Raw genomic sequence first — 56,403 nt, 5'->3', positions numbered from 1 at the left:
TCCCCCCATCTGCCCAACCCGCTATGCTTGTTACATGGCCCCATTGCAAAAGGATTGCTGTCCATGTCCCCGTTCCTGTCCCTGTTCGTGCCGGTGTTCCTGTTCCTGATGCTGCTGACCATCGGTTTCAGCCTGCGCGAGCGCAATATCGGTGTGCTGATGATGTGGATCGGCACCTTGGGCATCTTTGGCCTCACCTGCTGGAAGATCCTGGAGAAACTGCCGTCATAAACCTCTACACTCGGTCAATCGTTTGACCTGAGGTAGATTTGCCAGTGCCTGCCCTCCTGCGTTACCTGTTCCTGCTGTTAGTACTGTTCATCACTCCGCTGCAGGCGGCGGGCCTGCCCGGCCTGCTTGGCGGCAGCGCGCCCGCACAGCCGCAGGCCAGCGAGCCGCTGGGCAAGTCGCTGGACGAGGTGATCAAGAACCTGGAAAACGACCAGCAGCGGGCCAAGCTGCTGGCCGACCTGAAAAAGCTGCGCGACGCCACCAAGCAATCGCAACCCACCGTCGAACAGGGCGTGCTGGGCCTGATCGGCGGCGCCCTGCATGATTTCGAAAAACAGTTCAGCGGCAATGACAGCCCGTTCCACCGCTGGGCCACGGAAATAGACCAAGCCCAGACCGAACTGGCGGAACTGATGGTGCCGGTGCACCAGTGGCCGGCGATCCTGTTCGGCTTTGCCGCCGTCATCGCCGTGTGGAGCGTGCTGGCCTACGCCTTCAACTGGGTCGGCCATCGCGTGCGCTTGCGCTTCGGCCTGAGCGAGGAACTGCCGCAGCACCCGCGTACCTGGGACCTGGTGCGCTTTGCCTTGCGCAAGCTCGGCCCATGGCTGGTGGCACTGGTGTTCACCGTGTACCTGAGCTTCGTGCTGCCGCCGTCGCTGGGCAAGTCGCTGGCCATGGTGCTGGCCTACGCGCTGGTGGTCGGCACCTGCTTCTCGGCCATCTGCGTGATCGCCTTCTCGTTGCTCGACGGCCCGCACCGCCATCGCGCCCTGTACATCCTGCGCCACCAGGCGTTCCGCCCGCTGTGGCTGATCGGCAGCTTCGCCGCCTTTGGCGAAGCGATGAGCGACCCACGGCTGACCGTCGCCCTCGGCACCCACCTGGCCCATGCCCTGGCGACCCTGGCCAATGTGGTCGCGGCCGTGTGCACCGGGCTGTTCATCCTGCGCTTCCGCCGCCCGATCGCCCACCTGATTCGCAACCAGCCGCTGTCACGGCGCCTGACCCGGCGCACCCTCAGCGACACCATCGAAATCCTCGGCAGCTTCTGGTTCATTCCAGCGCTGATCCTGGTGGCCATCTCGCTGTTCGCCACCTTCGTCTCCGCCGGCGATACCAGTACCGCGCTGCGCCAGTCGCTGATGTGCACGGTGCTGGTGGTGGTGTGCATGGTGCTCAACGGCCTGGTGCGCCGCCACGCCGCCAACCCCAAGCGCGCCAACAAGCGCCAGGCGGTATACGCCGAGCGCCTGCGCAACTTCGGCTACCTGCTGGTGCACCTGTTCATCTGGCTGGTGTTCATCGAACTGGGCCTGCGCGTGTGGGGCCTGTCGATGATCAGCTTCGCCGAGGGCGACGGCCACGAGGTGAGCCTGCGCCTGCTGGGCCTGGCCGGCACACTGATCGTCGCCTGGCTGGTGTGGATCCTTGCCGATACCGCCGTGCACCACGCCCTGGTACGCTCGCGCCGCGGCCTGGCCAACGCCCGTGCGCAAACCATGATGCCGTTGATCCGCAACGTGATGTTCGTGGTCATCTTCATCATCGCCGTGATCGTAGCCCTGGCCAACATGGGCATGAACGTCACCCCGCTGCTGGCCGGTGCCGGTGTGATCGGCCTGGCCATCGGCTTTGGTGCGCAGTCGCTGGTGGCCGACCTGATCACCGGGCTGTTCATCATCATCGAAGACTCGCTGGCCATCGACGACTACGTGGATGTGGGCGGGCACCTGGGCACGGTGGAGGGGTTGACCATCCGCACCGTGCGCCTGCGGGATATCGACGGCATCGTCCATACCATCCCGTTCAGCGAGATCAAGAGCATCAAGAACTACTCGCGGGAGTTCGGCTACGCGATCTTCCGCGTGGCCATCCCGCACAGCATGAACATCGACCAGGCGATTACCTTGATTCGCGAGGTGGGGCAGAAGCTGCGCAATGACCCACTGATGCGCCGCAACATCTGGTCGCCGCTGGAGCTGCAGGGGGTGGAGAGCTTCGAGTCGGGGTCGGCGATCTTGCGGGCGCGGTTCAAGACCGCGCCGATCAAGCAGTGGGAGGTATCGCGGGCGTTCAACCTGGCGCTGAAGCGGCAGCTGGACGAAGCGGGGCTGGACCTGGCGACGCCGCGGCTGTCGGTGCAGGTGGTTACCGCGGGGGGCGGTGGGATGGCAGAAACCACTTCCTCCAGTTAGGGCCTCTTCGCGGGTAAACCCGCTCCTACAGGATGCTCACAGGCCTGTAGGAGCGGGTTTATCGAGGCGTCGAACCGCCGCGAAGAAGCCAACACCTTATCCGGCCTGTGCACGGATGCGGATAGCATCATGCCGCCAATACTCCAGGTCACAGTCGATCAGATGGCCATGCTGGTCACTGTTGACCCGGGTAATGTGCAACCCCGGGCTCCCCGCCGACACCTTCAAGGCACCGGCCGCCTCCACCGGCAACGCCGTGGGCAAGATCTCGAAGCACACCTGCCCATACTCGATGCCATACACCCGCCCGTAAATCTCGGTCAGCGACTGCGCCAGGTCCTGTTCGAGAACCTCCGGGAAGTAGCGTGGGTTGAGGTAATGCTCGGCATACAACACCGCCCGCCCATCGATGCGCCGTAACCGGCAGATACGCACCACACTGGACAACGCCGGCAGTTGCAAGCGCGCACAAATGGCCGCCGAGGCCGGCTGCAGCCGTGCCGACAGCAACTCGGTGCTGGCCACCCGCCCCTGGTCGCGCACCATGGCATGGAAGTGGCTGCGCTCGATCAGGTCGTAGGTCAGCCGCTCGGGCGCGACGAACCAGCCGCGGCGCTCTTCGCGGTAGATCAAGCCTTGGGCTTCCAGCTGCGCCAGCGCCTCACGCAGGGTAATGCGCGTGGTATCGAATACCTCGCTGAGCCGGCGCTCGGCCGGCAGCTTGCCGCCCGGTGCCAGCAGGCCGTGCTCGATCTGCTCCTGCAGGGCATGGCAGATGGCTGTTACCGCACGCGGGGAGGTCGACTGCATCAAAAGGTTACCTATCTGGACTAGTCCAGCCCCACAAAGGGGCCTGTGAAGATTAGTGCAGCCTAGGCAGGGCTGATGAACATCCCGTGACAAAGGCCCGGAGCAGGCACTGCCAGAAACGCGCCAACGCAGCAAAACCGGGCTAGTTGCGTGGTCTACGCTGTAGTCTCAGAGCCGCTTCAGGCGTTGCCCTACATCAAATTGTCACGCAAGCGACCTACCTTGGCTCAAGCTTTGCTGACCTAGACCAACGGTCACCAGACAACGGCTTCACTCATAACAACGATCGCTAAAGGCACCCATATCAAGGAGCTTCGGATGAAAAAGTTGTTCATGGCGTCACTGCTCGGTTCGGCCATCGCCCTGTGCACCACGGCCATGGCCGCCGACACCGACCTCAAGGCCCTGGAAGACGCCGCCCGCAAGGAAGGCACCATCAACAGCGTGGGCATGCCTGATGCCTGGGCCAACTGGAAAGGCACCTGGGAAGACCTGGCCATCAAGTACGGCCTCAAGCACAGCGATACCGACATGAGCTCGGCCCAGGAAATCGCCAAGTTCGACGCCGAGAAGGACAACGCCAGTGCCGACATCGGCGACGTCGGTGCCGCCTTCGGCCCGATCGCCGTGACCAAGGGTGTCAGCCAGCCATACAAGCCAAGCACCTGGGACCAGGTACCGGTATGGGCCAAGGACCAGGATGGCTACTGGGCGCTGGCCTATACCGGCACCATTGCCTTCATCATCAACAAGGACCTGGTCAAGGAAGGCGAACGCCCAAGCTCCTGGCATGACCTGGAAAAAGGCAAGTACAAGGTCGCCATCGGTGACGTCGGCACCGCTGCCCAGGCCGCCAACGGCGTGCTGGCTGCAGCCATCGCCTACAAGGGAGACGAGAGCAACATCGAGCCGGGCCTGCAGTTGTTCACCAAACTGGCCCAGCAGAAGCGCCTGTCGCTGGCCAACCCGACCATCCAGACCCTGGAGAAGGGCGAGGTGGAAGTCGGCGTGGTGTGGGACTTCAACGGCCTGAGCTACCGTGAGCAAATCGACCCCAAGCGTTTTGAAGTACTGATCCCTTCGGATGGCTCGGTGATTTCCGGCTATACCACGATCATCAACAAGTACGCCAAGCACCCGAATGCGGCCAAGCTGACCCGTGAATACATCTTCAGCGACGCCGGGCAGATCAACCTGGCCAAGGGGCATGCACGGCCGATCCGTGCCGAGCACCTGAAGCTGCCGGAAGATGTGCAGGCCAAGCTGCTGCCGAACGAGCAGTACAAGGCGGCGCAGCCGATCAAGAATGCCGAGGTTTGGGAAGCCACTTCCAAGGCACTGCCACAGAAGTGGCAGGAGCAAGTGATCATCGAGATGGAATGAAGAAGCTTCAAGTTTCAAGCTGCAAGCTGCAAGTGAAAGCAGGTGATCGACATGCCGGCTTCTTCTTGTAGCTTGTAGCTTGAAGCTTGCAGCTCATTGGGAGCCACCATGCAACACAACGTCATCCTGGTCCTGCTCGACGGCCTCAACTACCAGGTCGCGCACCATGCCATGGGCCACCTGCACGCCTACGTCGAGGCCGACCGTGCCGCGCTGTACCGCGTGGAATGCGAACTGCCGTCGCTGTCACGGCCACTGTACGAATGCATCCTCACCGGCGTGCCGCCGATCGACAGCGGCATCGTGCACAACAACGTCAACCGCCTGTCCAACCAGCGCAGCGTGTTCCACTACGCCCGCGAAGCCAACCTGGGCACTGCGGCGGCGGCCTATCACTGGATGAGCGAGCTGTACAACCGCTCGCCCTTCGACGCGCAGCGCGACCGCCATACCCACGCGCCAAAGCTGCCGATCCAGCACGGGTTGTTCTACTGGGACGACCGCTACCCCGATTCGCACCTGCTGGCCGATGGCGAATACCTGCGCCGCCGCCATGCACCGAACTTCCTGCTGGTGCACCCGATGAGCGTCGACGATATCGGCCACCGCCACGGCCTGGACAGCAGCCAGTACCGCAATGCCGCACGCAGCGTCGACATCCTGCTGGCCGACTACCTGCCGGGCTGGCTCGAAGAGGGCTACCAGGTGCTGGTCACCGCCGACCATGGCATGAACAACGATCGCTCGCACAACGGCCTGCTGGCCGAGGAGCGCGAAGTGCCGCTGTTCGTCTTCGGCGACGCCTTCAGCCTGGACCCGGCCGCCAAGCCATTGCAGACCGAGCTGTGCGGGACCATCTGCGAACTGCTCGGCGCGGCGCATGACAAGACCGTCTGCCGGGAGCTGCTGAAGTGACTACAGCCAAGAGCAGCGGCGCCCGTGGCCGCTACCTGGCCCTGCTGTGCCTGCTGCCATTCGCCGTGTTCTTCGTCATCTTCCAGATCGCCCCGCTGGCTTGGGTAGCGGTCAGCAGCCTGCAATCGGAAGCAGGCTGGGGCGTGGCCAACTTCAGCAAGGTGTTCGCCTCGAAGTTCTACCTGCAGGCTCTGCAACGCAGCCTGGAGATCAGCTTCTGGTCGAGCCTGTTCGGCATCGTCATCGCTACCCTCGGCGCCTATTCGCTGCGCCAGGTGGACTCGAAGCTGCGCGACTTCGTCAGCGCCTTCGCCAACATGACCAGCAACTTCGCCGGGGTACCACTGGCCTTCGCCTTCATCATCCTGCTCGGTTTCAACGGCGCGCTGACCCTGCTGTTGAAGCAGGTCGGCCTGCTGGAGGATTTCAGCATCTATTCCAAGAGCGGGCTGATCCTGGTGTACACCTACTTCCAGATCCCGCTTGGCGTGTTGCTGCTCTACCCCGCGTTCGACGCCCTGCGCGAAGACTGGCGCGAGTCGGCCGCGCTGCTGGGGGCCAGCCACTGGCAATACTGGCGGCACATCGGCCTGCCCGTACTGACCCCGGCACTGCTCGGCACCTTCGTCATCCTGCTGGCCAACGCCCTGGGTGCCTACGCCACCGTGTACGCCCTGACCACCGGCAACTTCAACGTCCTGCCCATCCGCATCGCCGGGCTGGTGGCCGGTGACATCAGCCTCGATCCCAACCTGGCCAGCGCCCTGGCCATGGTCCTGGTGGGGCTGATGACGCTGGTCACGGTGGTGCATCAATGGCTGCTGAAAAGGAGCTACCATGCGCGCTGACGCCCGCTCCGGCGGCTGGTACCACCGTGCCGTGGTCTACCTGCTGTTCCTGATCCTCTTGCTGCCACTGGCCGGCACCCTGCTCTACTCGCTGGCCACCAGCTGGTCGGCCAGCCTGCTGCCCAGCGGCCTGACCCTGAAATGGTACGCAGCGCTGTGGAGCGAGCCGCGCTTCCTGGCCGCCTTCGGCCAGTCACTGCTGGTGTGCGTCGGCGCGCTGCTGCTGTCGGTGGTGCTGATCCTGCCGCTGCTGTTCGTGGTGCACTACCACTTCCCCAAACTCGACGCGCTGATGAACATCCTCATCCTGCTGCCGTTCGCGGTACCGCCGGTGGTGTCGTCGGTGGGGCTGCTGCAGCTGTATGGCAGCGGGCCGATGGCCATGGTCGGCACGCCGTGGATCCTGATTGGCTGCTACTTCACCATCGCCTTGCCGTTCATGTACCGGGCCATCACCAACAACCTGCAGGCGATCAACCTGCGCGACCTGATGGATGCCGCCCAACTGCTGGGCGCCAGCACCTGGCAGGCAGCGTTGCTGGTGGTGCTGCCAAACCTGCGCAAAGGCCTGATGGTGGCGCTGCTGCTGTCGTTCTCGTTCCTGTTCGGCGAATTCGTGTTCGCCAACCTGCTGGTGGGCACCCGCTACGAGACCCTGCAGGTGTACCTGAACAACATGCGCAACAGCAGCGGCCACTTCAACAGCGCGCTGGTGATCTCGTACTTCGCCTTCGTGCTGGTACTGACCTGGGTCGCCAACCGCCTGAACAAGGACAAGACCTGACATGAGCTTCGTCAGCGTACAGAAACTGCAAAAAAGCTACGCCGGCAGCCCGGTGTTCGAGAACATCGACTGCCACATCGAACGCGGCGAGTTCGTCACCCTGCTCGGCCCGTCCGGTTGCGGCAAGTCCACCTTGCTGCGCTGCATCGCCGGGCTGACTCCGGTGGACCACGGGCAGATCCTGCTCGACGGCCACGACATCGTGCCGCTGAGCCCACAAAAGCGTGGCATCGGCATGGTGTTCCAGAGCTATGCGCTGTTCCCCAACATGACCGTGGAGCAGAACGTCGCCTTTGGCCTGCGCATGCAGAAGGTCAAGGCCGATGAAAGCCAGGCGCGGGTGCGCGAGGCCCTGGAGCTGGTGGAGCTGGGCAACTTTGCCGGGCGTTACCCGCACCAGTTGTCTGGCGGCCAGTGCCAGCGCGTGGCCCTGGCCCGCTCGCTGGTCACCCGCCCGCGCCTGCTGCTGCTCGACGAACCGCTGTCGGCGCTGGATGCGCGCATCCGCAAGCACTTGCGCGAGCAAATTCGCGCTATCCAGCGCGAGCTGGGGCTGACCACCATCTTCGTCACCCACGACCAGGAAGAGGCGCTGACCCTGTCGGACCGCATCTTCCTGATGAACCAGGGGCGCATCGTCCAGAGCGGCGATGCCGAAACCCTCTATACCGCGCCGGTGGACCTGTTCGCCGCCGGTTTCATCGGCAACTACAACCTGCTCGACGCCGACAGCGCCAGCCGCCTGCTGCAGCGCCCGGTGGCCAGCCGCCTGGCGATCCGCCCAGAGTCGATCACCCTGGGTGTCAACGGTGAACTGGACGCCGAAGTACGCAGTCACAGCCTGCTCGGCAACGTGATCCGCTACCGGGTGCGGGTGCGCGAGGTGGAGCTGGTGGTCGACGTGCTCAACCGCTCGCCGGCCGACCTGCACGCGGACGGCCAGCGGGTAAGCTTGTCGATCGACCCCACGGCGCTACGGGAAGTGGCCTAAGGAGATTCACGCATGGCACTGGCAATTTTCGATCTGGACGAAACCCTGATCCACGGCGACTGCGCGTCGCTGTGGAGCGAGCAGATGGCCCGGCTGGGCTGGGTCGACGGCAAGGCATTCGTGCGCCGCGACCATGAGCTGATGGAGGCCTACGGCAAAGGCCACTTGCAGATGGAGGAGTACATGGCCTTCAGCCTGGAACCGATTGCCGGGCGCACCCTGGAAGAGGTCGAGCACCTGGTCGAGCCGTGGGTGGAAGACGTCATCGAACCGATAATTTTCGGCGACGCCTGCCGCTGCATCGCCGAGCACCGCAAGCGTGGCGACCGTATCCTGATCATTTCGGCGAGCGGCACCCACCTGGTCGGGCCGATTGCGGCGCGGCTGGGGGTGGATGAGTACCTGGCTATCGAACTGGAGGCGGTCAATGGGGTGTATACCGGCAAGACCCATGGGGTGCTGACCTACCGCGAGGGCAAGATCACCCGCTTGCTGGAATGGCTGGACCAGGAGCAGGAGAACCTGGAGGGGGCGAGCTTCTATTCCGATTCGCGCAATGACCTGCCGTTGTTGCTGAAGGTGGATCACCCGCATGTGGTGAACCCCGATGCAGTGTTGCGCGAGCATGCCGAGATCAATGGGTGGCCGATCTTGAGCTGGAGCTGAAAGTCTTTATGGGCTGTGCCGGCCTATTCGCGGGTAAACCCGCTCCTACATTGGATCGCCACAATTTCGAACATTGTGCGATCCAATGTAGGAGCGGGTTTACCCGCGAAAGGGCCTGACCTGCTTACACCAGGCCAGGGTCGATCACCATCACCAGCTTACCCGACACCTGGTTGCTCTCAAGCTCGGCATACGCTGCCTGGGCAAACTCCACCGGGTAGGTATCGACCAATTGCGGCGACAAGCGCCCTTCGGCGAACAGCGGCCACACCTGCTGCTGCAGTTCACGCAGCAACTCGGCCTTGAAGCTGTCATCACGGTTGCGCAGCGTGGACCCGGTAATCTCCAGGCGCTTGCCCAGCACCTGTGCCAAGTCCAGCTCGAACTTGCGCCCGCCCATCAGGCCAATGATCACCCAGCGCCCGTCGCGGGCCAGCAGCTTGAGGTTGAGTTCGCCGTAGCTGGCACCGACCGGGTCGAGAATCACATCGAACGGGCCGATAGCTTCCAGCTCATCCAGGTTCTGGTTACGCACCACGCCACCCGCCGCGCCCAGCGCCTGGCAATAGGCCAGGCGGTCCTGCGAACCGACACTGACCCACACCGGGCTGCCGAATGCCTTGCACAGCTGGATGGCGGCCGAGCCCACGCCGCTGGCGCCAGCGTGCACCAGCACCTTCTCGCCAGCCTTCACGGCACCGAGCTGGAAGATGTTCAGCCAGGCGGTGGCATACACCTCCGGCAACGCCGCCGCTTCGTGCAGGCTCAGGCCTTCGGGCACCGGCAGCACGTGACGGGCATCCACCACCACTTCCTCGGCCATGGCGCCACTGGCCAGCAGCGCGCAAACGCGGTCGCCCACCCGCCAGTCGGCACCGGCGCCCACCTCTTCGACCACCCCGGAACACTCCAGGCCCATGTACGGGCTGGCACCTGGCGGTGGCGGGTACAAACCTTTCATCTGCAACAGATCGGCGCGGTTCAGCCCCGCCGCAGCCACGCGAATGCGCACTTGGCCCGCGTCACAAGCCGGGCGCTCGGCCTCGACCCAAGCCACATGTCCGTCAACGCCTTGCAATGCCTTCACAGTGCCTCCATAGTTGAATCATATGACCGAGCCTGGGATAGCTATGTCCCAGGCTTTTTGCAGTATGCGCCCGGCTCCGATGGAACCGGCGAACGGAAAAGACGGCCTACTATGCGTGATCAATTGCCCCCACGTCGAATCAGCATGAAGCATTTCCTCCCAAGCACCGCCCTGGCCCTGATGATCGGCCTGGGCAGCCTCACGCTCGGCGGCAATGCGGCGGCCGCCAACAAGTGGGACAGCCTGCAGCCGGACCGCGACGAGATCGTCGCCAGCCTCAACGTGGTGGAATTGCTCAAGCGCCACCACTACAGCAAGCCGCCGCTGGACGATGCCCGTTCGCTCATCATCTATGACAGCTACATCAAGCTGCTGGACCCATCGCGCAGCTACTTCACCGCCGCCGATATCGCCGAATTCGACAAATGGAAAACGCAATTCGACGATTTCCTCAAGAGCGGTAACCTGGACCCGGGCTTCACCATCTACAAACGTTACCTGGACCGCGTCAAGCAACGCCTGGACTTCGCCTTGGCCGAGCTGAACAAAGGCGTGGACAAGATGGACTTCACCGCCAAGGAAACCTTGCTGGTCGAGCGCAAGGACGCCCCGTGGATGAAGGACCAGGCCCAGCTCGACGAGCTGTGGCGCAAGCGCGTGAAAGACGAGGTACTGCGCCAGAAGATCGCCGGCAAGGAACCCAAGCAGATCCAGGAAACCCTGACCAAGCGCTACAAGAACCAGCTGTCGCGCCTGGACCAGACCCGTGCCGAGGACATCTTCCAGGCCTATATCAACACCTTCGCCCAGTCCTACGACCCGCACACCAACTACCTGTCGCCGGACAACGCGGAAAACTTCGACATCAACATGAGCCTGTCGCTCGAAGGCATCGGCGCGGTGCTGCAAAGCGACAACGACCAGGTCAAGATCGTGCGCCTGGTGCCGGCCGGCCCGGCGGCCAAGACCAAGCAGGTGGCCCCGGCCGACAAGATCATCGGCGTGGCCCAGGGCAACAAGGAAATGGTCGACGTGGTCGGCTGGCGCCTGGACGAAGTGGTCAAGCTGATCCGTGGCCCGAAAGGCTCGGTGGTGCGCCTGGAAATCATCCCGGCAAGCAATGCGCCAAGCGACCAGACCAGCAAGGTCGTGTCGATCACCCGCGAAGCGGTCAAGCTCGAAGAGCAGGCGGCGAAGAAGTCGGTGCTCAAGCTCAAGCAGGACGGGCGTGACTACAAGCTGGGCATCATCGAGATCCCGGCCTTCTACCTGGACTTCAAGGCCTACCGCGCCGGTGACCCGGAGTACAAGAGCACCACGCGCGACGTGAAGAAGCTGCTCACCGAACTGCAGAAGGAAAAAGTCGACGGCGTGGTCATCGACCTGCGCAACAACGGCGGTGGTTCGCTGCAGGAAGCCACCGAGCTGACCAGCCTGTTCATCGAGAAGGGCCCGACCGTGCTGGTGCGCAACAGCGATGGCCGCGTCGACGTACTGGAAGACGAAAACCCCGGTGCCTTCTACAAAGGCCCGCTGGCGCTGCTGGTCAACCGCCTGTCGGCCTCGGCCTCGGAGATCTTCGCCGGTGCCATGCAGGACTACCACCGCGCGCTGATCATCGGTGGCCAGACCTTCGGCAAGGGCACCGTGCAGACCATCCAGCCGCTCAACCATGGCGAGCTGAAGCTGACCCTGGCCAAGTTCTACCGGGTTTCCGGGCAGAGCACCCAGCACCAGGGCGTGCTGCCGGACATCGACTACCCGTCGATCATCGACACCAAGGAAATCGGCGAGAGTGCCCTGCCCGAGGCCATGCCGTGGGATACCATCCGCCCGGTGGTCAAGTCGGCGGCCGACCCATTCAAGCCGTTCCTGGCCCAGCTCAAGGCGCAGCATGAAGCACGTAGCGGCAAGGACGCGGAGTTCACCTACATTCGCGACCGCCTGGCCCTGACCCAGAAGCTGATGGCCGAGAAAACCGTCAGCCTCAACGAGCAGGAGCGCCGTGCACGCCACGACGACATCGAAGCCAAGCAGCTGGCCCTGGAGAACATCCGCCGCAAGGCCAAGGGTGAAGAGCCGCTGAAGGAGCTGAAGAAAGAGGACGAGGACGCGCTGCCGACCGAGGATGAAAACACCAAGCCCGAAGACGACGCCTACCTGGCCGAAACCGGTCGCATCCTGATCGACTACCTGAGTGCGAGCACCAAGGTGGCCAAGAAGTAAGCCAATGATGGCAGATTAATGCGACCTGTCATCAAACAGTCATCGCGCTGTCGTGAAATAGAGGGGCCGGGCGTGCAAACGCCCGGCCCTTTCACTTTCAGGAATACGCCATGACCGTTGCCGAACAGCTCAGTGCCTTGAGCGCCATCCTGGCTCAACGCAGCATTCACAGTCTGTTCCAGCCGATCATGTGCCTGAGCCAACAACGGGTGTTCGGCCATGAGGCGCTGAGCCGCGGCCCGTCCAACAGCCCGCTGCACGCGCCGCTCAACTTGTTCACCGTCGCCCGCCAGGCCGGCCGCCTGACCGAGCTGGAAGCCGCCTGCCGGGAAAGTGCCTGCCGGCGTTTCAGCGAACAGCAGTTGCAGGGCAAGCTGTTTCTCAACATCTCGCCAGAGTCGCTGCTGGAGCCGCACTACCCGTCCGGCCTGACCCTCAAGCTGCTCGAACAGGTCGGCCTGCCGCCCAGCCGGGTGGTGATCGAGCTGACCGAGCACACCCCGACCGACGACTTCCAGCTGCTGTCCACGGCCCTGCACCACTACCGCGACATGGGCTTCTCGATTGCCCTTGACGATTTGGGGGCTGGTTATTCGAGCCTGCGCTTATGGTCGGAGCTGCGCCCCGAATACGTGAAGATCGACCGGCACTTCATCGACGGCATCCACCGCGACCCGCTCAAGCGCGAGTTCGTCGGTTCCATCCTGCAGATTGCGCGGGCATCGAAGGCGCAGGTGATTGCCGAAGGGATCGAGCTGGCCGAGGAGCTGGCAGTGCTGGTGGAGATGGGCGTAGACCTGGTGCAGGGCTACCTGCTGGGGCGGCCGCAGGAGCTGGGGATACGGGAAAGCCAGTCGCTACCGGTGCTGATGAGCATGCCCTTGGCTGAACAGCCGACGGTGCGGCTGAATGCCACGATTGCGCAGTTGCTGGAGATGTTTGGTCGGCACCAGCATCTGGATGCATTGCAGGTGGTGGATGCCGATGGCAGGCCTTGTGGTTTGATTCACCGGGATGCGTTGCCTGTCATGGCCCTATCGCCGGCAAGCCAGCTCCCACAGGTTCACCACAGGCTTTGAGCCTTGCGCTGTATCTGTGGGAGCGGCCTTGTGTCGCGATAGGGCCGCAAAGCGGCCCCGGCATTCTTTGCGGCAAAGCTGAGAATCTGGGGCTGCTGCGCAGCCCTTTCGCGACGCAAGGCCGCTCCCACAAGGATCCGCGGCTGGAGATGTTTGGTCGGCACCAGCATCTGGATGCATTGCAGGTGGTGGATGCCGATGGCAGGCCTTGTGGTTTGATTCATCGGGATGCGTTGCCTGTCATGGCCCTATCGCCGGCAAGCCAGCTCCCACAGGTTCACCACAGGCTTTGAGCCTTGCGCTGTACCTGTGGGAGCTGGCTTGTGTCGCGATAGGGCCGCAAAGCGGCCCCGGCATTCTTTGCGGCGAAGCTGAGAATCTGGGGCTGCTGCGCAGCCCTTTCGCGACGCAAGGCCGCTCCCACAAGGATCCGCGTTCAGGCCGTTTCGGGTTGCTGGAGATGTTTGGTCGGCACCAGCATCTGGATGCATTGCAGGTGGTGGATGCCGATGGCAGGCCTTGTGGTTTGATTCACCGGGATGCGTTGCCTGTCATGGCCCTATCGCCGGCAAGCCAGCTCCCACAGGTTCACCACAGGCTTTGAGCCTTGCGCTGTACCTGTGGGAGCTGGCTTGCCGGCGATAGGGCCGGAACAGGTAACGACTCAGGCCGTTTCGGGATAGCTGTACTCGAATACCCGAACCACTTCGGAGGCGTGCCACGACGCTGCCTCCATGCCATCGACCGGCCCGGAAAAGCGCCCCAGGCGCTCTACGCACTCAAAAAAGCCGGTACGTGGCAAACGGCTGGCGCCCTGGCTGATCACCAGCGAGCTGCGCAATGGCTGCTCGGCCCGGGCATCCAGCACCGCCAGGTACTCCAGCGCGGCGGTGAGCGTCTGCATGGCCGGGCTGGGCAATTGCAAGCGCTCGATCAGCGCTCGGTAGGTCAGCAAGTGACGTTGACGACGGGCCAGGTCAAGCTCGCCCAGCAGGTTATCCCAGTGCTGGCGGCTGATCCTGACCTGGCTCATGACGGCTCACTCCAGCCAGCCACCCCCAGGTGCCAGGCCAGGGCGCGGCGAATGGCAGCGTCCGGCTGACGTTCGCCCGACTCGATCATGGCCAGGTAAGCCGGGCTTACCCCCACATTGCGCGCCAGTTGCTCAGGGGCGATGCCCTTGGCCTGGCGAATCTGCGCGACTTCGCTGAACGCCGGCAAAGGCGCACTGGCCGCGCTGCCTTGCTCCTCAACGACAACCGCCTCGGCAGGCGCCTGCCCCGCGGCCTTGAGCAACGCTTGGTACTGCGCCCAAGGAACGACGGCGTACTCGGGTTGACCGTCCCGGCTGATGACCTGAATACCCATTACAAACCCCTCAAAAGGATTACCGCATGTAATCCGTAGGCATAATCCTTATGCCAATTATATTACCAACTCCGGGAGTCTGTGCAGATCAGGCCAATTTCACTTGTTGCGCTCCAGCAGCAGCGCTTCGGGGGTGGCAGGCAGCCGCTCGACCACACGCAGCCGTTCGGGCGCCTGGCTGTCGCGCCAGGCCTTGAAACGCGCCAGTTCGTCGGCCACGGTCTTGAGCACCCAACCGAGTACCGCGATGTCATCGAGGAAACCTACGCCCAGCAACCAGTCGGGGATGGCATCGATGGGGCTGACGAAATACAGCAGGCCGGCCACGATGGTGACCAGTGCCTTGGGGCTGATGGCGCGGTATTCGCCGCGCCACCAGGCCAGGCACAGCCCCTGCAGCAGCTTCAGGTCGTCACGCAGCTGGCCGATGCGCGGGCCCTTGCGGGCCACCGCGAACAGCAAGGCCGGCAGCCGGCCACGGCTGAGCAGGCGCTCGGCCAGGGGCAGGAAGCGGGCGAAATTCCAGGGTGCGCTCATGGTGCCTCCGAGAGGGAAAAGGTTATCCACATTTATTGTGGATAACCTTGTGAACAGGGCCAAGTTTCTGACCCCAGGTGCCTGACAGGCAAGGGCCCCGGTCAGATCGGGCGTTTTTTACACAGTCGTTTCATGCCGTGGGTACCTGGGGCGCAAACGATTTGCGTCAGAAGCATTGTACTTGTGCAAGCTGCATTTCCTCGGACAGTATCAGCAGTTACAGGTTCGTCCAACCACCAGGTACACAAACGAAAACGCCCCGTCGGAACGGGGCGTTTTGCGTGGGCCAGCCAGTATTACTTGGCAGGCGCTTCAGCAGGGGCTTCGGCCGGTGCCTCGGCTTCCGGCTCGGCGCCTTGCAGCTGGGCCGGGTCCTTGATGGCGATCAGTTCCAGATCGAACACCAACACCGAGTTGGCCGGGATCAGCGGGCTTGGGCTCTGTGCGCCGTAGGCCAGTTCAGCCGGGATGAACAGCTTGTACTTCTCACCGACGTGCATCAGTTGCAGGCCTTCGACCCAACCCGGGATCACGCCGCTGACCGGCAGGTCGATCGGGCTGCCGCGCTCGACGGAGCTGTCGAACACCTTGCCATCGATCAGCTTGCCTTCGTAGTGGACAGTGACCACATCGGTCGGCTTGGGCTGCGCGCCTTCGGCCTTCTTGACCACTTCATACTGCAGGCCGGAAGCGGTGGTGACCACGCCTGGCTTCTTGGCGTTTTCTTCGAGGAACTTCTTGCCGGCGGAGGCAGCTTCTTCGCTGGCCTTGGCCAGGCGCTCTTCGGCGCGCTTCTGCAGCGCGGTGAAGGCTTCTACCAGCTCTTCGTCCTTGATGCGCTGTTCCTTCTTGCCAACAGCGTCTTCGATGCCGAGGGCGACGGCTTTCGAATCAAGGTCTTCCATGCCTTCCTGAGCCAGGCTCTTGCCCATGTTCAGGCCGATACCGTAGGAGGCTTTCTGTGCCGGAGTCTTCAGCTCGGGGCTGCTGGCTTGTTGATCACAGCCAGCCAGTACCAGGCCTACCAGGGCAACCGCAGCCGCCAAACGATGCTGTTTCATGCTATTTCCTTGTTCATGCGCCATAAGGGCAATCAGGGTAAAGCCGCGAGCTTAGCAGGCGGCCATCACCAATGGCTACCGGCATAGGAGCGGGTTTTGGTAAGGAAGTTCAGTAGTTAAAGGCTTATTCATCCTAGCGTTTGCAGCCACTGGCCAGTATTGACCAGTTGTGCCGCTTTTCCATCACTCAGGGGTAGTTGCCTTCGCGGTACTCCCCTGCCACTTCGCGCAGCACCTCGCACACCCATTGCCCCGGCAAACTCTGCGGCAAGGCGGCATTACGGCAGATGCCCACCGAGCCGCCCGGCTCGCGCACACCCAGGTCAAGCTCGACCAGCTCGCCACGGCGCAGGTCGAGCAACACCGCGTCGCGCGGCGCTACCCACACCGCTTCGCTACCCAGCAGGTAGCGCCGGCTCAGGGCCAGGGACAGGGTTTCCAGACGTTGCGCCGGCATCTGGATGCCGCATTGCACGAACAGGCTGTCGGCGTGCTGGCGGATGGTGGTGCCCGCGGGCGGCAACACCAGCGGGTAACGCCCCACCTGTGCCCGTTCCACTGGCGAGCTGGCCAGCAATGGGTGGCCCGGCCGCACCACCAGGCTCATCGATTCGCTGTACAGGTGCTCGAACGACAGGCCCTGGATCTGCGGGCTGTCGGTCATGCGCCCGACCACCAGCTCCAGCTCACCCAGGTGCAGTTGGCCAAGCAACTGCGCGCTGACCCCGGTGACCACACTGATCACCAGCGCTTCATGGCGCTGGTGCAGGCGACAGAGCACTTCGGGCATGAGCAGGCCTTCGACCGTGGACAGCACGCCGATACGCACCTGCGACGGCGCCCGCGCTTCGCCACGCAGGCTGCTGACGCCATCGCGCAGGGCCTGCACGCTGGGCCCGGCGTAGCGCATGAAACGCGCCCCGGCCGGGGTCAGCTCGACGCCCTGGCGGCTGCGCGCGAACAGGCGTGCTTCGAGCAGGTCTTCGAGTTCCTTGAGGGTCTTGGAAATCGCCGGCTGGCTGATGGCCAGGATATCGGCAGCCCTGGCCAGGCTGCCCTGCCGGGCAATCTCCAGGAAGCACAGCAGGTGGCGGTACTTGATGCGGGTGTCGAGGTTCATGGCCGCAAGCTTACCGCATTGCTGCTGACAGATAATCTGCTTTGGCCCCTTCGCGGGCACGCCCGCTCCCACAGGTACTGCACATGTCTGGACTGTTGTGGGTATTCCTGTGGGAGCGGGCGTGCCCGCGAAAGGGCCGATACAGGCAGCAGATGAATATCAGGCGACAGCCAACTCGACAGCTTCACCATTCAGGCGCACCGGCCACACCCGCAGGCGCTGCCCGGCATCCTCCAGGCACTCGCCGCTCTGCAGGCTGAAGTGCTGCTTGTACAACGGCGCGGCCACCACCAACTCGCCCTGCACACTGCCCACCAGCCCGCGGCCAATGATGTTGGCACCGGAGCGCGGGTCGCGGTTGGCCACCGCGTACAGCGGCTGCGCCTGCCCCGGCAGGTAGAACAAGGCCACCTGGGCCCCATCGAGCCACACCACCACCCCGGAATCGGCCACCAGGTCATCCGCCTGGCAAACCGCCTGCCAGTTCTCTTGGGTTTTCACAGCAGCATTGGACAGGTTCATCAGACAGCCTCCTCGACAGTGGGAATCAGGTGCAGCGGTGCAGCAGGCCGGCGTTGTTCGCGTTCGCGCACGAAATGCACGTCCGGGTCGGCGCGCCGGTCGTTGACGAAGGTACGGAAGCGCTTGAGCTTCTCAGGGTCGTTCAGGGCGTTGGCCCACTCGCATTCATACTGGTCGACCACATGCTGCATCTGCGCTTCCAGCTCAGCGGCCAACCCCAGGCTGTCGTCGATGATCACCTGCTTCAGGTAATCCAGCCCGCCTTCCAGGCTCTCGCGCCACACCGAGGTACGCTGCAACTTGTCGGCGGTGCGGATGTAGAACATCAGCACGCGGTCGATCAGGCGTACCAGGGTTGCGTCGTCTAGGTCGGTGGCGAACAGCTCGGCATGCCGCGGGCGCATGCCGCCGTTGCCGCACACGTAGAGGTTCCAGCCCTTGTCGGTGGCGATCACGCCAATGTCCTTGCTCTGTGCCTCGGCGCACTCGCGGGTGCAGCCAGACACCGCGAACTTGAGCTTGTGCGGGCTGCGCAGGCCCTTGTAGCGGTCTTCCAGGCGCAGGGCCATGCCGACGCTGTCCTGCACGCCATAGCGGCACCAGGTGCTGCCGACGCACGATTTCACCGTGCGGGTCGACTTGCCGTAGGCGTGGCCGGTTTCGAAGCCGGCTTCGATCAGCTCGCCCCAGATCAGCGGCAGCTCGTGCAACTGGGCACCGAACAGGTCGATGCGCTGGCCGCCGGTGATCTTGGTGTAAAGATCGTACTTCTTGGCCACCTGGCCGATGACGATGAGCTTGTCCGGGGTGATTTCACCGCCGGGGATGCGCGGCACCACCGAGTAGGTGCCGTTCTTCTGCATATTGGCCATGAAGGTGTCGTTGGTGTCCTGCAGCGGTACCAGCGCTGGGTCCATGATCGGCTGGTTCCAGCACGAGGCGAGGATGTTGCCCACCGCCGGCTTGCAGATGTCGCAGCCAACGTGGCCCTTGCCGTGGCGTTCGAGCAGTTCGTTGAAGCTGCGAATGCCGCCTACCCGGACCAGGCCGTACAGCTCCTGGCGGGTGTAGGCGAAGTGCTCGCACAGGCTCTTGTCCACTGCCACGCCGCGGGCGCTCAGCTCGTGCTCGAACACCTGCTTGAGCAAGGCCGCACAACCACCGCAACCGGTAGCGGCCTTGGTGCAGCCCTTGACGGCGGCGAGGTCGCTGCAGCCACTGTCGATAGCGGCGCAGACCGCGCCCTTGCTGACGTTGTGGCAAGAGCAGATGGTCGCGCTGTCGGGCAGTGCATCGGCGCCCAGGGCCGGCGCACCACCACTTTGCGGCAAAATCAGCGCCGCCGGGTCGGCCGGCAGGGCAATGCCGTTCTGGGCGTACTGCAGCAAGGTGTCATAGTAGCTGTTGTCGCCGACCAGTACCGCACCGAGCACGTGCTTGCCGCTGGCATCCACCACCAAACGGCGGTAGGCGCTGTTGGCTTCGTCGATGAAGCGATAGCTGCGCGCCCCCGGCGTGGCGCCGTGGGCATCGCCGATCGAGCCGACATCCACGCCCAGCAACTTGAGCTTGGTCGACATGTCGGCGCCAGTGAATGGCACCTGCGCTTCCCCCATCAGCAACGCCGCCAGGTTGCGCGCCATGCTGTAGCCCGGGGCGACCAGGCCGAACACGCTGCCATTCCACGAGGCGCATTCGCCGATGGCGAAGATGCGTGGGTCGCTGCTGCGGCAGTGGTTGTCGATCACCACGCCACCGCGGGCGGCAATCTCCAGGCCACAGGCCCGGCCCAGGGCATCCTGCGGGCGGATACCGGCGGAAAACACGATCAGGTCGGTTTCCAGGTGCTCGCCGCCGTCGAAGTTCATGCGGTAGCGGTAGGCTTCACCCTGGCTGATCGACTGAGTGGCGCGGGACAGGTGCACGCCCACGCCCAGGGCTTCGATCTGTGCCTTGAGCGCGGCACCGCCCTCGCCGTCCAGCTGCACCGGCATCAGCCGTGGGGCGAACTCCACCACATGCGCTTCCAGGCCGAGGGACTTCAACGCGTTGGCGGCCTCCAGGCCGAGCAGGCCACCACCGACCACCACACCACGGCGGGCTTCACTGGCTGCGGCGCGGATGCCATCGAGGTCGTCGAGGGTGCGATAGACCAGGCGGGCATTGCCACTGGAACCTTCGATCGGCGGCACGAAGGGGTACGAACCGGTGGCCAGCACCAGTTGGTCGTAGCCGTAGCGGCCCTCGGCAGTCACCACTTCGCCGCGTTCACGGTCGATTTCCAGCACGGCTTCCCCCAGGTGCAGGTGCACGCCGTTGGCGCCGTAGAAGTCCTGCCCGCACAAGGCCAGGGTTTCGGCACAGCTGCCGCCGAAGTACTCGGACAGGTGCACGCGGTCGTAGGCGCGTTGGCGCTCTTCGCCGAACACCCGTACCTCGAAGCGCTGCAGGGCGCCACGGCTGACCAGTTGTTCGACACAATGGTGGCCGACCATGCCGTTGCCGACGATGACCAGTCGCTGTCGTTGCCCGCTGCTCGCTGTTGCCTTCATAAGCCGATCCTCGATCAAAAAAAAAGCGCCTGGAGCCGAAGCTCCAGGCGCCTTTGCCTGTATTCATCACGGTAGGGCCCGGGTTGATCGCCGTTGATCAGTGGGCGTTGTTGTATCAGGGGTAAAGCAGGGAGTGTGCCAATCCTGTTTGCTGTGCTGGCCTCTTCGCGGGTAAACCCGCTCCTACAAGGGCCTCCACAGGTTTCCAGACCTGTGTAGGAGCGGGCTTGCCCGCGAAGAGGCCGGCACAGGCATGCACATTCTCAGTGCACAAGCCACCATCCCGGTGCATTCAATACACATCCCGCCGATAGCGCTTGGCCTTGCTCAAGCCTTCGACATAAGCCGTAGCCGCAGCCGCATCCATCCCGCCATGCTCGGCCACGATCGCCCGCAACGCCGCATCCACATCCCGGGCCATGCGCTGCGCATCGCCACACACATAGAAGTACGCCCCCGCCTCCAGCCACTGCCACAGCTGCGCGCCCTGCTCGAGCATGCGCTGCTGTACATAGATCTTCTGCGCCTGGTCCCGCGAGAACGCCGTGTCCAGGCGCAAGTGCCCTGCCGCCTGCCAGGCCAGCAGCTGCTCCTGGTAATAGAAGTCGGTGGCCGCGTACTGTTCGCCGAAGAACAGCCAGTTGCCGCCTTTCGCCCCCCGCGCCTGCCGTTCTTCGAGGAACGCACGGAACGGCGCAATGCCGGTACCGGGGCCAACCATGATCACCGGCACGCTGTCGTCTTCAGGCAGGCGGAAGTGCTTCGACACCTGCGGGAAGATCGCCACTTTCACTGCCTGCGCACGGTCGGCAAGGAAGCTTGAACACACGCCTTTGCGCTCGCCATAACGCACCGTCGATACGGTCAGGTGCACTTGGCCCGGGTGTGCCAGCGGGCTGGAACTGATCGAGTAGAGGCGCGGCTGCAAGGGCTTGAGCAAGTCGAGCCAGGTGGCCAGCGGCAGTTGCTGGGGGAAGGCGCGCAGCACATCGACCAGCTGCCGCCCCCACAACCAGTCCTGCAGTTCGGCCTTGCATTCAGGCTGCAGCAGGCGCTGCAGGTCAGCGGCATTGCTGGCGAACTCCTGCAGCTGCTGTGGCGTGACCTTGGCGATTTCCAGCTGCGTTTGCAGGGCTTCGGCCAGTGGCATGGCAGGTTGACCCTTCAACTCGACCAGTACCTGGCCATCGAGCTGCATCAGCGTCAGCAGTTCGTCGACCAAGGCCGGGCAGTTGCGCGGCCACACCCCCAGGGCATCACCGGCGGCATAGGTGAAGCCACTGCCGCCCAGGTCGAACACCAGTTGGCGGGTTTCCTTGCTGGCACCTGGGCCGTTGAGCAGGCGGTTCTCCAGCAAGGTGGCAGCCCAGGGTTGTTGCTTGCTGTAGGCCGCCACGGGTGCAGGCTCACTGAGCGGCGGCGGTACAGCGGCGCTGCCCAGGGTGGGTAGCAGGGCTTCGAGCCAGGTGGCGAAGGCTTCGTCGAAATCCGGCTCGCAGTCCACCCGCTGCAGCAGGCGCCGGCCACCCAATTCGGCCAGGCGTTGGTCGAGCTTGCGGCCAAAGCCACAGAACTGATCGTAACTGGAGTCGCCCAAGGCCAGTACCGCATAGGGCAGCTCGGCGCAGTGGCTGCCCTCCTCGCCCTGCAAGGCCTGCCAGAACGCCGTCGCGCTGTCGGGTGCGTCACCATCGCCAAAGGTGCTGGCGATCAGCACTACGCTGGCAGCGCCCTGCAACTGGCTCGGGCTGACCGCCTCCATGCAACTGAGCTGCACGTCCAGGCCGGCACCGCGCAGGCGCTCGGCACAGCGTTCGGCCAACAGCTCGCCATTACCGGTCTGCGAGGCCCACAGCACCTGATGCCGTGGCGCTGCCGGCATGGCACCGGGCAGTGCCGCCGGCTGGGCGAACAGCCCGGCCAGCAAACCGTCGACGAACAACCGGCGGTTGGCGGCCAGCGGCGCACTGGCCGGCAGGCTGGGCACACCTGCCGCGTGGGCCTGGTCCAGGCCCAGCAGGAAGCCTTGCAGGTAATGGCGCTCTTCCTCGGCCAGCACCGGGGCTGGCAGGGTATCCAGGCCAAGCAGACGAGAAAGGGTGGCGGTGGGCATGCGGGCTGGCTCCGGAGTGGGGGTGTTCAGGTCAAGGGCTTCGATGCGCTCGCCTGCGACCCGCTCCAGGGCCACGGCGCAGTGTTTGAAGGCAGGCTGCAGCGACAGCGGGTCGACCGCGTCGCAGGTCACCGCGTTGATCGCCAGTTGCTCGCCGATCAGGTCGTTCCAGTGGAATGGCGCGAAGCAGTTGCCTGGCATGACCCGGTCGCTGATTCGCGCTGGCAGCACGGCCTGGCCACGGCGCGAGCGAATGGCCACCTGGTCCTTTTCGGCGATGCCCAGCCGTGTGGCATCGTCAGGGTGGATTTCGACGAAGGGGCCGGGCTCCAGCTTGTTCAGCGCCGGCACCTTGCCGGTCTTGGTCAGGGTGTGCCACTGGTGCTGCACGCGGCCGGTATTCAGCACCATGGGGTAGTCGGCATCCGGCAGTTCCGCTGCCGGCAACCAGGGCCGAGCGAAGAAGCGGGCCTTGCCGCTGGCCGTCGGGAAGGCCAACTCCGGGCATTCGCCCTGGGCATCATGCAGCAGCGCCTGGCTGCTGCCGTCATTGCGGTAGCGCAAGGGGCTGCGCGGGTTGTCGCGGCCTGGCGCGCAGGGCCACTGGCGCGGCTGCTCGCGCAATTCGGCATAGCCAATGCCACGCAGGTCGTAGCCAGTCGCCGGGTTGTGGAAGCGGCGGATCTCCTCGTACACCGCTTCGGCATCGGGGTAATCGAAGGCTTCGGTGTAGCCCATGGCGCAGGCGACCCGGGCAATGATCTGCCAGTCCGCCAGGCTTTGCCCCGGTGGTTCGACGGCGCGCGGCATCAGGGTCAGGTTGCGCTCGCTGTTGATCATCACACCCTCGCCTTCGGCCCACAGCGCGGCTGGCAGGAGGATGTCGGCATAGCGGTTGGTTTCGGTGTCGAGAAAGGCGTCCTGGGTGATCACCAGTTCGGCCTCGCGCAGGCCGTCGATTACCTGCTGGCGGTTGGCGACGCTGGCCACCGGGTTGCTGCAGATGATCCAGCAGGCTTTTACCTCACCGCTGTTCATCTGCTCGAACAGCGCCACCGTACCCTCGCCCCCCTCCGCGCGCAGGCTGCCGGGTTGCAGGCCCCACTGCGCCTCGACGAAGGCGCGATCCGCCGCCACCAGTGCCGAGCGCTGGCCTGGCAGGCCGGGCCCCATGTAGCCCATCTCGCGGCCGCCCATGGCATTGGGCTGCCCGGTCAGCGAGAATGGCCCGCTGCCGGGGCGGCAGATGGCGCCGGTGGCCAGGTGCAGGTTGCAGATGGCGTTGGTGTGCCAGGTACCGTGGATGCTCTGGTTAAGGCCCATGGTCCAGCAGCTCATCCATTCGCTGGCGCTGCCGATCCATTCGGCGGCCTTGATGATGTCGGCCTCGGCCAGGCCGGTGATAGCGGCTACGCGCTCGGGGGTATAGTCGTCGAGGAAGGCCGGTAGTTCGTCCCAGCCTTCGGTATAGCGGGCGATGAAGTCGGGGTCGGTATGGCCATTGCGCTGCAGCAGGTGCAACAGGCCGTTGAGCAAGGCCATGTCGCTGCCGGGGCGCACCTGCAGGAACAGGTCGGCCTTGTCGGCGGTGGCGCTGCGCCGCGGGTCGACAACGATCAGTTTGGCCCCGGCCTTGACCCGGTCGAGCATGCGCAGGAACAGGATCGGGTGGCAGTCGGCCATGTTGGCGCCGATCACCAGGAACACCTCGGCGTGCTCGAAGTCCTGGTAGCTGCCGGGTGGGCCGTCGGCACCGAGCGACAGCTTGTAGCCGCTGCCGGCGCTGGCCATGCACAGGCGCGAGTTGGACTCGATGTAGCGGGTGCGGATAAAACCCTTGGCCAGCTTGTTGGCCAGGTATTGGGCCTCCAGCGACATCTGCCCGGACACATACAGGGCCACGGCGTCGGGGCCATGCTGGTCGATGATGCCGCGCAAGCGTGTGGCGGCGGCGGTGATGGCTTGGTCGATGCCGGTGCGTGCCGGTTGCTGGCTGCGCTGCTGGCGCACATAGGCGTCTTCCAGGCGCCCGGCGGCTGTCAGCGGCAGGTGCGCGGTAAGGCCTTTGGTGCACAGGCGGCCGAAGTTGCTGGGGTGCTGCTTGTCGCCGCTGACCTTGCCGACCTTGCCATCGGCAACGCTCATGACGATGCCGCAACCGACGCCGCAATAGGGGCAGACGCTGCGTACTTCGCTGTTGGCCATGGGCGCTCTCCCCTTTCGGAAATGCAAAAAGGCGCCGGCTGCCCCGGCTTGCAGAAGCAAGCTGGGCAACACGGCGCCTTTGTCGTGAAATTGTGTGGGCTATCGGCGTTGATGGCCCGGGATGAAGGTGGATCAGCAATTAATGGGCCAGCTGTGTCGGCCTCTTCGCGGGCTTGCCCGCTCCCACAGGGATATCACCAGGCCTCAGGGTGATGATGTACCTGTGGGAGCGGGCAAGCCCGCGAAGAGGCCGGCACAGGCAGCGCACCATGCGGTGGCAAGCCGACGCCCCGTGGCGCTATGCTGGGGCAAATTCCAGCATGAGCAACTGCCCTCCCCAATGTCCCAGGTGATCCTCAAGACCCCCGCCCAACTCGACCTGATGCGCCGCGCCGGCCAGCTACTGGCCCAAGTATTCGCCGACCTCGACGGTTTCATCCGTCCCGGCGTGACCACGATGCAGATCAACGACCGTGCCGAAGCCTTTATCGTCGACACCCTCAAGGCCCGCCCGGCGAGCAAGGGCCAGTACGGCTTCCCCTACTCGCTCAATACTTCGGTGGACCATGTGGTGTGCCACGGTGTGCCCAAAGTCGATGAAGTGCTCAAGGAAGGCTCGATCATCAACGTCGACATCACCCTGGAACAGGGCGGCTATATCGCCGACTCGTCGAAGATGTACAGCATCGGGCAAGTCAGCGATGAAGCCCGACGCTTGGTCGACAGCACCTATGACGCGCTGTGGAAAGGCATCGAGCAGGTGCGCCCTGGAGCGACGCTGGGCGATATCGGCCATGCCATCCAGGCCCATGCCGAAGCGGCGGGCTACAGCGTGGTGCGCGAGTATTGCGGGCATGGCATCGGCCAGCAGATGCATGAAGGGCCTGAGGTGCTACACGTTGGCCAGCGCGGCATGGGCATGAAGTTGAAGCCGGGGATGGTGTTCACCATCGAGCCGATGATCAACCAAGGTGGGCGCGGGACGCGAACGTTGAAGGATGGCTGGACGGTGATTACCCGCGACCATGGCTTGTCGGCGCAGTGGGAGCATACGGTGGCGGTGACTGAGGATGGGTTTGAGGTGCTGACGTTGCGCGAAGAGGAGCTTCGCCGCTGAAATTGCTGGGGGCGCTTTGCGCCCCTATCGCGACACAAGGCCGCTCCCACAGGTACAGCGCCCTCCTGAAAGATAATGCGGTTACTGTGGGAGCGGGCGTGCCCGCGAAGGGCTGCAGAGCAGCCCCAGTAAAATTTCATAAGCGATGAAATCTCTCAGGGTGCACAAACAAAAAAAGCGACCCTAAGGTCGCTTTCTTTGTGACTTCCGGGTGTTCAGTAGGCCCTGGAAGTGGAATATGGCGCAGCGGACGGGACTCGAACCCGCGACCCCCGGCGTGACAGGCCGGTATTCTAACCGACTGAACTACCGCTGCGCTATACATCGAGTGGTGGGTGATGACGGGATCGAACCGCCGACCCTCTGCTTGTAAGGCAGATGCTCTCCCGGCTGAGCTAATCACCCATGTGTCTCGGTGTGGCGCGCATTCTACGGGCGACTTGACGCTCTGGCAAGCACTTATCGAAGTTTTTGCAAACTTCGATGAAATGCCAAAAATCAGGCACAAAAAAAAAAGCGACCCTAAGGTCGCTTTCTTTGTTACTTCCGGGTGTTCAGTGGGCCCTGGAAGTGGAATATGGCGCAGCGGACGGGACTCGAACCCGCGACCCCCGGCGTGACAGGCCGGTATTCTAACCGACTGAACTACCGCTGCGCTATACATCGAGTGGTGGGTGATGACGGGATCGAACCGCCGACCCTCTGCTTGTAAGGCAGATGCTCTCCCGGCTGAGCTAATCACCCTTCGTCTCGGTGTGGCGCGCATTCTACGGATGGCCCTGCACCCTGGCAAGCACTTTTTGAACTTTTTTCAAAAAAAACCTCATGTCTTTCAAAGACCTAGCGTTGCCGGGCGTTTCTTTGCGCCATAAACGGCTAGTGGCACTGCGACAGGGCTGGCCTCAGACCACCGCTCGGAGAATAATGCCCGCCTTATGCATTAAGGAGAGATTGCCCCTCATGTGGTTCAAGAACCTGCTGACCTACCGCCTGACCCAGGATGTCCCGTTCGAGGCTGAAGCGCTGGAAGCCGCCCTGGCCAGCAAGCCGGCCCGCCCCTGCGCCAGCCAGGAGCTGACCACCTATGGTTTCGTCGCGCCGTTCGGCAAAGGCGAAGACGCTCCCCTGGTGCATGTCAGCGGTGAGTACCTGCTGATTGCGGCACGTAAAGAAGAACGCATCCTGCCTAGCAGCGTGGTCAACGACGCGGTCAAGGAAAAGGTCGAAGAGATCGAGACCGAGCAGATGCGCAAGGTCTACAAAAAGGAACGCGACCAGATCAAGGACGAGATCATCCAGGCCTTCCTGCCGCGTGCGTTCATCCGCCGCTCGATGATCTTCGCCGCCATCGCCCCGCGCCAGGGCGTGATCCTGGTCAACTCGGCCAGCGCCAAGCGTGCCGAAGACCTGCTGTCGACCCTGCGTGAAGTGATGGGTTCGCTGCCGGTGCGCCCGGCCACAGTGAAAATCGCGCCAACCGCCACCATGACCGACTGGGTCAAGTCGCAGCAAGCCGCCGAAGGCTTCTATGTGCTGGACGAGTGCGAACTGCGCGACACTGCCGAAGACGGCGGTATCGTGCGCTGCAAGCGCCAGGACCTGACCAGCGAGGAAATCCAGCTGCACCTGAGCACTGGCAAGGTAGTGACCCAGCTGGCTCTGGCCTGGCAGGACAAGCTGTCGTTCATTCTCGATGACAAGATGGTGATCAAGCGCCTGAAGTTCGAAGAACTGCTGCAGGAGCAGGCCGAGCAGGATGGTGGTGATGAGGCTGCGCAGCAGTTCGATGCCAGCTTCCAGCTGATGATGATGACCTTTGCCGAGTTCCTGCCGGTGCTGTTCGAAGCGCTGGGTGGCGAGGAGATTCCGCAAGGGGTCTGATGTGTCTTGAAATGCCGGTGCTGGCCTGAAAGTCATTTTTTGCCAGTACCGGCCCTTTCGCGGGCAAGCCCGCTCCTACGAGGGATCGTCGTACCTTTGTAGGAGCGGGCTTGCCCGCGAAAGGGTCAGTGAAACTCTTGAATTCATAAATATAAAAGGACTTGCCCATGCGTGCCCTCGCCGCCTTAAGCCGCTTCGTCGGCAATACCTTCGCCCTGTGGGTGCTGGTGTTCGCCGTGCTGGCCTTCCTGCAACCGCAATGGTTCATCGCCCTCAAGGTCGCCATCGTGCCGCTGCTGGGCCTGGTGATGTTCGGCATGGGCCTTACCCTCAAGCTCGACGACTTCGCCGCCCTCGCCCGCCAGCCCTGGCGGGTGATGCTGGGGGTGGTCGCGCATTTCGTGATCATGCCGGGCATGGCCTGGCTGCTATGCCAGCTGTTCCACCTGCCGCCGGAAATCGCCGTGGGCGTGATTCTGGTCGGCTGCTGCCCAAGCGGCACGGCGTCGAACGTGATGGTCTGGCTGTCGCGGGGCGACCTGGCGCTGGCGGTGGCGATCGCGGCGGTCACCACCCTGCTGGCGCCGCTGCTGACCCCGGCATTGATCTGGTTCCTGGCCTCGGCCTGGTTGCCGGTGTCCTTCATGGACATGTTCTGGTCGATCCTGCAGCTGGTGATGCTGCCGATCGTGCTCGGCGTACTGGCCCAGCGCTTGCTCGGTGCCCGGGTGCAGGCGGCGGTGCAGGTGCTGCCGCTGGTGTCGGTGGTGAGCATCGTGATGATCGTGTGCGCGGTGGTAGCGGCCAGCCAGGCGAAGATCGCCGAGTCGGGGCTGCTGATCATGGCGGTGGTGATGCTGCACAACAGCTTTGGCTATTTGCTCGGCTACCTGACCGGCAAACTGTGCAAGCTGCCACTGGCCCAGCGCAAATCGCTGGCGCTGGAGGTGGGCATGCAGAATTCCGGGCTGGGGGCGGCACTGGCGGCAGCGCACTTCTCACCCCTGGCGGCGGTGCCGAGTGCGTTGTTCAGCGTTTGGCACAATATTTCCGGGGCGCTGTTGTCGACTTGGTTCCGGCGTATGGGTGAGCCTGCGGTCGAGGCTGAAGGCGTGGAGCCGGCCAGGCATTGATGGCGCCTGTACGGGCCTCTTCGCGGGCTTGCCCGCTCCCACAGGGATCACCGCTGGCTTGGAAATGGATGTTGCCTGTACTGGCCCTATCGCCGGCAAGCCGGCTCCCACAGGATTAGCACGGGCTCGGGCATTGTGGTGATCCTGTGGGAGCTGGCTTGCCGGCGATAGGGCCGGTACAGGCTTGCCCGGAAGGCTGCAGGTGTGCACCATGTTGCCCACTGTGAGGACGACCTCACGACGCACCGCGTGACCACTCCGGGGACGGCCCCATCATTCGCAACGATGGAGGGCGCACCATGTCCTGGATCATCCTGTGCTTCGCCGGCCTGTTCGAGGTCGGCTGGGCCGTCGGCCTGAAATACACCGACGGCTTCAGCAAGCCACTTCCCACTGTACTCACCGTCGCCGCCATGGCCATCAGCCTCGGCCTGCTGGGCCTGGCCATGAAGGAACTGCCGCTGGGCACCGCCTATGCCATCTGGACCGGTGTCGGCGCCGTCGGTACGGTGATCGCTGGCATCATCCTGTTCGGCGAGTCCATGGCCCTGGTACGGCTGGTCAGCGTGGCGCTGATCATTACCGGCCTGGTCGGCCTGAAAGTCAGCGCCAGCTGATTTCCTGCGCTAACGCAGATCGCCGCGCAAACGGCTGACCTGCTCACGCAACGCTTCTGGCTGCGCCGCTTCCACCGCAATGGCCGCGCCCGCCACGATGGTCACCCGCGACCACAAACGCTTGAACAGGCCCTTGGCCGGGTCGCGGCTGAAGAAGCTGCCCCACAACCCCTGCAAGGCCAGCGGAATCACCGGCACCGGGGTTTCTTCGAGAATGCGGTTGACGCCGCCCTTGAACACATCGATCTCGCCATCACCGGTCAGCTTGCCCTCCGGGAAGATGCACACCAGCTCGCCATCGGCCAGGTATTGGGCAATGCGCGCGAAGGCGCGTTCGTAGGTGGCCAGGTCTTCGTTGCGCCCGGCAATCGGGATAGCGCCTGCGGTGCGGAACACGAAGTTGAGCACCGGCAGGTTGTAGATCTTGTAGTACATGACAAAGCGGATCGGCCGGCGGATCGCCCCACCGAGCAGCAGTGCATCGACGAACGACACATGGTTGCACACCAGCAACGCCGCGCCTTGGTCGGGGATGCGCTCGAGGTCGCGGTGCTGCACGCGGTACATCGAATGGCTGAGCAGCCAGATCAGGAAGCGCATGGTGAACTCGGGCACGATCCTGAAGATATAGGCATTGACCGCGATATTGAGCAGCGACACCACCAGGAACAGTTGCGGGATGCTCAACTCGGCCAGGCCCAGCAGGATGATGGTGAGCACCGCCGACACCACCATGAACAAGGCATTGAGGATATTGTTGGCAGCGATCACCCGGGCGCGCTGGTCTTCGGCCGTGCGCGCCTGGATCAGCGCATACAGCGGCACGATGTAGAAGCCGCCGAAAATGCCCAGGCCGACGATCGACAGCAGAATCCACCAGGCCTGGGCCATACCCAGCAGTGCCAGCCAATCGTGCGGCACCGCCGCAGCCGGTACATCGCCGGAGTGCCACCACCACAGCAGGCCGAACAGGGTCAGGCCGAACGAGCCGAACGGCACCAGGCCGATTTCCACCTTGCGCCCGCTCAGCCGTTCGCACAGCAACGAACCAAGGGCGATGCCCACCGAGAACAGCGTCAGCACCAGGGTCACCACCGTGCCGTCACCGTGCAGCCAGTCCTTGGCGTAGGCAGGGATCTGCGTGAGGTAGATGGCGCCGACGAACCAGAACCACGAGTTGCCGACGATCGACCGCGACACCGCCGGCGGCTGCCCCAGGCCCATGCGCAAGATCGCCCACGACTGCTTGAAGATGTTCCAGTCCAGCGGCATTTGCGGCGAGGCGGCGGCGGCCCGCGGGATCCAGCGGCTGGCCAGGTAGCCAAGCACCGCAGTGCCGACCACACCACCCGCGACGACCGTGGCATAGCTGTCGGCCGACATCATCATCCCGGCGCCGATGGTGCCTGCGAGGATGGCGAGGAAGGTGCCGGTTTCAACCAGGCCGTTGCCGCCAACCAGTTCTTCCTCACGCAGGGCCTGCGGCAGGATCGAGTACTTCACCGGGCCGAACAACGCCGAATGCGTGCCCATGCCGAACAGCGCCACCAGCATCAGCGCCAGGTGGTTGGTGATGAAGCCGAGCGCACCGATCGCCATGATCACGATTTCGGCCAGCTTGATCGCGCGGATCAGCGCATCCTTGGCGAACTTCTCGCCAAACTGCCCGCCCAGCGCCGAGAACAGGAAGAACGGCAGGATGAACAGCAAGGCGCAGAGGTTGACCCAGATCGAACGGTCGCCATCGCCCAGGCTGAGCTTGAACAAAATCGCCAGGATCAGCGACTGCTTGAACAGGTTGTCGTTGAAGGCACCCAGCGACTGAGTGATGAAAAATGGCAGGAAACGCCGCTTGCCGAGCAAAGTGAATTGCGAGGAGTGACTCATCGTCCTTGGTCCTGGTGGCTTTTCAATTGGAGGCGCGCCAGGCGCGTCAAGCCACAAATCTGCATGGGAAATGCTTTGGCTGGCAAGCGCCGGTGCAAATATGGCCAAGTGGCATAGATGCCGACCGCACAATTTGTGCAGTCCAACCTGTGGGAGCAACTTTCTTGTATTGCCTGGACTGGCCTCATCGCCGGCAAGCCAGCTCCCACAGGTATTGCACAGGATTTGAGGTCGATGCGGTCGAGGTGGGAGCTGGCTTGCCGGCGATGAGGCCAGTGCAAGCAGTCCCCAAAGTGGCATATGCTCCGACTCGGCTATTCCACAACAAGGACGTGGCAATGCTCGCCGCCATAAAACGCTACCCGCACACCGTTCGCCTGCTACTTACCACCACCTTTACCCTCACCGTCGCCCGCGCCCTCACCCTGCCTTACCTGGTGGTGTACCTCGCCGACAACTTCCAGCTGCCGATCAGCCAGATCGGCCTGCTGATCGGCGGCGCGCTGATCATTGCCTCGCTGCTGAGCCTGTATGGCGGCCATCTGGTCGACACCTTGCGCAACCACACGCTGGTCAGCGCCAGCACCCTGCTGTTCGCCCTGGCCTTCGTCGGTGCGGTCGCCAGCAGTTCGGCGCTGCTGTTCTTCCTCTGCCTGGTGCTGATCAACCTGGCCCTGGCCGTGGTCGACATCGCCGCCAAGGCGGGCTTCTGTGCCCTGCTGCCGATAGAGGAACGGGCCGAGGTGTTCGCTATCAAGTACACCCTGAGCAACGTCGGCTACGCCGCCGGCCCACTGTTGGGCGTGGCCATGCTGGAGCTGAACGAGCATATGCCGTTCATCGCCTCTGCCCTGCTTGGCCTGGCCATGTGCCTGGCCTACTGGCGCCTTGGCGATCGCCGCCTGCAGGCCAGTGCCGACAAACCCGCGGCCGGCTTCGGCCAGGTGGCGCTGGGGCTGGCGCGTGACCGGAGGCTGGTGTGCTTCACCCTCGGCGGGGTGCTGAGCGCGGTGGTGTTCGGCCAGTTCACCGCCTACCTGTCGCAATACCTGGTGGTGACCAGCAGCCCGGCCGAGGCGGCGCGATTGGTCGGCTACCTGGTGACCACCAACGCGGTGACGGTGATCGCCCTGCAGTACCTGATTGGCCGGCGAATCAGCCGCCAGCGCCTGATGCCCTGGCTGCTGGCCGGCATGGGCCTGTTCATCGCCGGGCTGCTGGGCTTCGCGATGGCCGGCTCGGTACTGGCCTGGTGCATGGCGATGCTGGTGTTCACCTTGGGCGAGATCATCGTGATCCCGGCCGAATACATGTTCATCGACCTGATCGCCCCGGAGCATCTGCGCGGGGTGTATTACGGTGCGCAGAACCTGTCCAACCTGGGAGCGGCGCTGGGGCCGGTGATGGTGGGGTTTGCCCTGGTGCATCTGTGGCCGGGGGCGGTCTTCTACCTGATGGTGTTGTCGGTGATACTGGCTGGGGTGTTTTACTGGCTGGGTACCCGCAGAGGGTGATTGTGCCTGTACTGGCCTCTTCGCGGGCACGCCCGCTCCCACAGGTTCATCACCAGTCTTGAAACCTGTGTTACCTCTGTAGGAGCGGGTTCACCCGCGAAGAGGCCTATGCAGGTTGTAGATGAACCCTGCGACCACCTGCCACTGCGACCATCGTCTGCGCTGACGAAGCGGCACCTGCGTGCCAGACTGATTGATCGGGACCGCGTTATCTTTTTTGCTTCGGAGTCTTCATGTCGTTGTCCAGCGGGCTGATCGCCGTGGTCGCCCTGGCCTATATGGCCATCATGTTCGCCATCGCCTTCTACGGCGACCGCCGCAGCACGCCGTTGCCGCCGAAGCTGCGTGCCTGGGTGTACAGCCTGTCGCTGGCCGTGTACTGCACCAGCTGGACCTTCTTCGGCGCGGTCGGCCAGGCCGCCGAACAGCTCTGGGCGTTCCTGCCGATCTACCTGGGCCCGGTGCTGCTGCTGATCTTCGCGCCATGGGTGTTGCAGAAGATGGTGCTGATCAGCAAACAGCAGAACATCACCTCGATCGCCGACTTCATCGCCGCGCGCTATGGCAAGTCGCAAACCCTGGCGGTGGTGGTGGCGCTGATCTGCCTGGTCGGCGTGCTGCCCTACATCGCCTTGCAGCTGAAAGGCATCGTGCTGGGCGTCAACCTGCTGATCGGCGCCAGCGCCGACGCCACCGGCACCCGCGTGCAGGACACCGCGCTGGTGGTGTCGCTGGTGCTGGCACTGTTCGCCATCGTCTTCGGTACCCGCAGCCTGGATGTGACCGAACACCACCGTGGCATGGTCCTGGCGATTGCCTTCGAATCGCTGATCAAGCTGCTGGCCTTCCTCGCCGTGGGCATCTTCATCGTCTTCAACCTGTATGACGGCTTCGACGACCTGTTCAGCCAGGCACGCCAGTCGGTCCACCTGCAGGACTATTGGCAGGAAACCATCAACTGGCCATCGATGGTGGTGCAGACCGCCGTGGCGATGATGGCGATCATCTGCCTGCCACGGCAGTTCCACGTCACCGTGGTGGAAAACATCGAACCCCAGGACCTGCGCATGGCGCGCTGGGTGTTCCCTTTGTACCTGGCCCTGGCCGCGCTGTTCGTGGTGCCGATTGCCCTGGCCGGGCAGATGCTGCTGCCGGGCACGGTGATTTCCGACTCGTTCGTCATCAGCCTGCCGCTGGCCGAGGCGCACCCGAGCCTGGCCCTGCTGGCGTTCATTGGCGGCGCTTCGGCGGCCACTGGCATGGTCATCGTCGAGGCCGTGGCACTGTCGACCATGGTCTCCAACGACATGCTGCTGCCCTGGCTGCTGCGCCGCACCAATGCCGAGCGACCGTTCGAAGCGTTCCGCCACTGGATGCTCTCGGTGCGCCGGGTGACCATCGTGGTCATCCTGCTGCTGGCCTATGTCAGCTACCGCCTGCTGGGCTCCACGGCCAGCCTGGCGACCATCGGCCAGATCGCCTTCGCCGCCGTGACCCAGCTCACCCCGGCCATGCTCGGCGCGCTGTACTGGAAACAAGCCAACCGCCGTGGCGTGTTCGCTGGCCTGGCCGCGGGCATTTTCCTGTGGTTCTACACCTTGGTGCTGCCGATTGCCGCGCATAGCCTGGGCTGGCCTCTGCAGCTGTTCCCGGGGCTGGCATGGCTGCACGGCAACCCGCTGAACCTGCCGATCAGCCCGCTGACCCAGGGCGTGGTGCTGTCGCTGGCGGGTAACTTCACCCTGTTCGCCTGGGTGTCGGTGCTGTCGCGCACGCGGGTTTCGGAACACTGGCAGGCCGGCCGCTTCATCGGCCAGCAAACCAGCGCCCGCCCCAGCAGCAAGCCGCTGCTGGCGGTGCAGATCGACGACCTGCTGACCCTGGCCTCGCGCTTCGTCGGCGAGGAGCGTGCCCGGCAGAGCTTCATCCGCTTCGCCTACCGCCAGGGCAAGGGCTTCAACCCCAACCAGAATGCCGACGGCGACTGGATCGAGCACACTGAACGCCTGCTGGCCGGCGTGCTCGGCACTTCGTCGACCCGCGCCGTGGTCAAGGCCGCCATCGAAGGCCGTGACATGCAACTGGAAGACGTGGTGCGCATCGCCGACGAAGCCAGCGAGGTGCTGCAGTTCAACCGCGCGCTGCTGCAAGGCGCCATCGAGAACATCAACCAGGGCATCAGCGTGGTCGACCAGAACCTGCACCTGGTGGCCTGGAACCGGCGCTACCTGGAGTTGTTCAACTACCCTGACGGGCTGATCAGCGTGGGCCGGCCGATTGCCGATATCATCCGCTACAACGCCGAGCGCGGCCTGTGCGGCCCCGGCGAGGCGCAGGTGCATGTGGCGCGGCGCCTGCACTGGATGCGCCAAGGCCGCGCGCACTCCTCCGAGCGCTTGTTCCCCAATGGCCGGGTGATCGAGCTGATCGGCAACCCGATGCCGGGTGGTGGCTTCGTCATGAGTTTCACCGACATCACCCCGTTCCGCGAGGCCGAGCAGGCCCTGCGCGACGCCAACGAAGGCCTGGAGCAACGGGTGGCGGAACGCACCCACGAGCTGTCGCAACTGAACCAGGCGCTGTCCGAAGCCAAGAGCCGCGCCGAGGCGGTGAGCCAGTCCAAGACCCGCTTCCTGGCTGCCGTCAGCCATGACCTGATGCAACCGCTGAACGCCGCGCGGCTGTTCTCCGCCGCGCTGTCGCAGCAGGCCGAGGGCATGAACGAAGAGGCCCAGCAACTGGTACAGCACATGGACAGTTCGCTGCGCTCGGCCGAAGAGTTGATCGGCGACCTGCTGGACATTTCGCGCCTGGAGAACGGCAAGATCACCCCGGATGCCAAGCCGTTCGCCCTCAACGAACTGTTCGACACCCTGGGCACCGAGTTCAAGGTGCTGGCCGCCGAGAAGGGCCTGGAGTTCCGCCTGCGTGGCAGCCGCCTGCGGGTGGACAGCGACATGAAACTGCTGCGCCGGGTACTGCAGAACTTCCTGACCAACGCCCTGCGCTATGGCAAGAGCCCGATCCTGCTCGGCGCGCGGCGCCAGGGCGAGCGCTTGTGGCTGGAAGTGTGGGACCGCGGCCCGGGCATCGCCGACGACAAGCTGCAAGTGATCTTCCAGGAGTTCAAGCGCCTGGACAGCCACCAGACCCGCGCCGAAAAAGGACTGGGCCTGGGCCTGGCGATCGCCGACGGCCTGTGCCGGGTGCTGGGGCACACGCTGGAGGTGCGCTCCTGGCCCGGCAAAGGCACCGTGTTCCGCGTCAGCGTGCCGATCGCCCGCCAGGCCGCCCCGGCGCCCAGCGCCCCGGTGGAACAGGGCGGCCAGCCGCTGGCCGGGCTGCAGGTGCTGTGCGTGGACAACGAAGACAGCATCCTGATCGGCATGAACAGCCTGCTCAGCCGCTGGGGCTGCCAGGTGTGGACCGCGCGCAACCGCGCCGAATGCGAAGCCCTGCTGGCCAAGGGCATGCGCCCGCACCTGGCGCTGGTGGACTACCACCTGGACGACGGCGACACCGGCACCGGGCTGATGGGCTGGCTACGTGCACGCCTGGGTGAGCCAGTGCCAGGCGTGGTGATCAGCGCCGACGGCAGCAAGGAAACCATCGCCCTGGTGCATGCGTCAGGCCTGGACTACCTGGCCAAGCCAGTCAAGCCGGCGGCCCTGCGCGCCCTGCTCAATCGCCATCTGAGCCAGGTTCAGTAAGCGCTTCGTCCGGCAACGCCTCGTCGGACAGCGCCCGCTCCAGCAGGTCTGCCGGCAGGCTCTTGCTGGCACGCGCCCCCAGCAGCTTGAGCTGTTCGCTGCGGCTGACCAGGTTGCCACGCCCTTCGCACAGTTTGTTGCGCGCCGCGGCATAGGCCTTGTCCACCTGCTGCAGGCGGTTGCCCAGCTCGTCCAGGTCCTGGATGAACAGCACGAACTTGTCGTACAGCCAGCCGGCACGCTCGGCGATCTCACGGGCGTTCTGGCCCTGGCGTTCCTGCTTCCACAGGCTGTCGATCACCCGTAGGGTGGCAAGCAAGGTGGTGGGGCTGACGATCACGATCTGCCGGTCGAAGGCTTCCTGGAACAGGTTCGGCTCGGCCTGCAGGGCTGCCGAGAAGGCCGCCTCGATAGGCACGAACAGCAGCACGAAATCCAGGCTGTGCAAGCCTTCGAGGCGGTTGTAGTCCTTGCTCGACAGCCCTTTGACATGGCTGCGCAGCGATTGCACGTGCTGCTTGAGCGCGGCCTCGTCATTGCCGGCGACGAACTGCTGGTACGCCGTAAGGCTGACCTTGGCGTCCACCACCACCTGCTTGTCGCCGGGCAGCATGATCAGCACATCGGGCTGGAAACGCTCGCCGTCGGCGCTCTTCAGGCTCACTTGGGTCTGGTACTCGCGGCCCTTTTCCAGGCCGGCATGCTCCAGTACCCGCTCGAGGATCAACTCGCCCCAGTTGCCCTGGGTTTTCTGGCCCTTCAGGGCCTGGGTCAGGTTGGTGGCTTCGTCGGACAGGCGCAGGTTGAGCTGTTGCAGGCGCTCCAGTTCCTTGCCCAGCGAGAAGCGTTCGCGGGCTTCCTGCTGGTAGCTTTCCTCCACGCGTTTCTCGAAGGCCTGGATGCGTTCCTTGAGCGGGTCGAGCAACTGGCCCAGGTGCTGCTGGCTGGTCTGGGCGAAGCGTTGCTCACGCTCGTCGAAGATCTTGGTGGCCATGTCGGCGAACTGGGCGCGCAGGGTGTCACGGGCTTCCTGCAGGTCTTCCAGACGCTGCTGGTGGCTTTCCTGCTGCTCGCGCAGCTCGGCCTGCAGGCGTGCGCTCTGTGCTTCCAGGCGGCGCAGCTCGGCTTCGCGGTTGGCGCGCTCGAGGTTCCAGGCGTGGGCGGCGTCACGGGCGTTGTCGCGGTCGATCTGCAGCAGTTCCAGTTCGCGGCCCTGGGCGGCCAGCTGGGTCTGCTTGACGGTGTTGGCTTCGCTGAGGTCGCTGACCTCGTCGCGGCTGGCGTCCAGCTGCGCCTGCAGGCCGGCCTGGGCCAGTTGCGCGGCGTTGAGGCGCTCTTCGAGCAAGGCCTGCTCGCCTTGCCGCGCGCCCTGGCGGCGCTGTACCTGCATGACCCACCCCAGGCAGGGTAAAGCACCTGCCACCAAGCCCAGCAGAATGCTGGCCAGATCCACTGTCATGCTTACCCCGATCGCTCTGTTGCAAATTCAGTGCAGCTTATCAGCCTGGCAGGTGTGTTGCCTGTACCGGCCCTATCGCCGGCAAGCCAGCTCCCACAGGTATTCCACAGGCCTTGAAATCTGTGGGGTACCTGTGGGAGCTGGCTTGCCGGCGATAGAGCCCGTGCAGGCAACAGAGCTCAGCCAGGAAACCACTGCCGCAGCAGCCGCCGCGCCTCCTGCGAGCCCTGCCCCGCCGCCAGCTCCAGCCAGTAGCGCGCCTGCTCCGGCTCGCTGTGCTGGCACAGCCGCGCATACTCCAGCTGCGCGCGTCGATCTCCGGCACGGGCTGCCTGGCGCAGCAGTTCATGGCCAATTCGCCGGTCACGGGCATTGCCACAATCACGGCACAGCATCTGCCCCAGGCGGCTTTGCGCCACCACCACGCCCTGGCGCGCCGGCTGTTTCAACAGGCGCCCGGCCAGGTGCTTGACCTGCGGCTTGTCGCCCAGGCGCGGGTTGTCGAGCAGCCACAAGGCCACTTTGAGGGAAAAGCGTTTGGGGGCAGGTACAGGCGCCGATGCAGCGGGGCTGGCGAGGTGTTTACCGCGAAACTTCATGAGCGACAGGTTTGGCAACTCGAAAGGCGCGCCACTCTACTCTTTTTTTTGCGCCCTGACCTGTCGATTTGTGGAGGATTGAAAAAAAATTTCAATGATCTTTTCTTGACGTTTTCGACTGGATGACCAACCGGTCTATCGGAGCATGTCGATTGTCGGACAGTTCCCCGTATTGCTGGCACGCCCGTCCTAGAGCAAGCGCTCGGGACAATCCACAGTTCCTGTGGATAACTCGGTGGACAACCCCCTCCCATATCCCGCAAAGCCCCATGAATTGGGGGTTTCGGTCAAACTGACGATTTTTTCACCAGCTAAAAATAGTGTTTTTTTTCATTGACTTAACCGCCCAGTCAAGGCATTGGCGAGGCTGTCGCAGCGTGTTGCCGGGCCGTTACAAGCCCTGCCCCGAATGTGAACAAGTGCACCATAAACCCTCACTTGAGTGCACGAAATGGGCACATCAGCCCGGATACTGGCCATTTTCCCCCTCTTCCCAGCACTGCAAATACGCGCCATACTGCGCGGCTAACCGGAACAAACGTGTAACACTTGCCAAGCGGCTGCATTTTCGCTAAGGTGCACCCCGTTAGTACCAAGCTGAAAGTCAATTCTGGCCCCGAGCGTCCTTGCAGACCCACTCACTCCCAAGAGTGGCCCTGCTGAAAGCAGGACCGGCCCCTTCGATGATTCACTCGCCAGCTCCGCGCTGTTCAAGCACGAATCACGTGACTGATTGATCAGGATCTCACCCCGACGGCCTAGAACCATGGCCACGGCGTGCTGCCTGCCTTCTGAAGTACCTACCAGTCAGCCCAAGCGCCCACCTTTGATTGCGCCCCCTCTGGCTGCCCTGTTCCAGTCAGGTTCGTTCGTCCCTTAATAAAGGCGTCACTGGAACGTTTCTATCATGCACGGATCATAACCCCGTGTTTAAAGCAGGAACCTCCAACAATATGCAAACTCATCATCAGATTCAGGCTGCCATTGGCACCCTCTCCCAGGCCTTCTCGCCGTTGAAGTGCCTTATCGTTGCCCCTCGCAAGGGCAGCTTCAGTTTCACCCTGGTAGACGAACACGGCGTCGCCTGCCACACCGAGCGCCTGTACCCCGAGCAGTACAGCCGCAGCGAACCGCTGCAGGCAGTCATCGCCCGAACCCGCCAGTCGCTCACCGCGTGAGCGGCGAATACCGCGGTATTCAGCCTCTGAATCATGCCATCGCAAGCCTGCCTGAACGTTCTTGGCGTAATTGCCTTAGGGCATATAGCCCGATACGTCAGGCAGCAATCGATTTAAAAACAGCTCTTTACACCACGATTATCACACTACACTTCAACTCGAGCGGTGCTTACCGCTTCCGGCGGGCCTGATCCTTCACCAGCTGCCAAGCTCCAGTGCCCGTCCGGCCCTTTACTGCTCGAGGGCATCATGGGTATCGCGGCGAATGAATTGTGTCAGTATGTGATCCGACCCACCCTGGTCTACCTGAACCGTCAATGCGCCAGCGCCGAAGCCTTGTTGCTGGGCATCGCCGCCAGCCAGTCGGCACTGGGGTCGGCCTTGCACGACCGCCGTGGGCACGGCCTGTACCGCATCGGCGAACAGCGTCACCAGGCGCTGTGGGACGATTACCTGGCCCGTGACCCCGACCTGGCCAGCCTGGTCCGCGGCCTGGCCAGCCAGCACGCCTTCCTCGGCGGCCCGCATTTGGAACTCACCGTCAACCTGCGTTATTCCACCGCCATTGCCTGGATGCTCGTCGAAGAGCAGGCCACACCGCTGCCTGCCGCCGACGATCTATTGGCGCTGGCGCGGATCTGGCGACAAGTTTTCAACCCTCAGGGTCGCCTGCGCGACTTCACCCATGCCTGGCATACCTGCATAGATCAGAAATTGCCACAGGCATCTTAAGACGCTTCCTACAGCGTAACCGGAAAAAAGGGAATTTTGGTTGGATTGTCCTACAAAACCGCTCTATCTCCTGCGATACAGGCTATAGCGCGGCGCGTGATTTGTTGGTAGCTTTTCGCCCCGGAGATCCCAAGGAGTTTTCTAATAATGAAAAAAGTAATGCTCAAAACCTCCCTCGGCGTAGCTATTGCGCTTGCTTCCAGCCAATTGTTCGCCGCAGGTTTCGCGCTGAATGAACAGAGCATCAGCGGCATGGGAACCGGTTTTGCGGGACGTTCGTCTTCTGCCGAAGATGCCAGCACTGTGTACGGCAACCCAGCAGGCATGTCGCGCCTCAAGCGAGAACAGGTCACAGTCGGCGGCGCTGCCGTCATTGCCAAGTCAGATATTTCGGGCCGTGGTAGCAATTTCGGGGGGGAAACCGATGGAGACATGGTCCCGTTCGTGGGTGTTCCCATGGGCTACTACGTCAAGCCAATCGATGATCACTGGAGCGTGGGCTTCGGTGTGTATGTGCCATACGGCCTGATCACCGACTACGGTAGCGATGACGCGGCACGCTACTGGGGCAAGAAGAGCAAGGTCGAAGTTGTCACCTTCCAGCCAACCATCAGCTATGCCTTCAACGACAAGGTTTCGATCGGTTTTGGCCCCACCATCAACCGCATCAAGGGTGAACTGGGCTCGAACCTGAGCAGCAGCGCCCTTCCAGCGATCATTGGCGGCGGCCCTGACGGCGAAGTCAAGATCAAAGGCGACGACACCGCCATCGGTTACAACGTGGGGGTACTTGTACAAGCGACGGACCGTACCCGCCTGGGCCTGACCTATCACTCGATGGTCGACTACAAGCTTGAAGGCGATACCCGTGTTTCCTATCCGGTTGCGGCCCTGGGCCTCAACGGCAAATTTGACGCCAGCCTGAAAATCAAGACACCGGAGTCCGTGGACTTCTCGGTCACCCATGAACTGGATGACCACTGGACACTGTATATGGGTAGCACCTGGACTCGCTGGAGTCGCCTGGAAAGCATCGTTGTAAAGAACGAAGCGCCAGCGGGCTATCCGCTGCAGACCATCGACGAAGAGCAGAACTGGCATGACACTTGGGCACACGCCATTGGTGCCGCCTATAAGGTGAACAAGGAGTGGACCCTTCGCGCAGGCTTCTCCGTCGACCAATCGCCCACCAACAACCACGATCGCTCGCCACGCATTCCTACCGGAGACCGCAAGGCGGTTAGCTTTGGTGCCGGCTGGAGTCCGAACGACGATATGACCATCGATATTGCCTACTCCTACTTGTGGGAAGAGGACACCAAGATCAACAATCTGCCAAGTGAGCCAACGGAAGGTCTCTTGAAAGGCAGCTACCAGGCCAAGTATGAGAACAGCGCTCACGGTATCGGTGCTTCCCTCACCTACCGTTTCTGATTCATACGCGTTGCATGAAAAACCGCCCTTGTGGCGGTTTTTTCATGCCCGCACCTGCCTTTGCTCTTGCTCTTGCTCTTGATCTTGATCTTGATCTTGATCTTGATCTTGATCTTGATCTTCGCGACTTCAGGAGGCCGAACGCAGGCCTTGCGGAGGGAGGTGACGGGCATGGATGCCCGTCAAGCGCTGAGGCCCCATGGATGGGGCCTGCAGCGCGTACTCCCGGGAGCAAGGCCGGAGTGAGGGAACCCCGGAGCGCAGCGCAGGGGCCGGATGATGGGAGCGCAGCGTTTTTTGGTTACTTTTTGTCGCGTTCGTTTGACAAAAAGTGACTCGCCGTAAGGCGAAAAGGTGAGTTAGCGTCGCCATCGCAAATGGACTATGCGCGAGATCGAAACCAGCACTTTGCCGCTTTTCGCTTTCGCCTTCAGACGTGGGCATCAACAACGAGGTCAACATTCATTGGCGATGGTGGCGCCAAGTCACCTTTCCGCCCTTACGGCGGGTCACTTTTTGTCTTGGCAAAAAGTAACCAAAAACCGCCCGCTCCCATCATCCGGCCCCTACGCTTCGCTCCGGGGTCCCCTCGCTACGGGCATGCTCCCGGGAGTACGCGCTGCAGGCCCCATCCATGGGGCCTCAGCGCTTGACGGGCATCCATGCCCGTCACCTCCCTCCGCATGCCCTTCGCTCGGCCTCCTGAAGTCGCAATCTGCGGCGCCTGAACTATCGCGCGCTTAGAAGCAAAAGCAAAAGCCGAAGCAAGAGCAAGAGCAGCTAGATCACTGCTGCGAGGCAATGGCCTTTTCGATAGCTGCCCGGAACGCCGGATCATCCGGCTTGGTCAGGCTGGAGAAATTGCCGATCACCTTGCCCTTACGGTCCACCACATACTTGTAGAAATTCCACTTCGGCGCACTACTTTGGCTGGCCAGCTCAGTGAACAGCGGAATCGCGTCCTTGCCCCGCACCGCCTGCGCCTTGGTCATGGTGAAAGTAACGCCGTAGTTGGCATAGCAGACCTTGGCCGTCTTCTCGCTATCGGCATCTTCCTGCTTGAAGTCGTTGGACGGCACACCAAGCATCTCCAGACCTTGCCCGTGATATTCCTTGTAGGTCGCCTCGAGCCCCTCGAACTGCGGTGCAAAACCGCAATAACTGGCCGTGTTGACCACCACCAGCGGCTTGCCGGCAAAGCGCTGACACAACTCGATCTGCCCCTTGCCCCGCAACTCCGGCAGGCTGCCCTGCAACAACGCCGGGCAATCGGCAGCCCAGCTCGATGTGCTGGCAAGCGCAACCAGCACCGGCACCGTCAACCAATGTGCACGCATGGTTAGTTTCTCCCGCAAGACAATCCTTGAGCTTGCAGGGTAGCGCCAGACGCATACTCATGCCCACCCTGCTTCGCGAACCTGTCACCCATACTTTGCGTTATAATTCCCGCACCTCAACACTGAGCGAGTCAATCAATGGCCCCGATCAGTCTGCAAGCCAAGAAAGCCCATGCCGCCAGCAAGCGTCGCTCCAACTATGCAGCAAGCCTGCGCCTAGAAGGGTTCGCCACCTCTGCTGAAGATGCCGAGAAGCCTTTACCAGCCAAAGAAGATGTGCTCAAGGCGTTTCTCAAGCACGCCCGCTGATGCGCGATAAATACGGCATCGAGCAAGACAACGCGGGCTATGACATCAACTGGTGGGCAGTTGAGCCAGAACAGTGGTTAAACGCCAATGTCGCGGCGTACCACTGTGACCTGCGACCTTTGACAGCAATTTTCCGCCGGTGCATCGGCGCCCCCATCGCCTAACAAACACTCATGCCCAGCTGCATCAACACCATGCCCCCCTGGTGCCAACCCCACCACACCAGCGCCAGCAGCAACAGCGCGGCAATGGCCAGCAGCCCGCGAGCCAGGTAGCGGTTCATGCGGCCTGGGCCTGCAAGCGGGCAACCGGGCGTTCGCGCACCGGCCAGTTGAGCGCGGCAGCCAGCAGGCTGAGCAGGATGGAAATCTGCCAGACCAGGTCGTAGCTGCCGGTGCGGTCATACACCACCCCACCCAACCAGCCGCCCAGGAACGCACCCAGCTGGTGGAACAGGAAGACGATGCCGCCCAGCATGGACAGGTTGCGCACGCCGAATACCGTGGCCACGGTGCCATTGGTCAGCGGCACCGTGGAAAGCCACAACAGGCCCATGGCGATGCCGAACAGGTAAGCACTGAACTCGCTTACCGGCGCCCAGAGGAACAGCACGATCACTACCCCACGCAGCAGGTACAACCCAGTCAGCAGGCGCGGTTTGGACATGCGCCCGCCTAGCCAGCCGGCAGTGAAGGTACCGACGATATTGAACAGGCCGACCAGCGCCAGCACCGTGGTACCGGTGGTCGCGGCCAGGTGCTGATCAACCAGGTAGGCCGGCAAGTGCACGCCAATGAACACCACCTGGAAACCACAGACGAAGAAGCCCAGCGCCAGCAACCAGAAACCGGAGTGCGAACAAGCCTCGCGCAGGGCCTGGGCCAGGGTCTGTTCGGCGCCATGGCTGGGCAGCGGGCGGTCGCGCAACAGGCCGACGAAGGGCACGATCAACGCCACCAGCAAGCCCAGTACCAACAACGCTGCGGACCAGCCCAGCCACTGGATCAGGCCAAGAGTACCCGGCAACATGGCGAACTGGCCGAACGAGCCGGCAGCGCTGGCGATACCCATGGCCATGCTGCGCTTCTCGGCAGGCACAGCACGCCCGACTACGCCGAGGATGACCGAGAACGAGGTGCCGGACAGGCCGATGCCGATCAACAAGCCAGCACTCAGCGACAGCGACCAGGCCGAATCGGCCATGCCCATCAACATCAACCCGGCGGCGTAGAGAATGCCACCGATGATCACCACCCGCGCCGCCCCCAGGCGGTCGGCCAGGGCACCAGCGAACGGTTGCGCCAGCCCCCAGATCAGGTTCTGCAAGGCAATGGCGAAGGCGAACACCTCACGCCCCCAGCCAAAGTCGGCGCTCATCGGCGCCAGGAACAGACCGAACCCATGCCGCACGCCCAGGGACAGCGCCAGGATCAATGCCGCCCCCACCAATACCCACCCGCTGGTTCGCCACACCGAAGTCATTGTCGTTATCTCCAGCACATCGCAAGGTAATTACGGGTATATACCCGCATATAGTCGTATCACTTCAGGCCAGTTGGTTCAGCAAACGCACCAGTTCATCCCGCTGCCCTACCCCCAGCCGCTCCACCAGTTCGGTCTGGGCTTGTTCCCACGCTGGATGGGCAGCGCGCAGCAGTTGCGTACCGGCATCTGTCAGCAGCACCACGCGGTTGCGCTGGTCGTCACCATCGGCCAGGGCCACCAGCCCTTCAGCCTCCAGCACCCGCAGGTTGCGGCCCAGGGTGCTGCGCTCCAGGCCCATGGCCTCGGCCAGGGTAGTGATACTCGGCCGATCGAGGCGCTGCAGATGACGCAACAGGGAAAACTGGGCAACATTGACCCCGAAGCCGGCAAGGGCTTCGTCGTAATGCCGGCTCACCCCACGGGCGGCACGACGCAGGTGGGTACAGATGCATTCACTGGTCAGCATGGATACGTGTATATACCCGCGTCCCGGGTGTTGCAAGAGATTTCATGATTGCCGAAAAACCTCAGCCAGGGTTCAAGCGCCGGCGAATCGGCTGGAACTCCGCAGTGGCCTTGCGTGCCTGCGGGTCCGGTAAGCTCTGGTCGGTGTATCGGCATCCTCCTCGCGAATGGCCGCGACCAATTGCCGGTAAAGCGCGGGCAGATCACGCGCACCAGTCAGTCAAGGTTTCTGCAGACCTTACTGGGGCTGCTCTCATAGAACTGCACATAACTTACTGACTTAGCGGGGACCCTGTGGGAGCGGGCGTGCCCGCGAACACCGGCGCAGCCGGTGCCATGCACCGCGTTGGATTCTTCGCGGGCGTGCCCGCTCCCACAGGGTTCGCGGAGCGCCCAGCATCAGTTCTATGCGCGGCAGCGCAGCTCAATGGGCTGAATCTCCTACAGGGATCGCATCAGGGCTTACAGGTATTTGCTCAGCGCAAAACCTGCGGGCTTGCCCGCGAAGAGCCACAAAGAATCGCCGCACCGCCGTTCCCCCAGGGCTTTGCACACACCGACCGATCGTTCAAAGGCCCAACGCCAACCCCAGCACCATGGCCAGTTCTAGCAGCTCCAGCATCGCCCCGGCGGTATCTCCGGTAGTGCCACCCAGGCGCCGGCACATCAGTTGCCGCAACCAGGTAAACACCGCCAGCGCCAGCACCACTGTCCATCCCCCCAGCAGCAGGCAAAACAGCGCACTGCCCAACAGCACCCACCCGGCGGCACGCCGGGGCAGGTGCTCGGCCAGCGCCTGGCCCAAGCCACCCGGCCGAACATAGGGCGTGCCGAGAAACAGCCCCAGCATCGCCGCCCGCCCGATCAATGGCGCCAGCAGCAGCTGCGCCCCGATATCCTGCTCGACCAGCACCCACAAGGCGCAAAACTTCAGCAACAGCACCAGCACCAGGGTAACCACGGCAATCGGCCCGCTGCGTGGGTCTTTCATGATCCGCAGGGTGCGCTCGCGGTCGCCGAAACCACCTAGCCAGGCGTCGGCGCTATCCGCCAGGCCATCCAGGTGCAAGGCGCCACTAAGCAGCACCCACAGCGTCAGCAGCAAGGCCGCGTGCAGCGCTGCCGGCGTGCCCTGCAACAGGTGGCTGGCCAACCACAGCAGCAGGCCGAACAGCAGCCCGACCAGCGGGTAGCACAATAGCGAACGCCCCACCTCGCGCGGTGCCGGCATGCCCGGCAGGCTCACTGGCAGGCTGCTGAGAAACTGCAAGGCAATCCACAACGGCAACATTTCAGCGCGCCTCCAGCAGTTGCCCGTCATCGCCCAGCACCAGCCGCAACAACGCGCCATGCCCGACTTCGACCTGCAGCAACTGCTCCCTCGGCAAACCACGGGCCTGGGCCAGCAACAGCCGCATTACCCCGCCATGGGTGACCAGCAGCACGCGCTTGCCGGCATGCTGACGGCCCAGGCGCTCGACAGCCGCCAGTACACGCTGGGCAAACACCGCAACCGGCTCACCATTGGGCGGCGTGAAGGCGTAAGGATCCGCCCAGAAGCGCCCCAGCTCATCCGCCTGATCTTGCATGATCTGCGCGGCGCTACGGCCTTCCCAATCGCCGAAATGCAGCTCTTGCAGGGCAGGCTCACGCTGCACCGACAGGTTCAGTTGCGCCCCCAGTTCATCGGCGAAACGCGCACAGCGCTGCAGCGGCGAACTGACCAGCACCTGCCACGGGCCAGCCGCGGCCACGGCGCTGCGCATCTGCGCCCAGCCCTTGTCGGTCAGGGCATCGTCAAGGCTGCCGCGCAGGCCGCCCTGTTCCGTTTCACCGTGGCGTAGCAGGTCGAGGATCATGCCGGGCGGCCCGCCACCGCGGCCTCGGCAAAGGTCGCCATCTGCCCGTGCAGCGCACAGGCCAGGCGCAACAGCGGCACCGCCAAGGCTGCACCACTGCCCTCACCCAGGCGCAGGCCCAAGGCCAGCAACGGTTCGGCCTGCAGCGCGGCGAGCAAGGCCTTGTGCCCAGGCTCTGCGCCCTGGTGGGCGAACAGCAGCCAGGCCCGGCACTGCGGGTTGAGGCGCACCGCCAACAGCGCAGCGACGCTACAGATGAAACCGTCCACCAGCACCGCGATACCCGCCTGCGCGCAGCCAAGGTAGGCACCGGCCAAAGCGGCGATTTCGAAACCGCCGACACAGGCCAGGGCCTGTAGTGGATCTTCGGCACGCAAGTCATGCAGGCGCAGCGCCCGCTCGATGACCTCGGCCTTGTGTCGCACCCCAGCGTGGTCCAGGCCGGTGCCCGGGCCGCTCAGTTCGATGGCCGCGCAGCCCAGCAGCACGCTGGCCAGGGCGGCGGCGGCGGTGGTGTTGCCAATGCCCATCTCGCCACCGATGAACAGCTGCGCGCCCTGCTCGGCGGCGCGCAGGGCGCTGTCGCGGCCGGCTTGCAAGGCGGCCTGCAGCTGACCCTCGGTCATCGCTGGCTGGCGGGCGAAGTTGGCGGTGCCGGCCCCCAGGTGCAGATGGCGCACGCCGGGTAGTTCCAGGTGCGGGCCGACGGTGCCCAGGTCGACCACTTCCAGGCTGGCCTGTAGCTGGCGCGCCAGCACGCTGATCGCCGCGCCGCCGCCGACGAAGTTACGCAGCATCTGCCCGGTCACCGCTTGTGGGTAGGCCGAGATGCCCTCTTCGACCACGCCGTGGTCGCCGGCAAAAATGGTGATCGCGACGTGGTCGAGCGATGGCCGTTCACGGCCTTGCAGAGCAGCCAGCTGAATGGCCAGGCCTTCCAGCTGGCCGAGCGAGCCGGCAGGTTTGGTCAGTTGTTGCTGACGGGTGCGGGCCTGGGCCATGGCGGTGGTGTCGAGGGGTTGGCAGGGGGTTTGCCACCAGGGTTGGGTTTTAGTCATGGGAGGAGTTCGTGATTGAGTGGTAATTTTAGGGCTCGGTGTTGGGGCTGAGAGATGCCTGGGTTGGGATTTTTAGAGCCTGGAAGATCGAGCGCCACACAACCCAAGCCAGGCACCTGTAAGCCCAAACCCAATCTCAAACCCTCCCTCACAACCCAGGCCCTTTAAGCATCAACGGCAACCCCGCCACCGTCAGCACCACCCGCTGACAGCGCTCGGCCACAGCCTGATGCAACCACCCAGCCAGGTCGACATAGCGCCGGGTCAGCTCGCCCATGGGCACCACGCCCAGGCCTGTTTCATTACTGACCAGAATAATGGTGCCGGGCAACTGTTCCAGGCAGGCCAGCAGGGCATCACGCTCCTCGGCCAGGCGCTGGTCGTCCTCGAGCATCAGCAGGTTGGTCAGCCACAGGGTCAGGCAATCCACCAGCAGGCAGCGCCCTTCGGCCGCTTCAGCGCGCAATATCGCAGCCAGGGCCAAGGGCTCTTCGATTAGCCCCCAGTCATCCGGGCGGCGCTGGCGGTGCAGCAGCACGCGTTCGTTCATTTCACCATCCAGCGGCTGGCTGGTGGCGATGTAGGTCACCGGCAGGCCGCTGGCGCTGGCCAGCTGTTCGGCCAGGCGGCTCTTGCCGGAGCGGGCACCGCCGAGAATCAGGTTACGCATGTCAGGCCACCCCACACAGTTGGCGCAGGCGCGCGGTGTCCAGGTGCTTTTCCACCAGGTCGGCCAGGCGCTCGATATCGCGCTCACGCAAAGCTTCGTAGTCGATAACCTGCACATCCTCCAGGCCAGCCCAGCGCAGCAGCGCGGCACACGACTGGCTACCTTCGAACAGCCCGTGCAGGTAGGTAGCGAGGATCTGGCCATCGGCGCTGACAGCACCGTCCCACCGGCCATCTGCCAGTTGCACGGCAGGCTGCGCCAAGGCAGGCCCGGTGGTGACGCCGGCATGAATTTCATAACCGGCCACCGCTGCCGCTTCGAGGCTCAGCGTACCGGCAACGTTGCGCAATTGCTTCTCGGCCTCGAGCACCGTGGCATAGTCGAGCAGGCCAAGCCCCGGGCTCGAACCTGCGGCGCCCTCCAGCCCCAGCGGATCGTGCACTTCGCGGCCAAGCATCTGCAGGCCGCCACAGATACCGATCAGCTTGCCGCCATAACGCAGGTGCCGCTCGATGGCCTGGTCCCAACCACGTTCACGCAGCTGTGCCAGGTCACCGCGCACGCTCTTGGAGCCTGGCAGGATGATCAAGTCGGCAGCCGGGATCGGCTGGCCTGGGCCGATGAACTGCAAATCCACCTGCGGGTGCAGGCGCAGCGGGTCGAAGTCGGTGTGGTTGCTGATGCGCGGCAGCACCGGCACGATCACCTTGAGCACGCGCTCGTGCTTGGCGCCCTGGCGCACATCGATGCCATCCTCGGCCTCCAGATGCAGGTCGGTGACATAGGGCAGCACACCCAGCACCGGTTTGCCGGTACGTTGCTCCAGCCAGTCCAGCCCCGGCTGCAGCAAGGCGATGTCGCCGCGGAAGCGGTTGATCACAAAACCTTTGACCCGCGCCTGTTCGCTGGGCGACAGCAATTCAAGCGTGCCAACCAAGTGGGCGAACACACCGCCGCGGTTGATATCGGCAACCAGGATCACCGGGCAATCCACCGCTTCGGCAAAGCCCATGTTGGCGATGTCGCCGGCGCGCAGGTTGATCTCTGCCGGCGACCCCGCGCCTTCGACCATGACCACTGGCCAGGCAGCGCTCAGGCGTTGGTGCGAGGCCAGCACCGCCTGCATGGCGATGGCCTTGTAGTCGTGGTAGGCCACCGCGTTCATGCTGGTGACGGCACGGCCGTGGATGATCACCTGGGCGCCAGTATCGCTGTTGGGCTTGAGCAGCACCGGGTTCATGTCGGTGTGCGGCGCCAGCCGGCAGGCCTGGGCCTGCACCGCCTGGGCCCGGCCGATTTCGCCACCGTCGGCGGTCACCGCGCTGTTCAGCGCCATGTTCTGTGGCTTGAACGGCACCACGCCGACGCCCTGGCGCAACAGCCAGCGGCACAGCGCGGTCACCAGCGTGCTCTTGCCGGCGTCGGAGGTGGTGCCTTGCACCATGAGGGTGGTCATGCCGTTTCCTTTTGATAGGCCGCCAGGGCCTGGGCCAGGCGCTGTTCGTCCGCCGCGCATGCAGGCAACCCCAGGCGCACGGCGGGCGGGTGTTCGAACAGGCGCACCAGGATGCCGCGGCGGGCGAGAAAGTCATGCAACTGCGCGGCGTGCTCACTGCGCACGTACTGGAACAGGTCACAGCCGCCACTGGCTGCCAGGCCGGCGCTGTGCAACAGCCCAACCAACCGCTGGCTGGCGGCAGCACAGCGCTCGACCTGCATGCGCTGGGCGGCCCGATCGGCCAGGCAGGCCTGGGCCAGCACCCGGGTCGGGCCGTTGATGGTCCACGGGCCCAGCAGCTCGGCCAGGCGCAGCAACAGGCTGCGCTCGGCAGCGACGAAACCCAGGCGCACCCCGGCCAAGCCGAAGAACTTGCCGAACGAGCGCAGCACGATCAGGCCCGGGCGCTCGGCACACTCGACCACGCCATCGGCTGGGCTGTTGTCCATGAAGGCTTCGTCGACCAGCAGCCAGCCACCGCGGGCGGCCAAGCGCGCGTGCCAGGCGAGCAGGCGCTCGCGCGGCACCCGCCTGCCGGTGGGGTTGTTGGGGTTGACCAGCACCAGCACGTCAAGGCTATCGAGCGTCGCTTCGACCTGCGCCTCGTCCAGTTCCACCAGTTGGTGCCCGGCCCGTTGCCAGGCATACGGATGCTCGGCATAGCACGGCGTCAACACCCCTACCCGGCTGGCTGTGCGCAGCAGCGGCAAGGCCTGGATCGCGGCCTGGGAACCGGCCACCGGCAGTAGCTGACGGGCGCCGTAATACGCGCGGGCGGCGTCTTCCAGGCCGTCTTCGGTCTCCGGCAGGCGCGCCCAGGCATCCATGGGAATCGGCGGAATCGGGAAAGGCCAGGGCGCAATGCCGCTGGACAGGTCGAGCCACTGTTCGCGGGCGATACCGTATTGCCGCACCGCGCGGAGCAGGCGGCCACCATGTTCAAGCATCGATGTACGCCCCCAGGCAGATCACCAGCAACCACAACCACACGCCGCGCTGCACCAGGCCCCAGCCGCGTTCGATGGCGTCGGCGTCGGCCATTGGCCCGTCCCCCAGACGTGGCCGCTCATGCAACTCGCCGTGGTAAACGGCCGGGCCGCCGAGTTCCACCCCCAGCGCGCCGGCACCGGCGGCCATCACCGGCCCGGCATTGGGGCTGTCCCACAGCGGACCTTGCTTGCGCCAGCAGGCCAGCGCCAGGCGGGTCTTGCCGAGCAACGCATAGGTCAGCGCCACCAGCCTGGCGGGAATATAGTTGAGCACGTCATCGACGCGCGCCGCGCACCAGCCAAAGCGCTCGAAGCGTTGATTGCGGTAGCCCCACATGGCATCCAGCGTGTTGCTCAGGCGGTACAGCACTACGCCCGGCGCACCGGCCACCACGAACCAGAACAGCGCGGCGAACACTGCATCGCTGCCGTTCTCCAGCACCGACTCGGTAGCCGCTCGGGCCACGGCGGGCTCGTCCAGCTCTTGGGTTTCGCGGCTGACCAGGTAGCCGACCCGGCGCCGCGCCTCTGCCAGATCACCCTGGCGCAAGGCGTTGGCCACCGGCAGCACATGCTCGCCCAGGCTGCGCAGCCCGACGGCGCAGTACAGCGCCAGCACGTCCACCAGCCAGCCGATGTACGGCAACCACGACAGCACCAGCGCCACCAGGGTCAGCGGCACCACCGCCAGAAACCACGCGCTCACGCCGTGGCTGCGCCAACCGCGGCCACCGGCGTTCAGACGGCGCTCGAGGTTACTGGCCATGTTGCCGAAGGCCACCAGCGGGTGGCGTCGCTGCGGTTCGCCCAGCAAGGCATCCAGGGCCACGCCGGCCACGGTCAGCAAGGCGACGCTCATTGGCGCTCTCCCCATTGGTTCTCGAACAGCATGTCGCTCAGCGGCCGCTCTTCGGCCCAGTCTTCCAGCACCAGCATCGGTGCCGAGTAGAATTCGCTCACTGGCCCCAGGCACAGTACCGCCACCGGCTTGGCCCCGGCGGGCATGCCCAGCAGCGCGGCCAGGGCCTGCGGGTCGAACAGCGACACCCAGCCCATGCCCAGGCCTTCGCCACGTGCGGCCAGCCACAGGTTCTGGATGGCACAGGCCAGCGAAGCCAGGTCCATTTCCGGCAGGGTGCGGCGGCCGAAGATGTGCGCTTCGCGGTTGTCCATCAAGGCCGCTACCAGCAACTCGGCACAGTCATTGATGCCTTCCACCTTCAGCTTCATGAAGTCGTCGGAACGTTCACCCAGTGCCTCGGCAGTACGCACCCGCTCCTCCTCCACCAGGGCCTGGATACGAGCGCGCAGGTCGCGCCGGGTAATGCGGATGAAGCGCCAGGGCTGCATCAGGCCGACGCTGGGCGCCTGGTGCGCGGCGGCCAGCAGGCGGCCAAGCAGTTCCGGCGCCACCTCGCCACCGGCGAAATGGCGCATGTCACGGCGTTCGCCGATGGCCCGGTAGATCGCGGCGCGCTCGGCGTCGCTGTAGGCGTGTTCGCTCATGGTCGCAACAGCGCCGCCGCCGCACCCGGGTTGGAGGGGAAGTAGAAATGCACATAGGAGGCCGTCAGCCGCCCCAGGCGATACACCGCTTCGTTGCCACGCCCGCCATTGGGGCTCAGGCCACGGGCGATAGGCTCCAGCGCGGTGCTGGTCAATGAGTGGTGGTAGGTGTGGCCGCGCAGGGTACCTTCCGGCAGCTCCACCGCCTGCAGGGCCAGGGCCGCCAGGCGCTTCTGCATGGTCGCCTCGCCCGGCAGCAGGCCAAGTAGTTCGGCACGTTCGCCAGCCACGTCGGTCAGGGCATCGAGCAGGTACAGCATGCCGCCACACTCGGCCAGCAAGGGCTTGCCCTGGGCGTAATGGGCACGGATCGCTGCGCACATCGGTGCATTGGCGGCCAGGGCATGGTGGTGCAGTTCGGGATAGCCGCCCGGCAGGTACAGGCTGTCCACCACCGGCAGTTCGCGGTCATGCAGCGGCGAGAAGAACTCCAGCCGCGCGCCGAGGTTGCGCAGCAAGTCGAGGTTGGCGCCATAGGTGAAGGCGAACGCCTCGTCCCGCGCCACGCCGATACGTACACCGGCCAGCGAGGCAGCACAGGCCTGCGGCGCGGGTTCGGCAAAGCTCACCGGCGGTGGCAAGGCCGCGTCGCAGCTGGCGCCGAGCGCCTCGGCGGCGGCGTCCAGGCGGGCATCCAGGTCGTTCAGCTCGCTGGCCTGGACCAGGCCCAAGTGGCGGCTGGGCAGCTCGATACCACGCTCGCGGGACAAGCCGCCGTACCAGCGCAGGCCTTCAGTCAGGCTGCCTTCCAGCAGTTGCGCGTGGCGCAGGCTGCCCACCCGGTTGGCCAGCACGCCGGCGAACGGCAGGTCGGCCTGGTAGCGCGCCAGCCCCAAGGCCAGGGCGCCGAAGGTCTGGGCCATGGCCGTGCCGTCGATCACCGCCAGCACCGGCACGCCGAAGTGGCGCGCCAGGTCGGCGCTGGACGGGGTGCCGTCGAACAGCCCCATCACCCCTTCGATCAGGATCAGGTCGGCCTCGCCAGCTGCGTCCCACAGCAGGCGGCGGCTTTCCTCGGCGCCGATCATCCAAAGGTCCAGTTGGTACACCGGCGCACCGCTGGCCCGTTCGAGGATCATCGGGTCAAGGAAGTCAGGCCCACATTTGAATACCCGTACCTTGCGCCCGAGGTTGCGGTGCAGGCGGGCCAGGGCGGCGGTGACGGTGGTCTTGCCCTGGCCAGAGGCCGGTGCCGCGATCAATACCGCGGGACAATGGCGGGGCTGATTCACAGTTCCACGCCCTTCTGGGCGCGGATGCCCGCCTGGAATGCATGCTTGAGCATGCCCATTTCGGTCACGGTATCGGCCAGCTCGATCATTTCCGGCTTGGCGGCACGGCCGGTAACGATCACATGCTGCATCGGCGGGCGGGCCTGGATGTCGGACAGCACCTGGTCCAGGTCGAGGTAGCCGTGCTTGAGGGCGATATTCAGTTCGTCGAGCACCACGAACTGCACGCTCGGGTCCTGCAGCAACTGGCGCGACACGGCCCAGGCCGCTTCGGCGGCGGCGATGTCACGCTGGCGGTCCTGGGTCTCCCAGGTAAAGCCCTCGCCCATCACGTGGTAGCGCACCTGTTCGGGGAAACGGCGGAAGAACAATTCTTCGCCCGTGCTGTTACGGCCCTTGATGAACTGCACCACACCGCACTGCATGCCATGGCCCAGGGCGCGCGCGAGCATGCCGAAGGCCGAGCTGCTCTTGCCCTTGCCATTGCCGGTCAGGACCAGCAGCAAGCCGCATTCATTGGGGGAATTGGCGATGCGTTCGTCGATGATCGCCTTCTTGCGCTGCATGCGCGCCAGGTGGCGCTCGTCGCGTTCGGTGGATTCGCTCATCAGGGTTCTCCGCTGGCTGGCGCCACGGGAACACGCGGCGACAGGTGGTAGGCAGGCAAACGGAGAACGCGCAGGAGCCGCAGCCAGACGCCACGGTGCACCGCGCATCACCCTCCGTGATGCCGTTGGCAGTATCAGGCCGGTCTCCGGGCTTGTGAGCGGGCCTTGGCCCAGGCCTGCGCGCCTTCCCGGGTGCTGGCACCCAGTGGCCCTGCGCGGCCGCGACTCATCTACCGTTGCGGGGGCAGCGCCGGAATCGCGCCATGCTGGCGACCACCGGCTTCCCAGTTTCACCCTGCCCAGACGGGCTGGCAGGGCACCTGAAACACGCGCGAAGGTTAGAGGGTTGCACCCGGAGCGTCAATCGAAGCGGGTGGCATTCCCGCCAAACAGGCATTGTCCGCAGCAATGGCCAATACGCCAGCTTGTGCGACACTGAATACAGTGATATCACATGGCCATCACCTTCAGCTGAACGCGACCACAACGACAACAGGAGAGCGCAGCATGCGAGGCCAGATCATCAACAATTCACGCCTGGAGTTCCTCGGCCCGGTGCTGGAGCGCTGGGTCGACTGCATCGACCGTTTCAACCAGTTTGCCGGTGACGCCGAAGCCCCGTATTGGCAGGGTGCCGCTGCCAATGCCGGGCTGCTGGCAGCGGCAGCCTGGCAGGCCGAATTGGCGGCGTTGCAACAGTTTGCCGGCAAGAAGCAACGCGACGAAGGTGAATGCGAAGGGCGCTGCGACCTGTCGATCAGCAGTGCCGACGAGACGCTGTACCTGAGTGTCAGCCAGCGCTGGCCAAAAATCGCCCGGCTGGACATGGCGGCTGCTCTGCAGCAAACCGCTGCCCTCGCCCACCAGGTGGCCTACCCCAGCCAGCTGAAGGCTGGGGCGCTGTTCATCAGCCCCTGGAAGGCAGGCCAGCATGCCAGCCCCGAGGAGCTGCAGGACCTGGTCGACGACCTGCAGAAGCACACGGCCTGCGCCATCGCCTGGTACTTCCCGTATGCCTACCGCAAGTTGCATAACGAGCTGGGGCAGTATTTCCCGGGGGTGGCGCTGCTGCTCAGGCAGGCGTGAGCGGCGGCGGAGGCGGTGCCATCCATCGCGCTGGATTCTTCGCGGGCAAGCCCGCTCCTACACAGGTACTGCGCAGGCTTCGGGCTCACGCTACCCGTGTAGGAGCGGCTTTAGCCGCGAACACCGGCAAAGCCGGTGCCATCCATCGCGCTGGATTCTTCGCGGGCAAGCCCGCTCCTACACAGGTACTGCGCAGGCTTCGGGCTCACGCTATCCGTGTAGGAGCGGCTTTAGCCGCGAACACCGGCAAAGCCGGTGCCATCCACCGCGCTGGATTCTTCGCG

The 56,403-nt window shown here is 64.2% G+C and carries 50 protein-coding genes, 4 tRNA genes, 1 pseudogene and 1 riboswitch; of the genes and pseudogenes, 24 read left to right on the top strand and 31 right to left on the bottom strand.

Annotated elements, in window-relative coordinates:
- Positions 1–63: 63 nt before the first annotated feature.
- Together TZ03_RS31265 and TZ03_RS18490 are read left to right on the top strand one after the other, a co-directional pair.
- Complete coding sequence (locus TZ03_RS31265) at positions 64–231, top strand: hypothetical protein (RefSeq protein WP_170929313.1); 168 nt, start codon at positions 64–66, stop codon at positions 229–231.
- Between the two features lie 44 nt (positions 232–275).
- Positions 276–2,429, top strand: a complete 2,154-nt coding sequence (locus TZ03_RS18490) for a mechanosensitive ion channel family protein (RefSeq protein WP_051099667.1) — start codon at positions 276–278, stop codon at positions 2,427–2,429.
- A 96-nt stretch (positions 2,430–2,525) separates the two neighbouring features.
- Here the strand turns inward: TZ03_RS18490 and TZ03_RS18485 are convergent, their stop codons facing one another.
- Positions 2,526–3,239, bottom strand: coding sequence for a UTRA domain-containing protein (locus TZ03_RS18485; RefSeq protein ID WP_051099643.1), 714 nt, complete (start codon positions 3,237–3,239; stop codon positions 2,526–2,528).
- A gap of 318 nt (positions 3,240–3,557) precedes the next feature.
- Here TZ03_RS18485 and TZ03_RS18480 point away from each other — a divergent pair, with 318 nt between their 5' ends.
- The 6 genes from TZ03_RS18480 to TZ03_RS18455 all read left to right on the top strand — a co-directional run bounded on the left by TZ03_RS18480 (position 3,558) and on the right by TZ03_RS18455 (position 8,826).
- Positions 3,558–4,622, top strand: coding sequence for an ABC transporter substrate-binding protein (locus TZ03_RS18480; protein ID WP_051099642.1), 1,065 nt, complete (start codon positions 3,558–3,560; stop codon positions 4,620–4,622).
- 108 nt (positions 4,623–4,730) lie between these two features.
- Positions 4,731–5,537: an alkaline phosphatase family protein gene (locus TZ03_RS18475; RefSeq protein ID WP_051099641.1), complete on the top strand. Its 807-nt coding sequence runs from the start codon at positions 4,731–4,733 to the stop codon at positions 5,535–5,537.
- The gene (locus TZ03_RS18470; protein WP_051099640.1) at positions 5,534–6,385 is read left to right on the top strand and encodes an ABC transporter permease; all 852 of its coding nucleotides are present in this window, start codon (positions 5,534–5,536) and stop codon (positions 6,383–6,385) included. Before TZ03_RS18475 ends, TZ03_RS18470 begins: the two co-directional genes overlap by 4 nt.
- The gene (locus TZ03_RS18465) at positions 6,375–7,169 is read left to right on the top strand and encodes an ABC transporter permease (protein WP_051099639.1); all 795 of its coding nucleotides are present in this window, start codon (positions 6,375–6,377) and stop codon (positions 7,167–7,169) included. The genes TZ03_RS18470 and TZ03_RS18465 overlap by 11 nt, the downstream gene beginning before the upstream one ends.
- A gap of 1 nt (position 7,170) precedes the next feature.
- A complete protein-coding gene (locus tag TZ03_RS18460) occupies positions 7,171–8,160 on the top strand; it encodes an ABC transporter ATP-binding protein (RefSeq protein ID WP_051099638.1) in 990 nt (329 codons plus the stop codon).
- Positions 8,161–8,172: 12 nt separating this feature from the next.
- Positions 8,173–8,826 carry an HAD family hydrolase gene (locus tag TZ03_RS18455; protein WP_051099637.1) on the top strand — a complete coding sequence of 218 codons (654 nt, stop codon included), beginning with the start codon at positions 8,173–8,175 and terminating at the stop codon, positions 8,824–8,826.
- Positions 8,827–8,950: 124 nt separating this feature from the next.
- Here the strand turns inward: TZ03_RS18455 and TZ03_RS18450 are convergent, their stop codons facing one another.
- Positions 8,951–9,913 (bottom strand): NAD(P)H-quinone oxidoreductase, encoded by a 963-nt coding sequence (locus TZ03_RS18450; RefSeq protein ID WP_051099636.1) that lies wholly within the window; start codon positions 9,911–9,913, stop codon positions 8,951–8,953.
- 144 nt (positions 9,914–10,057) lie between these two features.
- Between TZ03_RS18450 and TZ03_RS18445 the strand changes: the two genes are divergently transcribed.
- The 4 genes and pseudogenes from TZ03_RS18445 (at position 10,058) to TZ03_RS32015 (ending at position 13,822) form a co-directional block, all read left to right on the top strand.
- The gene (locus tag TZ03_RS18445) at positions 10,058–12,139 is read left to right on the top strand and encodes a carboxy terminal-processing peptidase (RefSeq protein WP_177328483.1); all 2,082 of its coding nucleotides are present in this window, start codon (positions 10,058–10,060) and stop codon (positions 12,137–12,139) included.
- A 110-nt stretch (positions 12,140–12,249) separates the two neighbouring features.
- Positions 12,250–13,218 carry an EAL domain-containing protein gene (locus TZ03_RS18440; RefSeq protein WP_051099634.1) on the top strand — a complete coding sequence of 323 codons (969 nt, stop codon included), beginning with the start codon at positions 12,250–12,252 and terminating at the stop codon, positions 13,216–13,218.
- Positions 13,219–13,361: 143 nt separating this feature from the next.
- A pseudogene (locus TZ03_RS30495) lies at positions 13,362–13,511 on the top strand (diguanylate phosphodiesterase); the annotation flags it as partial.
- A complete protein-coding gene (locus tag TZ03_RS32015) occupies positions 13,508–13,822 on the top strand; it encodes a hypothetical protein (RefSeq protein WP_051099632.1) in 315 nt (104 codons plus the stop codon). The pseudogene TZ03_RS30495 and the gene TZ03_RS32015, both read left to right, overlap by 4 nt.
- A gap of 60 nt (positions 13,823–13,882) precedes the next feature.
- On the opposite strand, the gene TZ03_RS18425 is transcribed toward TZ03_RS32015, so the two are convergent.
- From TZ03_RS18425 to TZ03_RS18390, 8 genes are all read right to left on the bottom strand, one after another.
- Positions 13,883–14,251 (bottom strand): hypothetical protein, encoded by a 369-nt coding sequence (locus TZ03_RS18425; protein WP_013971408.1) that lies wholly within the window; start codon positions 14,249–14,251, stop codon positions 13,883–13,885.
- Positions 14,248–14,586 (bottom strand): helix-turn-helix domain-containing protein, encoded by a 339-nt coding sequence (locus TZ03_RS18420; protein WP_051099631.1) that lies wholly within the window; start codon positions 14,584–14,586, stop codon positions 14,248–14,250. The genes TZ03_RS18425 and TZ03_RS18420 overlap by 4 nt, the downstream gene beginning before the upstream one ends.
- Positions 14,587–14,685: 99 nt before the next feature.
- Positions 14,686–15,123: a YkvA family protein gene (locus tag TZ03_RS18415; protein ID WP_051099630.1), complete on the bottom strand. Its 438-nt coding sequence runs from the start codon at positions 15,121–15,123 to the stop codon at positions 14,686–14,688.
- 296 nt (positions 15,124–15,419) lie between these two features.
- Entirely contained in the window at positions 15,420–16,184 is a 765-nt protein-coding gene (locus tag TZ03_RS18410) for an FKBP-type peptidyl-prolyl cis-trans isomerase (protein WP_051099629.1), read from the bottom strand.
- A 187-nt stretch (positions 16,185–16,371) separates the two neighbouring features.
- Positions 16,372–17,304 carry a pca operon transcription factor PcaQ gene (pcaQ, locus tag TZ03_RS18405; RefSeq protein ID WP_051099628.1) on the bottom strand — a complete coding sequence of 311 codons (933 nt, stop codon included), beginning with the start codon at positions 17,302–17,304 and terminating at the stop codon, positions 16,372–16,374.
- A 159-nt stretch (positions 17,305–17,463) separates the two neighbouring features.
- Positions 17,464–17,826, bottom strand: a complete 363-nt coding sequence (nirD, locus tag TZ03_RS18400) for a nitrite reductase small subunit NirD (protein WP_051099627.1) — start codon at positions 17,824–17,826, stop codon at positions 17,464–17,466.
- Entirely contained in the window at positions 17,826–20,378 is a 2,553-nt protein-coding gene (gene nirB, locus TZ03_RS18395) for a nitrite reductase large subunit NirB (RefSeq protein ID WP_051099626.1), read from the bottom strand. Before nirB ends, nirD begins: the two co-directional genes overlap by 1 nt.
- 292 nt (positions 20,379–20,670) lie before the next feature.
- A complete protein-coding gene (locus TZ03_RS18390; RefSeq protein ID WP_051099625.1) occupies positions 20,671–24,696 on the bottom strand; it encodes a bifunctional nitrate reductase/sulfite reductase flavoprotein subunit alpha in 4,026 nt (1,341 codons plus the stop codon).
- Positions 24,697–25,036: 340 nt separating this feature from the next.
- On the opposite strand from TZ03_RS18390, the gene map reads away from it, so the two are divergent.
- Positions 25,037–25,813: a type I methionyl aminopeptidase gene (map, locus tag TZ03_RS18385; protein ID WP_051099624.1), complete on the top strand. Its 777-nt coding sequence runs from the start codon at positions 25,037–25,039 to the stop codon at positions 25,811–25,813.
- Positions 25,814–26,052: 239 nt separating this feature from the next.
- Here map and TZ03_RS18380 read toward each other — a convergent pair.
- From TZ03_RS18380 to TZ03_RS18365, 4 genes are all read right to left on the bottom strand, one after another.
- Positions 26,053–26,129 (bottom strand) — tRNA-Asp (locus TZ03_RS18380).
- Between the two features lie 13 nt (positions 26,130–26,142).
- A tRNA-Val gene (locus TZ03_RS18375) sits at positions 26,143–26,218 on the bottom strand.
- A gap of 173 nt (positions 26,219–26,391) precedes the next feature.
- Positions 26,392–26,468 (bottom strand) — tRNA-Asp (locus TZ03_RS18370).
- 13 nt (positions 26,469–26,481) lie between these two features.
- A tRNA-Val gene (locus tag TZ03_RS18365) sits at positions 26,482–26,557 on the bottom strand.
- Positions 26,558–26,773: 216 nt separating this feature from the next.
- On the opposite strand from TZ03_RS18365, the gene rdgC reads away from it, so the two are divergent.
- The 3 genes from rdgC to sugE all read left to right on the top strand — a co-directional run bounded on the left by rdgC (position 26,774) and on the right by sugE (position 29,444).
- Positions 26,774–27,694 carry a recombination-associated protein RdgC gene (gene rdgC / locus TZ03_RS18360; RefSeq protein WP_051099623.1) on the top strand — a complete coding sequence of 307 codons (921 nt, stop codon included), beginning with the start codon at positions 26,774–26,776 and terminating at the stop codon, positions 27,692–27,694.
- A 167-nt stretch (positions 27,695–27,861) separates the two neighbouring features.
- The gene (locus TZ03_RS18355) at positions 27,862–28,827 is read left to right on the top strand and encodes a bile acid:sodium symporter family protein (RefSeq protein ID WP_051099622.1); all 966 of its coding nucleotides are present in this window, start codon (positions 27,862–27,864) and stop codon (positions 28,825–28,827) included.
- Between the two features lie 299 nt (positions 28,828–29,126).
- Entirely contained in the window at positions 29,127–29,444 is a 318-nt protein-coding gene (sugE, locus tag TZ03_RS18350) for a quaternary ammonium compound efflux SMR transporter SugE (RefSeq protein WP_051099621.1), read from the top strand.
- A 9-nt stretch (positions 29,445–29,453) separates the two neighbouring features.
- Here sugE and TZ03_RS18345 read toward each other — a convergent pair whose 3' ends face one another.
- Entirely contained in the window at positions 29,454–31,331 is a 1,878-nt protein-coding gene (locus TZ03_RS18345) for a 1-acyl-sn-glycerol-3-phosphate acyltransferase (RefSeq protein WP_051099620.1), read from the bottom strand.
- A gap of 338 nt (positions 31,332–31,669) precedes the next feature.
- On the opposite strand from TZ03_RS18345, the gene TZ03_RS18340 reads away from it, so the two are divergent.
- The gene (locus TZ03_RS18340; RefSeq protein ID WP_051099619.1) at positions 31,670–32,845 is read left to right on the top strand and encodes an MFS transporter; all 1,176 of its coding nucleotides are present in this window, start codon (positions 31,670–31,672) and stop codon (positions 32,843–32,845) included.
- Between the two features lie 233 nt (positions 32,846–33,078).
- On the top strand, positions 33,079–36,555 hold the full coding sequence (locus tag TZ03_RS18335; protein ID WP_051099618.1) for a PAS domain-containing hybrid sensor histidine kinase/response regulator: 3,477 nt from the start codon (positions 33,079–33,081) through the stop codon (positions 36,553–36,555).
- Here the strand turns inward: TZ03_RS18335 and rmuC are convergent.
- Positions 36,527–37,900, bottom strand: a complete 1,374-nt coding sequence (gene rmuC / locus TZ03_RS18330) for a DNA recombination protein RmuC (RefSeq protein ID WP_177328486.1) — start codon at positions 37,898–37,900, stop codon at positions 36,527–36,529. The genes TZ03_RS18335 and rmuC overlap by 29 nt on opposite strands.
- A 293-nt stretch (positions 37,901–38,193) precedes the next feature.
- Positions 38,194–38,613, bottom strand: coding sequence for a tetratricopeptide repeat protein (locus TZ03_RS18325; RefSeq protein WP_051099666.1), 420 nt, complete (start codon positions 38,611–38,613; stop codon positions 38,194–38,196).
- 953 nt (positions 38,614–39,566) lie between these two features.
- Here TZ03_RS18325 and TZ03_RS18320 point away from each other — a divergent pair.
- From TZ03_RS18320 to TZ03_RS18310, 3 genes are all read left to right on the top strand, one after another.
- Entirely contained in the window at positions 39,567–39,791 is a 225-nt protein-coding gene (locus TZ03_RS18320; RefSeq protein WP_003257337.1) for a hypothetical protein, read from the top strand.
- 249 nt (positions 39,792–40,040) lie between these two features.
- Positions 40,041–40,523, top strand: a complete 483-nt coding sequence (locus tag TZ03_RS18315) for a hypothetical protein (RefSeq protein WP_051099616.1) — start codon at positions 40,041–40,043, stop codon at positions 40,521–40,523.
- Between the two features lie 147 nt (positions 40,524–40,670).
- Positions 40,671–41,957: an OmpP1/FadL family transporter gene (locus TZ03_RS18310; protein WP_051099615.1), complete on the top strand. Its 1,287-nt coding sequence runs from the start codon at positions 40,671–40,673 to the stop codon at positions 41,955–41,957.
- A gap of 785 nt (positions 41,958–42,742) precedes the next feature.
- Here TZ03_RS18310 and TZ03_RS18300 read toward each other — a convergent pair.
- Complete coding sequence (locus TZ03_RS18300; RefSeq protein WP_051099614.1) at positions 42,743–43,294, bottom strand: glutathione peroxidase; 552 nt, start codon at positions 43,292–43,294, stop codon at positions 42,743–42,745.
- Positions 43,295–43,432: 138 nt separating this feature from the next.
- Between TZ03_RS18300 and TZ03_RS30475 the strand changes: the two genes are divergently transcribed.
- Complete coding sequence (locus TZ03_RS30475; RefSeq protein WP_152645487.1) at positions 43,433–43,603, top strand: YhfG family protein; 171 nt, start codon at positions 43,433–43,435, stop codon at positions 43,601–43,603.
- The gene (locus tag TZ03_RS31125) at positions 43,603–43,767 is read left to right on the top strand and encodes a hypothetical protein (protein WP_160297748.1); all 165 of its coding nucleotides are present in this window, start codon (positions 43,603–43,605) and stop codon (positions 43,765–43,767) included. Before TZ03_RS30475 ends, TZ03_RS31125 begins: the two co-directional genes overlap by 1 nt.
- Here the strand turns inward: TZ03_RS31125 and TZ03_RS31760 are convergent.
- The 13 genes from TZ03_RS31760 to cobO form a co-directional block, all read right to left on the bottom strand.
- Positions 43,764–43,886: a hypothetical protein gene (locus tag TZ03_RS31760; RefSeq protein ID WP_269082569.1), complete on the bottom strand. Its 123-nt coding sequence runs from the start codon at positions 43,884–43,886 to the stop codon at positions 43,764–43,766. The two genes, TZ03_RS31125 and TZ03_RS31760, sit on opposite strands and share 4 nt — an antisense overlap.
- Entirely contained in the window at positions 43,883–45,085 is a 1,203-nt protein-coding gene (locus TZ03_RS18295) for an MFS transporter (protein ID WP_051099613.1), read from the bottom strand. Before TZ03_RS18295 ends, TZ03_RS31760 begins: the two co-directional genes overlap by 4 nt.
- Positions 45,086–45,149: 64 nt before the next feature.
- Complete coding sequence (locus TZ03_RS18290) at positions 45,150–45,554, bottom strand: MarR family winged helix-turn-helix transcriptional regulator (protein WP_051099612.1); 405 nt, start codon at positions 45,552–45,554, stop codon at positions 45,150–45,152.
- Positions 45,555–46,121: 567 nt separating this feature from the next.
- Complete coding sequence (locus tag TZ03_RS18285) at positions 46,122–46,844, bottom strand: adenosylcobinamide-GDP ribazoletransferase (protein WP_051099611.1); 723 nt, start codon at positions 46,842–46,844, stop codon at positions 46,122–46,124.
- A gap of 1 nt (position 46,845) precedes the next feature.
- A complete protein-coding gene (gene cobC / locus TZ03_RS18280) occupies positions 46,846–47,412 on the bottom strand; it encodes an alpha-ribazole phosphatase family protein (protein ID WP_051099610.1) in 567 nt (188 codons plus the stop codon).
- Entirely contained in the window at positions 47,409–48,470 is a 1,062-nt protein-coding gene (cobT, locus tag TZ03_RS18275) for a nicotinate-nucleotide--dimethylbenzimidazole phosphoribosyltransferase (RefSeq protein ID WP_051099609.1), read from the bottom strand. Before cobT ends, cobC begins: the two co-directional genes overlap by 4 nt.
- Positions 48,471–48,618: 148 nt before the next feature.
- On the bottom strand, positions 48,619–49,140 hold the full coding sequence (gene cobU, locus TZ03_RS18270; RefSeq protein WP_051099608.1) for a bifunctional adenosylcobinamide kinase/adenosylcobinamide-phosphate guanylyltransferase: 522 nt from the start codon (positions 49,138–49,140) through the stop codon (positions 48,619–48,621).
- Between the two features lies 1 nt (position 49,141).
- Positions 49,142–50,596, bottom strand: a complete 1,455-nt coding sequence (locus TZ03_RS18265; RefSeq protein ID WP_051099607.1) for a cobyric acid synthase — start codon at positions 50,594–50,596, stop codon at positions 49,142–49,144.
- Entirely contained in the window at positions 50,593–51,585 is a 993-nt protein-coding gene (gene cobD, locus TZ03_RS18260) for a threonine-phosphate decarboxylase CobD (protein ID WP_051099606.1), read from the bottom strand. The genes TZ03_RS18265 and cobD overlap by 4 nt, the downstream gene beginning before the upstream one ends.
- A complete protein-coding gene (cbiB, locus tag TZ03_RS18255) occupies positions 51,578–52,486 on the bottom strand; it encodes an adenosylcobinamide-phosphate synthase CbiB (protein ID WP_051099605.1) in 909 nt (302 codons plus the stop codon). The genes cobD and cbiB overlap by 8 nt, the downstream gene beginning before the upstream one ends.
- Positions 52,483–53,133: a 5,6-dimethylbenzimidazole synthase gene (gene bluB, locus TZ03_RS18250; protein ID WP_051099604.1), complete on the bottom strand. Its 651-nt coding sequence runs from the start codon at positions 53,131–53,133 to the stop codon at positions 52,483–52,485. The genes cbiB and bluB overlap by 4 nt, the downstream gene beginning before the upstream one ends.
- Positions 53,130–54,425, bottom strand: coding sequence for a cobyrinate a,c-diamide synthase (locus TZ03_RS18245; RefSeq protein ID WP_051099603.1), 1,296 nt, complete (start codon positions 54,423–54,425; stop codon positions 53,130–53,132). The genes bluB and TZ03_RS18245 overlap by 4 nt, the downstream gene beginning before the upstream one ends.
- Complete coding sequence (gene cobO / locus TZ03_RS18240; RefSeq protein ID WP_013971375.1) at positions 54,422–55,033, bottom strand: cob(I)yrinic acid a,c-diamide adenosyltransferase; 612 nt, start codon at positions 55,031–55,033, stop codon at positions 54,422–54,424. Before cobO ends, TZ03_RS18245 begins: the two co-directional genes overlap by 4 nt.
- 119 nt (positions 55,034–55,152) lie before the next feature.
- A riboswitch (cobalamin riboswitch) is annotated at positions 55,153–55,372 on the bottom strand.
- 168 nt (positions 55,373–55,540) lie between these two features.
- Here cobO and TZ03_RS18235 point away from each other — a divergent pair.
- Positions 55,541–56,119: a hypothetical protein gene (locus tag TZ03_RS18235; protein WP_051099602.1), complete on the top strand. Its 579-nt coding sequence runs from the start codon at positions 55,541–55,543 to the stop codon at positions 56,117–56,119.
- The last annotated feature ends 284 nt before the right edge of the window (positions 56,120–56,403 follow it).

Source organism: Pseudomonas sp. 10-1B, from assembly GCF_000935045.1.
Classification (GTDB): domain Bacteria; phylum Pseudomonadota; class Gammaproteobacteria; order Pseudomonadales; family Pseudomonadaceae; genus Aquipseudomonas.
Note: the sequence above shows the minus strand (reverse complement) of the source record. Positions and strands in the feature narration are given on the sequence as shown.

Excerpts from the sequence above, each read along its gene's own strand:
- TZ03_RS31265 (WP_170929313.1), top strand. The coding sequence starts at position 64 with ATGTCCCCGTTCCTGTCCCTGTTCGTGCCGGTGTTCCTGTTCCTGATG.
- TZ03_RS18415 (WP_051099630.1), bottom strand. The coding sequence starts at position 15,123 with ATGAGCGCACCCTGGAATTTCGCCCGCTTCCTGCCCCTGGCCGAGCGC.
- bluB (WP_051099604.1), bottom strand. The coding sequence starts at position 53,133 with ATGAGCGAACACGCCTACAGCGACGCCGAGCGCGCCGCGATCTACCGG.
- TZ03_RS18285 (WP_051099611.1), bottom strand. The coding sequence starts at position 46,844 with ATGTTGCCGTTGTGGATTGCCTTGCAGTTTCTCAGCAGCCTGCCAGTG.
- cobO (WP_013971375.1), bottom strand. The coding sequence starts at position 55,033 with ATGAGCGAATCCACCGAACGCGACGAGCGCCACCTGGCGCGCATGCAG.
- cobD (WP_051099606.1), bottom strand. The coding sequence starts at position 51,585 with ATGCTTGAACATGGTGGCCGCCTGCTCCGCGCGGTGCGGCAATACGGT.
- nirB (WP_051099626.1), bottom strand. The coding sequence starts at position 20,378 with ATGAAGGCAACAGCGAGCAGCGGGCAACGACAGCGACTGGTCATCGTC.
- TZ03_RS31125 (WP_160297748.1), top strand. The coding sequence starts at position 43,603 with ATGCGCGATAAATACGGCATCGAGCAAGACAACGCGGGCTATGACATC.
- TZ03_RS18335 (WP_051099618.1), top strand. The coding sequence starts at position 33,079 with ATGTCGTTGTCCAGCGGGCTGATCGCCGTGGTCGCCCTGGCCTATATG.
- rdgC (WP_051099623.1), top strand. The coding sequence starts at position 26,774 with ATGTGGTTCAAGAACCTGCTGACCTACCGCCTGACCCAGGATGTCCCG.
- TZ03_RS31760 (WP_269082569.1), bottom strand. The coding sequence starts at position 43,886 with ATGAACCGCTACCTGGCTCGCGGGCTGCTGGCCATTGCCGCGCTGTTG.
- TZ03_RS18440 (WP_051099634.1), top strand. The coding sequence starts at position 12,250 with ATGACCGTTGCCGAACAGCTCAGTGCCTTGAGCGCCATCCTGGCTCAA.
- TZ03_RS18265 (WP_051099607.1), bottom strand. The coding sequence starts at position 50,596 with ATGACCACCCTCATGGTGCAAGGCACCACCTCCGACGCCGGCAAGAGC.
- TZ03_RS18420 (WP_051099631.1), bottom strand. The coding sequence starts at position 14,586 with ATGGGTATTCAGGTCATCAGCCGGGACGGTCAACCCGAGTACGCCGTC.
- TZ03_RS18425 (WP_013971408.1), bottom strand. The coding sequence starts at position 14,251 with ATGAGCCAGGTCAGGATCAGCCGCCAGCACTGGGATAACCTGCTGGGC.
- TZ03_RS18310 (WP_051099615.1), top strand. The coding sequence starts at position 40,671 with ATGAAAAAAGTAATGCTCAAAACCTCCCTCGGCGTAGCTATTGCGCTT.
- TZ03_RS18390 (WP_051099625.1), bottom strand. The coding sequence starts at position 24,696 with ATGGCCAACAGCGAAGTACGCAGCGTCTGCCCCTATTGCGGCGTCGGT.
- cobC (WP_051099610.1), bottom strand. The coding sequence starts at position 47,412 with ATGATCCTCGACCTGCTACGCCACGGTGAAACGGAACAGGGCGGCCTG.
- TZ03_RS18485 (WP_051099643.1), bottom strand. The coding sequence starts at position 3,239 with ATGCAGTCGACCTCCCCGCGTGCGGTAACAGCCATCTGCCATGCCCTG.
- TZ03_RS18290 (WP_051099612.1), bottom strand. The coding sequence starts at position 45,554 with ATGCTGACCAGTGAATGCATCTGTACCCACCTGCGTCGTGCCGCCCGT.
- TZ03_RS18325 (WP_051099666.1), bottom strand. The coding sequence starts at position 38,613 with ATGAAGTTTCGCGGTAAACACCTCGCCAGCCCCGCTGCATCGGCGCCT.
- TZ03_RS18345 (WP_051099620.1), bottom strand. The coding sequence starts at position 31,331 with ATGAGTCACTCCTCGCAATTCACTTTGCTCGGCAAGCGGCGTTTCCTG.
- TZ03_RS18295 (WP_051099613.1), bottom strand. The coding sequence starts at position 45,085 with ATGACTTCGGTGTGGCGAACCAGCGGGTGGGTATTGGTGGGGGCGGCA.
- TZ03_RS18235 (WP_051099602.1), top strand. The coding sequence starts at position 55,541 with ATGCGAGGCCAGATCATCAACAATTCACGCCTGGAGTTCCTCGGCCCG.
- cobU (WP_051099608.1), bottom strand. The coding sequence starts at position 49,140 with ATGCGTAACCTGATTCTCGGCGGTGCCCGCTCCGGCAAGAGCCGCCTG.
- pcaQ (WP_051099628.1), bottom strand. The coding sequence starts at position 17,304 with ATGAACCTCGACACCCGCATCAAGTACCGCCACCTGCTGTGCTTCCTG.
- TZ03_RS18410 (WP_051099629.1), bottom strand. The coding sequence starts at position 16,184 with ATGAAACAGCATCGTTTGGCGGCTGCGGTTGCCCTGGTAGGCCTGGTA.
- TZ03_RS18355 (WP_051099622.1), top strand. The coding sequence starts at position 27,862 with ATGCGTGCCCTCGCCGCCTTAAGCCGCTTCGTCGGCAATACCTTCGCC.
- TZ03_RS18315 (WP_051099616.1), top strand. The coding sequence starts at position 40,041 with ATGGGTATCGCGGCGAATGAATTGTGTCAGTATGTGATCCGACCCACC.
- TZ03_RS30475 (WP_152645487.1), top strand. The coding sequence starts at position 43,433 with ATGGCCCCGATCAGTCTGCAAGCCAAGAAAGCCCATGCCGCCAGCAAG.
- TZ03_RS18320 (WP_003257337.1), top strand. The coding sequence starts at position 39,567 with ATGCAAACTCATCATCAGATTCAGGCTGCCATTGGCACCCTCTCCCAG.
- TZ03_RS18480 (WP_051099642.1), top strand. The coding sequence starts at position 3,558 with ATGAAAAAGTTGTTCATGGCGTCACTGCTCGGTTCGGCCATCGCCCTG.
- TZ03_RS18475 (WP_051099641.1), top strand. The coding sequence starts at position 4,731 with ATGCAACACAACGTCATCCTGGTCCTGCTCGACGGCCTCAACTACCAG.
- cobT (WP_051099609.1), bottom strand. The coding sequence starts at position 48,470 with ATGACTAAAACCCAACCCTGGTGGCAAACCCCCTGCCAACCCCTCGAC.
- TZ03_RS18300 (WP_051099614.1), bottom strand. The coding sequence starts at position 43,294 with ATGCGTGCACATTGGTTGACGGTGCCGGTGCTGGTTGCGCTTGCCAGC.
- TZ03_RS18340 (WP_051099619.1), top strand. The coding sequence starts at position 31,670 with ATGCTCGCCGCCATAAAACGCTACCCGCACACCGTTCGCCTGCTACTT.
- TZ03_RS18445 (WP_177328483.1), top strand. The coding sequence starts at position 10,058 with ATGAAGCATTTCCTCCCAAGCACCGCCCTGGCCCTGATGATCGGCCTG.
- cbiB (WP_051099605.1), bottom strand. The coding sequence starts at position 52,486 with ATGAGCGTCGCCTTGCTGACCGTGGCCGGCGTGGCCCTGGATGCCTTG.
- TZ03_RS18455 (WP_051099637.1), top strand. The coding sequence starts at position 8,173 with ATGGCACTGGCAATTTTCGATCTGGACGAAACCCTGATCCACGGCGAC.
- nirD (WP_051099627.1), bottom strand. The coding sequence starts at position 17,826 with ATGAACCTGTCCAATGCTGCTGTGAAAACCCAAGAGAACTGGCAGGCG.
- sugE (WP_051099621.1), top strand. The coding sequence starts at position 29,127 with ATGTCCTGGATCATCCTGTGCTTCGCCGGCCTGTTCGAGGTCGGCTGG.
- map (WP_051099624.1), top strand. The coding sequence starts at position 25,037 with ATGTCCCAGGTGATCCTCAAGACCCCCGCCCAACTCGACCTGATGCGC.
- TZ03_RS18460 (WP_051099638.1), top strand. The coding sequence starts at position 7,171 with ATGAGCTTCGTCAGCGTACAGAAACTGCAAAAAAGCTACGCCGGCAGC.
- TZ03_RS18465 (WP_051099639.1), top strand. The coding sequence starts at position 6,375 with ATGCGCGCTGACGCCCGCTCCGGCGGCTGGTACCACCGTGCCGTGGTC.